The following is a 53482-nucleotide window of genomic DNA, read 5'->3' on the forward strand; positions in this document are numbered from 1 at the left end:
CCACGCTGGCATCCACGCGATAGCGGGATCGCTGCCGCAGGGTCGCCCGCACCCGCGCCAGCAGCTCCTCGCTGTCAAACGGCTTGGTGACATAGTCGTCGGCGCCGAGATCGAGGGCGGCCACCTTTTCGTCGGTCGCCTCGCGCGCCGAGACGATCAGGATCGCGGCGTCGGAGCGCGCGCGCAGCGACGGCAGCAACTCCAGGCCGTCGCGATCGGGAAGGCCGAGGTCGAGCAGGATCACCTCGGGATGGCGTGCCTCGGCGACGTTCAGGGCCATCCGGGCGTTCTCGGCTTCGATCACCGCATAGCCGCCGCGTTCCAGCGCACCGCGGAGCAGGCGGCGGATGCCGGCTTCGTCATCGACGATCAGGACGGTTGCCGTCGTGTTGCTCATGCGTCCTCATCGCGAACCGAGACCAGAAGCGCTGCCGGTACGTGAAGGGTGAAAATCGCGCCAGGCGGCTCGATGCGGTTGCGCGCCTCGATGGTCAGCCCCATCGCCTCGGCGAAGCCCTTGACGATCGCGAGGCCAAGGCCGGTGCCGCCTTTCGAGCGATCGGAGCCTTCGATGCGCGCGAAGGTCTCGAACACGTCCGCCTCGCGCCCCGGCGGCAGTCCCGGCCCCTGGTCGATCACCGACAAGGTCAGCTCATCGCGCAGTCGCGCGGCGGCGATGGTGATCACCGTCCCCGGATCGGCATATTTGCCGGCGTTGTCGAGCAGGTTGATCAGGCAGTGATGGAAGAGCTGCGCGTCGACCCGCACCAGCGGCAGATTGGGCGCGACGTCGAGATTGATCGGGTGGCCGGTGAGCGAGCGCCGCACCTCGTGCACCGCGCTGCCCACCGCATCGGTCAGGTCGGTGGCCTCCAGATTGAGGCGCAGCGCACCGGCCTCGACGCGCGCCATGTCGAGCAGATTGGCGATGAAGCGGTTGAGCCGTCGCGCCTCGGCTTCCAGCGCATCGATCGTCGCGCTGTCGCGTCCCAGCTCGCTTCGCAGTTCGGCGACAGAGCCGAGGATGGCGGTAAGCGGTGTGCGAAGATCGTGGCCGACGGACGACAGCAGCGCCGCGCGCAGCCGGTCGCGCTCGCGCAGTTGCGCCACGTCCCGCATTTCATCGCCGAGGCGGATGCGTTCCAGCGCCAGCGCCGATTGGTCGAGCAGGCTCATCAGCAGCGGCAGCTGATCGGATCGTACGGGATCCTTGCCGTCTTCACGGGCGAGGCCGAGGACGCCGAGCGTGCGCTCACCAACTTTCAATGGATGAAAAAGCCAGTCGGCAGCGGGCAGCGTTTCGGAACCACGGCCCGCCGCCTGCCCCCGGTCCATCACCCACAGCGCGGCGGCCATCTCGATGCCGCTCATATTGTCTTCGGGCGGATAGGCGCCGCGCAGCACCAGCTCGCCATCCTCCGGCAGAAGGACGAGGGCGCGCAGATCGAACAGGCGCGCCACCTCGGCGCTGACGACGTGCGCCAGATCCTCCTCACTCGAAAGGCCGGTCAACTGCCGTGCAAAGCCGGCGAGCGCCGCGTTGATCCGTGCGCTGCCCGCCGCCAGCACCGCCTGTGCTCGCACCCGCGCGGCAAGCTGGCTGGTCGCGACCGCCACCCCGAGCAGGACCAGGACCGTCACCACATTCGACGGGTCCTGGATGGTGAAGGTGTAGAACGGCGGGATGAAGAAGAAATTATAGGCGGCCGACGAGGCGAGCCCCGCGAACAGCCCGGTGCGCAGGCCATACAGAGTCGCGGCGGTCATCACCGGCAGCAGGTAGAGCAGCGCGAGGTTGGTGAGGTTGCCGAGCGCGAAGAGGCCGCTGCCGAGCAAGGTCACCGCCGCCACCATCGCCAGCGCCACCGCATAACCGATCGGCGCCCCCCATTCGGCGGAGTTGCGGCGCGTCGATATCGGCGGCGTCGGCCCGCCGTCGAACGGCAATACGTGCACCGCGACGCCCGGTGTCTCGCGCACCAGCTGGTCAACCACCGATCCGTGGCGCAGCTCGAACCAGCGCGACCGCGCCGACTTGCCGACCACGATCTGCGTCGCGCGCGCTTCGGTGACGAAGCTCTTCAGCCCGTCGATCACCGAGGCGGCGGGCACCGAGGCGACGACGGCGCCCAATTGCGTCGCCAACTGCATCACCGTGGCGAGCCGCTGCCGCTCGGCATCGCCGAACCCCTGCGCACGCGGCGTGTCGATATGCACCGCCGTCCACGGCGCGCGCAGCGCATCGGCAAGGCGCTTGGTGGCGCGGACCAGCCCGTCGGCACCCGGCAGCTCGGAGATCGCGACGACCACCCGCTCGCCCGCCGCCCAGTTGCCGGCCAGCGCATGGGCGCGAACATAGTCGAGCATCTGCGCGTCGACTGCCTGCGCGGCGCGGCGCAGCGCCAGCTCGCGCAGCGCCGACAGGTTGGACTTGGAGAAGAAGTGGGTGAGCGCGCGCGTTGCCTCGGCGGGCACATAGACCTTGCCGTCGCGCAGGCGCTCGATCAGCTCGTCGGGCGGGATATCGACCAGCTCGACGTCGGCGTTGTCGAGCACGCCGTCGGGCACCGTCTCGCGCACCCGCACCCGCGTGAACGACGCGACGACGTCGTTCAGACTTTCGAGATGCTGGACGTTGAGCGTCGTGTAAACGTCGATGCCTGCCGCCAGCAGCTCCTCGACATCCTGATGGCGTTTCGGGTGGCGGCTGCCCGGCGCGTTGGTATGCGCGAACTCGTCGACGAGCACGAGTTGCGGCCGGCGCGTCAGGATGGCGTCGATGTCCATCTCGGCGAGGGTACGGCCCTGATAGTCGACCAATCGGCGCGGAATGATCTCAAGCCCCTGCGTCAGCGCCTCGGTCTCGGCACGGCCATGCGTCTCGACGATGCCGACCACCACGTCGATACCGGCGCGGCGGCGCGCGGCGCCGTCGGACAGCATCTCATAGGTCTTCCCGACGCCGGGTGCGGCGCCGAGGATCACCTTCAAACGCCCGCGGCCCTCCTGCGCGGCGGCGCGCAGGAAGGCCTCCGGGGCGGGACGTTCGGGGTCGGAGGCTCGGCCGTTCACCGCGCCGATTGTGCCCCGCGCGCGTCGAGCTGTCGATTGAGCAGCAGCACGTTGACCACCGGATCGCCCAGAAAGCCGAGCGTCGGCTGCTCGACGGCCGCTTCGACCATCGCTTCCGCCTCCGCCGGCGCCAACCCGCGAGCCGCGGCGACGCGCGCCACCTGCGACCGTGCGTTGGCCGGCGAGATATGCGGGTCGAGGCCGGAGCCGCTGGCAGTGACGCGGTCGGCCGGCACGGCGCCGGCGACACCTTCGGCGCGCGCCGTTGCCACGTCGTCGCGGATACGATCGGCGAGCGCCTGCGCGGTCGGGCCGAGGTTCGATCCCGACGAAGCGCCGGCGTCATAGCCGTCGCCCGCCGCCGAGGGCCGGCCGTGGAAATAGCCGGGGGCGGCGAAGCCCTGCCCGATCAGCGCCGAGCCGACGATGCGGTCACCCTCGCGGATCAGGCTGCCGTTGGCCTGCTTCGGGAACAGCGCCTGGCCGATGCCGAGGACGGCGAAGGGATAGGCGAGGCCGAGCAGCAGCGTGAACAGCAGGAGCAGCAGCAGCGCTGGGCGCAGGGCGGTTCGGAGTTCGGTGAACATTTCTCGGGTTCCTTAGGCGAGGCTGAGGCCGTTGACGGCAAGGTCGATCAGCTTGATGCCAATGAATGGCGCGATGAGACCGCCGAGGCCGTACACGGCGAGGTTGCGCGCGAGCAGCTGGCCCGCGCCGACCGGCCGATAGGCGACGCCTTTCAGCGCCAACGGTACCAGCAGCGGGATGATCAGCGCGTTGAAGATGATCGCCGACAGGATGGCGCTCTCGGTCGATTCCAGCCCCATGACGTTGAGCGCGCCAAGGCCGGGATAGAGCGCCACGAACATCGCCGGAATGATCGCGAAATATTTGGCGACATCGTTCGCCACCGAGAAGGTGGTGAGGCTGCCGCGCGTCATCAGCAGCTGCTTGCCGAGGCCGACGATCTCGATGAGCTTGGTCGGGTCGCTGTCGAGGTCGACCATGTTGCCCGCCTCGCGCGCCGCCTGCGTGCCGGTGTTCATGGCGACGCCGACATCGGACTGGGCGAGCGCAGGCGCGTCATTGGTGCCATCGCCGCACATGGCGACGAGCTTGCCGCCTTCCTGCTCGCGGCGGATCAGCGCCAGCTTGTCCTCGGGCGTCGCCTCGGCGAGGAAATCGTCGACGCCGGCCTCGGCCGCGATCGACGCGGCGGTCAGCGGATTGTCGCCGGTGATCATCACCGTGCGGATGCCCATGCGGCGCAGCTCGGCGAAGCGCTCGCGCACCCCCGCTTTCACGATGTCCTTCAGGTGGAGGACGCCGAGCAGCCGCCCGTCGCGCGCCACCGCCAGCGGCGTGCCGCCGGCGCGCGCGATCTCCTCGGTGGCGCGGCGCAGCTCGGTCGCGGCGGGACTCGCGGCGGCTTCCGGGTTCGCGCGCAGCACCGCGTCGACCGCGCCCTTCTGGATCAGCGAGCCGCCGATGCGCACGCCCGACAGGCGGGTCTGCGCGGTGAAGGGGATCACTTCCGCGTCGGCGGGCAGCGCGCTGTCGGCCACGCCGTATGTCTCGCGCGCCAGCAGCACGACCGAGCGGCCTTCCGGCGTCTCGTCGGCCAGGCTCGATAGATAGGCCGCCTCGGCCAGCTCGCCCGCGCTGGTGCCGCCGACCGCCTTGAACTCGGTCGCGTGGCGGTCACCGACGGTGATCGTGCCGGTCTTGTCGATGAGCAGCGTCGACACGTCGCCCGCCGCTTCGACGGCGCGGCCCGACTTCGCCAGCACGTTGAAGCGCACCAGCCGGTCCATGCCCGCGATGCCGATCGCCGACAGCAGCGCCGCGATCGTCGTCGGAATGAGCGTGATGAGCAGCGCCGCCAGCACCGTCACGGGGACGAGCCCGCCCGCGTAGATCGAGAAGCTCGGGATCGTCGCCACCGCGATCAGGAAGATGATGGTGAGGCCGACGAGCAGGATGGTGAGCGCGATCTCGTTCGGCGTCTTCTGGCGGCTGGCGCCTTCGACGAGCGCGATCATGCGGTCGAGAAACCCGTGCCCCGGATCGACGGTGACGCGTACCTTCACCTGATCGGAGATGACGCGCGTGCCCGCCGTCACCGCCGAGCGGTCGCCGCCCGCCTCGCGGATGACCGGCGCGGATTCGCCGGTAATCGCCGCTTCGTTGACGCTGGCGACGCCCTCGATCACCTCGCCGTCGGCGGGGATCAGGTCGCCGGTCTCGACCAGCACGACATCGCCCGCCTTCAGCGCGCTCGCCGGCACGCTTTCATACGCACCGCCGCCATTCTTGAGCCGCTTGGCGGTCAGTTCGGCCTTGGTGGCGCGCAGGCTCGCCGCCTGCGCCTTGCCGCGGCCTTCGGCCAGCGCCTCGGCGAAATTGCCGAACAGCACGGTCAGCCACAGCCAGAACACCAGTTGCGCCTGGAAAGCGAGACTGCCGCTGCCCTCGCCGAGCGCGAGGAGCAAGGTCAGCAGCACCGCCACCACCGCGGTGACGAACATCACCGGGTTGCGGATCAGGGTCGCGGGGTGGAGCTTGACGAAGGACTGGCCGATCGCCGGGCCGACGAGGGCCCAGCTGAACAGCGACTGCGTCTTGGGATGGTGGGTCATGTGCGGGACCTTAGTAGAGGGTGCCGGCGATCATCGCCGCGTGGTCGGCGCCCGGCCCGAGCGCGAGGCTGGGCAGGAAGGTCAGGCCGCCGAGGATGAGGATAAGGCCGATGAGCAGGCCGACCCACAGCGGTCCCGTCGTCGGGAAGCTGCCCGCCGTTTCCGGCGTGTGCCGCTTCGCGGCCAGGCTGCCCGCGATCGCCAGCATCGGGATGATGATGAAGAAGCGGCCGACGAACATGCCGACGCCGAGCAGCGCGTTGTAGAAGGGCGAGTTGGCGGTGAGGCCCGCGAAGGCCGATCCGTTGTTCGCCGCCGCGCTGGTGAAGGCGTAGAGCATCTCGGTAAAGCCGTGCGGCCCCTTGTCCTGCAGGCCGGTGAGACCCGCCGGCGCGACCGCGGCGATGGCGGTGAAGCCGAGGATGGCGAGCGGCAGCACCGCGATGGCGAGGACCGCGAGCTTCACTTCCCGCGCCTCGATCTTCTTGCCGACATATTCCGGGGTGCGGCCGACCATCAGCCCGGCGACGAACACCGCGAGGATGGCGAATAGCAGCATGCCGTAAAGGCCGGCGCCGACGCCGCCGATGATGATCTCGCCAAGCTGCATGTTGAACAGCGGGATCAGCCCGCCGATCGCGGTGAAGCTGTCGTGCATCGCATTGACCGCGCCGCAGGAGGCGGCGGTGGTCACGGCGGCGAACAGCACGCTGGCGGCGATGCCGAAGCGCGTTTCCTTGCCCTCCATGTTGCCGGCCAGCGCCTCGACGCCCAGCGCATGATGGATCGGGTTGCCCGCGGTCTCGGCCCAGTAAGCGATCGACGTGCCGGCGAGGAACAGCAGCACCATCGCCGACAGGATCGCCCAGCCCTGGCGGGTGTTGCCGACCGCCTTGCCGAACGTCCAGGTCAGCCCCGCGCCGATCGCGAAGATCGACAGCATCTGGAGGAGGTTGGTGAGGTCGCTCGGATTCTCATAGGGGTGCGCCGAGTTGGCGTTGAAGAAGCCGCCGCCGTTGGTGCCGAGCATCTTGATCGCTTCCTGGCTGGCCACCGGCCCCAGCGCGATCGTCTGCCTGGCGCCTTCGAGCGTGGTCGCCTCCACCGAGCCGGCGAGCGTCTGCGGCACGCCGAGCCCGACGAGCACAACGGCATAGACCAGCGAGATCGGCAGCAGCAGGTAGAGCGTGACCCGCGTCAGGTCGGCCCAGAAATTGCCGATGCGCTTCGCCTCGCGTCGCGCGAAGCCGCGGATCAGCGCGAAGGCCAGCGCGATGCCGGTCGCCGCCGACAGGAAGTTCTGCACGGTGAGGCCGAGCATCTGGACGAGGTGCGACATCGTCGTCTCGCCGCCATAGCTCTGCCAGTTGGTGTTGGCGACGAAGCTGACCGCGGTGTTGAACGACAGATGGTCGGACACCGCCGGGAAGCCCTGCGGGTTCAAGGGCAGCAAATCCTGCAGGCGCATCAGGCCGTAGAGAAACAGCAGCCCCGCCACGTTGAACAGCAGCATGGCGACGGCATATTGCCGCCACGTCTGCTCGCGTTCGGCCTCGACGCCGGCGGCGGCATAGAACAGCCGCTCGACGGGGCCGAGCATGACATGAAGCGGCGTGCGGCGGCCTTCGTAAAGCGCGTGCAGCCAGGCGCCCATGGGCTTGGCGACCGCCACGACGAGCGCGGTGAAAAGAAAGATCAGAAGCCAGCCCTGGAATGTCATCGCAGGTCTCCGGTCAGAAGCGTTCGGGTCGTACGAGGACGACCACGAGATAGATGAGCAGCGCGAGCGCGGTGATCGCGCCGAGCCAGAGAGCGAGGGTCATGACAATCTCCTCACGCGCGCTCGCCGAGCGCGACATAGGCAAGCGCGAGGAGCGTCAGCCCCAGCGTGATGCCGATCCACAGCAGGTCGTTCATCGCCGGCCCTTCCCTCAGAAGCTCGCGGTGAGCGAGAAGACGACGGCGCCGTCGGTGATGTTGCGCGCCGGATCGACCAGCGCGGCGTTCTCGGCCGCGGTGATGTCGGTATCGACATAGGCAACGCCGAGCGTGAGGTTGCGCCACGCGAAATCGGCGCCGAGCGACCAGTCGAGATACGAGCCGGTCGGGGTCAGCGTGGTGTCGCCATCCGAATAGCCGAGGTGCGCCTTCAGCGTGACCGGCGAGCCGGCGATCGGCAGACCCGCATCGCCGAACACATAGAGGTTCGCGTTGTCGCCGATGCCCGCCTGGCTCCAGGCATAGGCGAAGCCGACCTTGTAGGTGGCGGGGCCTGCGGTGCCGGAGATGTTGGCGTAGGGCTCGAAGAACTCATAGTCGCCGCCCGTGGAGCCCGGATAGGCGTAGTAGAGCAGGCCGGTATCGAGCACCGGGCCGCCGAGGTCCCATTTGTAGCCGGCGTAAAGGTCGAGCTCGAGGTTGGAGCCGCCTAGCTCGCCGAAGCCGTCAAGGCTCGACGCCCAGAGGCCGGCATAGGCGCCCGACGCATGGTTGAGGTTGATCGTGCCCTGCAGCGCCGCCTGCTCGTCGGACAGCGAGATGCCGCGGAAGCGATATTGCGAGGCGAGCGTCACGCCGCCGGTAACGGTCAGTGCGGGGTCGCTCGACTCTTCCTGCGCGAGGGCCGGCGTGGCGAGGGCAAGCGTGGTGGCGGCAACGATCGAAGAGATACGGAACGGCATCGAAGGCTCCTGAAGCGCGTGGCGCAACGGCACCACGACATCAGGGTCGAGCTAGGGCGGAGGCCCGTAAGCGTTCCACGGGGATTTCGGCATCCCCGCATAAACATTCCATAAACCCGGCGCCGGCCGCCGCCCTTATTTACGGGTCGTTTACGCGGCGGGGCCGCACTTCCCATCGAACGTTAATGCCCCCCGCGCCTACCTCAGCGTGGCGACCGACCGATCCCAGGCCGGCGCTGCGATGGAGTTTGACGATGGGCTATTATAGTCCCCCGACTGCCTATCAGGACGACCCGAACATCCTGCTCATCGGGCAGGACTTTGACGGTCACTGGATCGTTCAGGAAAACCACGGCCTGGCCGAAGGCTGCTTCACCACGCGCGAGGCGGCGGTGCGCTATGCCGAGGCGGAGCGCGCCCATTTCCCCGGTGCACTCGTTGTGCTGACCCCCGCCCGCCTGTCGATGGCCTACGGCCATGACGCCTGACCGCGCGCCGCGCGCCGACTCCCGGCTCGAGGCCGCGATCCTGCGCTTCTGGCAGGTCATCACCTTCGGCCGCCTCAACCGCCTTCGGCCCATCGAGGTGGTAGCGTTTCTGACGGTCTATGTGACGCTGATGATGGTGGCGCTGTCGTTCGGCGCGGCGTTCATCGACCGGCTGCTGCCGTGAACCTGCCCGTCAGTCGCGACGCCTATTTGCGGCTGGCGGGCCTCGGTTTCGTGGTGCTCGGCACCCTCGCCGCACATACGCTTGTCGTTCACGCCCGCCAGGTCGCGCCCTTCTACCCGCTGCCGCTCGACTACCTTCTCGCGGCGATTGCTTGCCTCGGCGCCAGCTGGGGGTTGGCGCTCGCCACATGCGGCGACGCACTTTTCAAACCGCTGACACCCCCGCTGCCAGGATGCCGCTGCCGAGACTGCAATCGTCTGCGCCTGCTCGAGAGCTGAAGCTCACGCAGGAAATTCGCTGCGCGGTGAACAGCTCGGCGAGTCGAGGCCCGCTCGGCGCACTTTGGAGAAAGAAGATGTCCGATGACCTTCGAGGAAATAGCGCTGCTCGCGATGATCGTGACCGCGGTCGTCATATGTTGCCTAAGGCTCCTTCGAAGACCGCGCAGGTAGAGCTGGATACCTCTCATGTAGGCCGCGCTCGACAGCTGTCGCCCGAATTGTTCTGGGTGATCGTCGATGCGCAGAAATGACCGGCTGATGCCCGTGTTGCTCGAAGTTGCCTGAGCCGTTCACGTTGGCGGATCATACTGGACGCCTGTCTCCAGATGCCCAGCGATGCGGGGCCCTTGGCTTTTGGGGCGGCTTGCGAGGACTAGCGCCCGTTCGGGGGCTACGGCAAAAGCGGCGTATGCGCCTCCCCTGCCTGCTCCTGCTGTCGCTCGCCCTGCTGGCGGCGCCCGCCGCCGCGCGGCCGAAGCGGATCGTGTCGCTCAATCTCTGTGCCGATCAATATCTGTTGGCGCTGGCTGATCCCGGCCAGATCGCGGCGCTGACGCTGTTCGCGCGCGACCCGCAGATGTCGGCGGGCGCGGCGCAGGCGGCGAAGCTGCCCGTTTCGCGCGGCAGCGCCGAGGATGTGCTGGCGCTTGAGCCGGAGCTGATCATCGCCAGCCCCTGGCACCGGCTGGAAACCGTCCGCGCCGTGAAAGGCAGCGGCCTCGCCACGCTCGATCTGCCGTCAGCAGAAAGCTATGACGCGATCGTTGCGCAGATACGCCAGGTCGCGGCGGCGGTCGGTCACCCGGCGCGCGGCGAGGCGCTGATCAAGCGTATGAATGCCTCGCTGGCCGCCCTGCCAGAACCAGCTACGCGTGGCGCGATCGCGGCCTACTATCAGCGGCGAGGCTTCCTCACAGGCACCGGGACGCTGGTCGATGAGCTGATGACCCGCGCGGGCCTCGTCAACCTCGCCACCCGCCTCGACGGCTCGGCGCTGTCGCGGCTATCGGTCGAGCAGATGGTGGCGGCGAAGCCCGACTATCTGATCCTCGAAACCGCGACGCGGCAGATCACCGATCAGGGGACGGAGATGCTGCATCACCCGGCGCTCAGCGATATCAGGCGGCTGTACCTGCCGCAGGCGTGGACGGTATGCGGCGGCCCTGCCTATGTGCTGGCCGCCGAGAGCCTCGCGAAGCAGCTGCGCGCCGCTCGATAAACGACAACGCCACGCGGCTTCTCGAAGGAAGCCGCGTGGCGCGTGATGTCGGGCGTCAGAAGCCGGCGCGGATACCGATATAAGCGGCGCGGCCGGGCGTGCGATAGGTGAAGACCTCTTCATAGTCTTCGTTGAAGAGGTTCTCGACGCGACCGAACAGCTTCACCGCCTTCGACAGGCGATAGTCGGCGGCGAAGTTCACGAGCGCGAAGGAATCGAGCTGCACGCGCGGCCCGATCGGCAGGTTGGTGAAGTTGCTGTCGAAGGTCTTGCCGTTGTAGCGCGCGGTGAGAGTCGCGCCGTAGGCGTCCTCCGGCGCCCGCCACGCGAGGTTGGCGCTGGCGATGTTCGGCGCGCGTCGCACTTCCTCGGTGCCGTTCTCCTTGGCATCGAGATGCGTGTAGGCGAGGTCGACCTGCCAGCCGCCGCCGAGGTCGGCATCGACGAACAGTTCTACGCCCTTCTGCTTCGAATCCGTCGCGCGATTGGCCGGCGACGACACAAAGGTCGGCGAGAAGGCCGTGAAGATCTCATTCTCCAGCGTGGAGTCGAAATAGGTGGCGCCGAGGCGCACCTTGTCTTCGGCCAGCGCGAAATCGACACCGGCTTCCCAGCCTTCCGACTTTTCCGGCTTCAGGTTCGGGTTGCCGATGAAGGTCAGCGGGTTGAAGCCGAACAGCTCGAAGTTGGTCGGGTTCTTGATGCCCGAGCCGGCGGCGGCGCGCAGGCGCACACCCGGCGTCACCTCGGCACTGCCGCGCACCCGGTAGGTGGTGGCGTCGTCGAAGCGATCGTTCTTGTCGCGACGCAGCGAGGCGCCGAGGCTGAAGCGATCGTCGACGGTAAGGCCGTATTCCGCAACGAGGCCGGTGTTGTCGATCTGCCGGCGATCGTTGGCCGGGCCGGCGACGCCGATCGGCAGGTTGCGGAAGCGCTCGCGCTCGAAGTCGGCGGCGAAGGTCAGGCTATGCTCGGTCGCCTCGCTGCCGAAGCGCAGGGTGGTGTCGTAGCTGCCCTTCAGCCGCTGGCCGTCGTTCGCCGACGTGGCGGTGCCGCCGGTACGCGATTCCCGGTGGCTGTCGGTGAGCTGCGCGGTGGCGGCATGCGTCCAGCGGCCGTCGAGCAGTTCAGCCTCGGCGCGGACGAGGCCGAACCAACTGCGGCTGGTGTAGTCGCCGGTGCCGTCGACCACGAAGCCATAGGTCGGCGAAGTGAAGTTGAAATCCTGGCCGTTGCTGTCCGCCTCGGTGCGGCTGTAGCGGCCCACCACCTGCAGTTTCACCTGCGGGCTGACTGAGTAGATCAGCTTGCCCGACAGCGCGCGGTTGTCGGCATCAAGGTCGCGGGTGCCGACGCCCTTGCGGGCGGTCGGCGTACCGCCGGTGATGTTGGTGGTCACCGCGAAGCTGTAGTCGAGGTCGCCGCTAACGCCCGCCGCGCGCGCCGCGCCCGACACGCTGTTGAACGAGCCGGCTTCCAGCCGGCCGCTGACGCCCGGCTTCTCCGCGCCGGTGGCGGTGATGTAGTGGATCACGCCGCCGATCGCGTCCGAACCATAGATCGCCGACTGCTGGCCGCGCAGCACCTCGACACGCGCGGTGTCGTCGGCAACCAGCGTCGCGAAATCGAACTCGCCCTGGAACGGGTCCGACGCCTCGATGCCGTCGATCAGCACCAGCGTGTGATTGCCCTCGCCGCCGCGGATGCGGACCTGCGTCATGCCGCCGACGCCGCCCGAGCGGCTGACCGCAAGGCCGGGCACGTCGCGCAGCACGTCGGAGACGACGCGCGTCTGCCGCTGCTCGAGCGCCTGCGCGTCGATGATGGTGAGCGACGAGCCGGTGAGGTTGAGCGGAATGCCGTCGAGCGAACGGCTGCCGGTGACGACGATGGTCTCGTCATTAGTCTCGGCCTCGCCGGGCAGCGCCTGCGCGACGGCGGGCGAGGCAATGGCGAGCGCGATAAGCGACGTGAAAGTGCGGGTCATTCTTCAGTCCCCCGGCGTCAATCAGCGACAGACGGTCGGGACCGATCGCGCGAGCGAACGACGGCATGCGGTGTCGGACGGACGCCAATCTGCGCCCGGCACCACGATACCGATGCGGCCCCGGCCGCATGGTTCGTCGCTCAGACGGAGAGACCGTGCCTTGGCCATTCCCTGGACCACGGCAAGAGCGACCACGTCGCCGGCAGGTCTCCTGGCTCACGGGTCACAGCTTGATGCACACCTTCCCAGGTTCGATGCCGCAGCATCGGGCCCAGTGGCTGCCACCCGGACGGGTGACATGTGCATCGCGCTCACCGCTTACAGTTGCAGGGACAGCTGCGGATTTGGGTGAAACCACCCGCACCGCATTCCCATTTTAAGCCCCTCTCGGGGCACCGGCGCGATCATGGAAGCGGGCTTTCGTTCCGCTTCCGGCGCTCCCCTTATGCGATGTGTTGCGTATCGCCAAGGCCTCAATCGGCCGGCGGGCGCGGCGCGATCAGCCGGGGTTCGCCGCCAGCCAGGCCTCCAGCCGGTCGGCGGTCGACGCCCAGCCATGCGCATGGCCGGCTACGCTCTCGGCATTCTTCAGGCCGGCGTGGGTGAAATCCATCAGCGTGCCGTCGCCTGCCTCGGTCAGCTCAACGGTGACCAGCGTGTCGACCGGCGCGCCGTCCTCATGGTTGTCGCCTTCCCATTTGAAGGTGAACACCAATCGTCGCGGCGCGTCGATCTCGCGGTAGACGCCGCCCTGCCACAGCTCCTCGCCGGTGTCGGGGGACCGGAGGCAGATGCGCCAGGCGCCGCCGACCCGGAAGTCGGCGACGGCGCTGACCGCCGGCCATTCGACCGGCCCCATCCATTGCACCATGATCTCCGGGCGGCTCCATGCCCGCCACAGCAGTTCGCGTGGCGCGTCGAAGCGGCGCTGGAGGCGCAGCGACGGCCGGAGCTCGGGATCGGCGGCAAGGCTCATGGTCGGGGCCGGTCGGTGCATGGCCGGATCAGAGCGTCTTCACCAGCTCGCCCAGCTGATCGGCGACCTGGCCCCAGCCTTCGTGGAAGCCCATCGCCTCATGCTGCTTCATCGACTCTTCGTTCCAGTGGCTGGCGGTCGCCTTGTAGATCGTCTTGCCGTCGCCGGTCGGCTCCAGCTCGATCCGCGCCACCATGAACGGCGCGCCCGCCGGCCGCCAGTCGGGGGTCAGCGCATCGGTCGAGATCAGGCGGCGGTTCGGCACCACCTCGAGGAAGATGCCCGCATTCGGGAAGCATTCGCCGTCGGGGCCGTGCATCGTGAAGTTGAAACGGCCGCCGGCGCGCGGCTCGACCACCGCGTCGCTGATCGTCCACGGCTTCGGCGCGAACCACTGGCTGAGGATCGCCGGGTCGGTATAGGCCTTGAAGACCTTCTCGGGCGGCGCGTCGATCACGCGCTCCAGCACCAGGTCGAACGTGTGCGCGACGCCGTCGGTGTCGCAGGGATTCTCAATTTCGTTGGCCATCGTCATTTCCTTTCTGAACCTTGCGAAGATAAGTTTCGAGACGGTCGAAGCTCTTGTCCCAATAGCGGCGATAATGTTCGAGCCAGTCGGCGATGCCTTTCAGCGCCAGCGGCTCCAGCCGCGCCGGACGCCATTGCGCCTCCCGGCCGCGGCTGATCAGCCCGGCCTTCTCCAGCACTTTCAGATGTTTCGAGACCGCCGCGAGGCTCATGTCGAACGGCGCGGCCAGCTCGTTGACCCCGGCGTCGCCCTCGGTCAGCCGCGCGAGGATTGCGCGACGGGTCGGGTCGGCCAGGGCGGCGAATTGCGCGGAGAGAGGATCGATCTGCATGAACCAGCCGTCGTATAAAACCTGATGGTTAAATACGGGCCGGCCGATCGCTTGTCAACCAGATGGTTTAATAAGGCGCCTAAATCAGGCGGCAACCCGGCAGAGCTGGTGCTCGAGATACACCGCGCGCACCAGCACGGCGGCGCGCAGCTTCTCCGCGATCACTTCGGCGGCATGTTCGCTCAGGCCATCCTGCGTCACGTTGATTCGCAACTCGTCGTCGAACCGGCGCATCTGCACGCGCGACGGCGTCAGCCCGAGCTGCGCGAAGAAAGCGAGGACACGGCCCGGTGCGCTGGCATCGGCCTGCGCGCGCACGTCGAAGGCGGCGAGGCGCTGGCCCGCTTCGGGGAGGAACTCGTGGATCATGCCGCGGTGCTCCCGAGAAGACGGACGAGCGACTGGCGAGCGGCGATGATCACGGCGAAACCCCTTTTCTGATGGCGCCGGCAATTTCGCATGCCCGCCAAGGAAAATCTTGCCGAACATTGCGATCTCGAAAGGATTTATGCATAAATAATCCCCACCTGCCGCAATGATCGAATTTTTCATGCACAATCTCGACGTAATCGACCGAAAGATCCTCCGTTTGCTACAGGAGGATGCCTCGCTCTCCACCGCCGAGGTGGCCGAGCGCGTCGGCATCTCGCAGTCGCCCTGCTGGCGGCGGATGCAGCGGCTGAAGGACGACGGCGTCATCCGCGCGCAGGTCGCGCTGCTCGACCGCAAGAAGATCGGCCTCAACGCGCAGATCTTCGCGCAGATCAAATTGAACGCGCACGGCCGTCAGCATCTTGAGGAGTTCAGCGACGCCATCCAAGGCTTTCCCGAGGTGCTCGAATGTTTCGTGCTGATGGGGCAGGTCGACTTCCTGCTGCGCATCGTCGCCGCCGATATCGACGCCTATGAGCGCTTCTTCTTCGAAAAGCTCAGCCGCGTACCGGGCATCCAGGAGGTGAACTCGGTTGTGACCCTCTCGCAGATCAAGGCGACGACCGCCCTCCCCGTCGACTAACGAAAGAGCTTCGCCTCAATCCGCCCGGCGGCTTCGCGCAGCGCCGGCAACGATGCCGCCAGCTCGTCTTCCGCCATCGCCGGCGCCCGGTAGCTCACCGACAGCGCCGCCACGCCATGCCCGGCCGCATCGCGCACCGGCACCGCGACGCAGAACAGGTCGGGCATCACCTCGCCCATGTCGGTCGCCCAGCCGCGCGCCCGCGCCGTCGCGATCAGCGCGCGCAGCGCCGCCGGATCGGTGACGGTCGCGTCGGTCAGCGACACGAACGCCCCTTGCCCCAGATAGCGGTCGAGCTCGGCGGCCTCGAACTGGGCCAGCAAAACTTTGCCGATGCCCGAGCAATAGGCTTCGAGTTGCGTGCCTTCCGTCGTCGGCAGCTCGCTCCGCCCGTGCCGCGCCTTCGCCAGATAGGTGACCATGTCGCCTTCGAACACGCCGAGATGCGCATGCGTCCCGCACGCCCGCGCCAGCGACTTCAGCTCAGCCGCCCCCGCCTCGCGCAGCATCGCGTTGAGAGACAGCCCGGCGCCGAGCGTCAGGCAGGCGGGGCCGAGGCCGCAGAGCCCGCGGCGATAGGCCACCAGATAACCGCGCTCGATCAGCGCCTTCGCCATGCGGTGCACGGTCGGCAGCGGCAGGCCACAGGCGGCGGCCACCGCCGGCAGCGACGCGGTCCCGGCGTCGCGCACCGCCTCCAGCACATCGAGCGTGCGGTCGGCGACGCCGACGCGGCCCTCTCCCCCTTCTCTCATTCAGTGAGACTAGGCTCAGGCGCCGGATTCGGGAAGCCCGCGCCGCCGCGATAGAAAGGCAGCAACGAACAAGGGAGGGTGTCGATGAGTGTCGATCATGCCGCGCTCGCGGTGCGGCTGCGCGAAGCTTACAGCGGAGAGACGGTGCCCCCGCTCCGTGATGGCCTCGACCCGACCGACGCCGACGGCGCCTATGCGGTGCAGGCGCTCAACACCAGGCATTGGGTCGGCGCCGGCCGCCGCGTCGTCGGCCGCAAGATCGGCCTGACGGCGAAGGCGGTGCAGGCGCAGCTTGGCGTCGACCAGCCCGACTTCGGCGTGCTGTTCGACGACATGCGCGTCGCCGACGGCGGGACTGTCGATGCCGGCAAGCTCATCCAGCCCAAGGCCGAGGCGGAGGTGGCACTGGTGCTCGCCCGCGACCTCGACAAGGCCGACGCCACCGCCGCCGATCTCGCCGCGGCGACCGCGCATGCGGTGGCGGCGATCGAGATCGTCGACAGCCGCATCGCCGACTGGAAGATCAGCTTCGCCGACACAGTGGCCGACAACGGCTCCTCGGCGCTGTTCGTGCTGGGCAGCGAGACGAAGCCGCTCGACGGCCTCGACCTCTACACCTGCGGCATGGCGCTGGAAGTGAACGGCCAGCTCGCCTCGCTCGGCGCCGGCGCCGCCTGCCTCGGCCATCCGCTGGAAGCCGCCGCCTGGCTGGCGCGGACGCTGGCGGCGCGTGGCGAACCGCTGCGCGCCGGCGACATCATTCTCACCGGCGCGCTCGGCCCGATGGTGGTGCTCGCGCCCGGCGACACGGTGACGGCGAAGATCGGCGGCCTCGGCAGCGTCAGTTTCACGGCAGGTGGCAAATGAGCAAGATGAAGGCAGCCATCATCGGGTCGGGCAACATCGGGACCGACCTGATGATCAAGATCATGCGCACGTCGGACGTGCTGGAGATCGCCGCGCTGGTCGGCATTGACCCGGAATCGGACGGCCTGAAGCGCGCCGAACGCCTCGGCGTCGCCACCACCGCCGGCGGCATCGACGGCCTCGTCGGCTTGCCCTGCTGGCCGGAGATCGGCGTGGTGTTCGACGCCACCTCGGCCGGCGCGCACGCGCACCACAGCGCGGTGGTCACCGGCGCCGGCAAGGTGATGGTCGACCTGACCCCGGCCGCGATCGGCCCCTATGTCATCCCTGTCGTCAACGGCGACGCGCATCTGGACGCCGCCAACGTCAACATGGTGACCTGCGGCGGTCAGGCGACCATCCCTATCGTCGCCGCCGTCTCCTCGGTGGCGACCGTCCACTATGCCGAGATCGTCGCCTCGATCGCCTCGAAGAGCGCCGGCCCCGGCACGCGCGCCAACATCGACGAGTTCACCGAAACCACCTCGCGCGGCATCGAACAGGTCGGTGGCGCGGCGAAGGGCAAGGCGATCATCGTCCTCAACCCCGCCGAGCCGCCGATGATCATGCGCGACACGGTGTTCACCCTGTCGTCGGGCGCCGACGAGGCCGCCATCGAGGCGGCGGTCGAGGCGATGGTGGCAAAGGTCAACGCCTACGTTCCCGGTTACCGCCTCAAGCAGAAGGTGCAGTTCGAACGCTTCGGCTCGAACAATCCTGTGAAGATCCCCGGCCACGGCGTGTTCGAAGGGATCAAGACCACCGTATTCCTCGAGGTCGAGGGCGCGGCGCATTACCTGCCCGCCTATGCCGGCAATCTCGACATCATGACCTCGGCCGGCCTCGCCACCGCCGAGAAGATCGCCGCGCGGCGGCTCGCGAAGGAGGCGGCGTGATGGCCTACGACCCCGCAACCAAGCTCTACATCCAGGACGTCACCCTGCGCGACGGCATGCACGCCATCCGCCACCGCTATGGCCTCGACCATGTCCGCGACATTGCACGCGCGCTCGACAAGGCGGGCGTCGACGCCATCGAGGTGTCGCACGGCGACGGCCTCAACGGCTCGTCGTTCAACTATGGCTTCGGCGCGCATACCGACTGGGAATGGATCGAGGCGGTCGCCGACGCGGTCGAGCAATCGGTGGTCACCACCTTGCTGCTCCCCGGCATCGGCACCGTCCACGATCTGAAGCAGGCCCATGACCTCGGCGTCCGCTCGGTGCGCATCGCCACGCATTGCACCGAGGCCGATGTGGCGAAGCAGCATATCGGCGCGGCGCGCGACCTCGGCATGGACACCATCGGCTTCCTGATGATGAGCCACATGATCGAGCCTGAGGCGCTCGCGCAGCAAGCGAAGCTGATGGAGAGCTATGGCGCCACCTGCGTCTATGTCACCGACAGCGGCGGCGCGCTCGACATGGACGGCTACCGCGCCCGGCTGGAGGCCTATGACCGCGTGCTGAAGCCGGAGACGCAGCGCGGCGTCCACGCCCATCACAATCTGTCATTGGGCGTCGCCAATTCGATGGTCGCGGTCGAGACCGGCGCGATCCGCGTCGACGCCAGCCTCGCCGGCATGGGCGCGGGTGCGGGCAACGCGCCGCTCGAGGTGTTCATCGCCGCCGCCGACCGCAAGGGCTGGAACCATGGCTGCGATCTCTATGCGCTGATGGACGCCGCCGAGGATCTGGTGCGGCCGCTGCAGGACCGCCCGGTGCGCGTCGACCGCGAGACGCTCAGCCTCGGCTATGCCGGCGTCTATTCGTCGTTCCTGCGCCACGCGGAAAAGGCCAGCGCCGACTACGGCGTCGACACCCGCAAGATCCTCGTCGAGCTCGGCCGGCGGCGCATGGTCGGTGGCCAGGAGGATATGATCGTCGACGTGGCGCTCGATATCCTCAAGCGGGAAGGCGTTTAAACGCGGCGACGACGACGGCTGCCGATCGCCGCGATGCCAAGCCCCATCAGGGCCAGCGCGCCCGGTGCCGGCACCGCTGCTGCGCCGACGTCCAACTGATCGACCGAGAACCAGCTGCTGTTGCGGTCGGAGCGGAACTCGAGGAACTGAATCCCCGAGAAGCCCATCGTCACGCTCTGCATCGTGGTCGTCAACGCGATCTGGTTCGTCGCGCCGACGATCAGCCCGTTGGCGTCGTAGCCGAAAATCTGCAGCGTCAGCGAATTACCCGGCCACGCCGCCCCGACCAGCCCGGCGACGTCGACCGAATTGGCGTCGGTCGCCGCCCGGAAGTCGATCCACAGGCTCTGCGGCCCGAAGAAGCTCCACGCATATTTGGTGCCGGTGGTCCCGATCGGCGCCGTGACGGCTGCTGGATTGGCGACAGTGCTCGCGCCCCAGCCCATCATCTGGTCGCTGAAATTGCGGTTGGCGAAGCCGCCGCTGGTGCCAAAGCCCCACTCATAGCCCTGATAGCTGTTGTGAATGTTCTGGCCGAAGAAGCTCGCGTCAGCCCCGTTGGAGCCCGGCGTCGCGATATCCTCAAACCCGATCACCGCCGCGTGTGCCGGTGCCGCAAGCCCGATCAGCGCGCCTGCCACAACGGCTTTTACACCCCAATCTGCCATTCCCTGTCTCCCCCCATTTGCGGGAAGGGATAAGCAAGGAACGTTCCACCCGCGCAACATGTTGATTCTGCGTCGGCCTGCCCCGCAGGCCTTTCCCGGACTGTAAAGCGGGCCGACAGTTCGCTTCAATCGGCGTGCGGCGTGAAACCGCCACTTCGCTTACCCCAAGAAAGGCTTCGTCGCCGAAATATACCCTATCGGTTAAGTAGAGTTATGAGCCGACGACACATCCCTCCTCACCATCTCTGTCGATAGCGACGGCGCCGCTTAAGCGTGCCCCCGCCGCTGCCGTTATCGACCCTCAGGAGGGATCATCATGTCTTCACTCGATTTCCGCCCCTTGTCCGATTTCCCCGTTTCGCTGCAGCTCGCCGCCCGTGCGCTGTTCGGCGAGGCGGCCGCAGAGCCCGCGCGGGAAGCGCCGGCCGAGGATGAGGACGAGGCGCACTAGCCGATTTCCCGGGGCTCGCTCGCGCCCGGGCGGAACGTGTTCACCTCCCCGAACACCGTTTCGAAAACTTGATCCGGTCGCGTCTCCCGGCGCGGCCGGATCTTCTTTTCCAGCCGCGAAGACTGTCTTAAAACGGCATCGAAACGACCTGCTACTCGGGGGGTGACATGGCGTCGTTCGAATTCCTGTTCACGCTGTTCGCGCTGATGCTCGGCCTCGCGCTGACGGAAGTCGTCGGCGGCATCGCGAAGGGGGTGAAGCGACGCGGCCCGGCGCGCCTCGGTGTGCTGACGCCGCTGCTCAGCGCCTTCCTCGCCTATGAGATCACCGATTTCTGGCTGTTTGCCTGGGGCCTGCGCGAGCTCGTGCCGATTGGCACGCCGGCGTTGATCGGCTCGCTCGTCGTCACCGGCCTCTATTATTTCGCCGCGGTGCTCGCCTGGCCGGACGATGGTGACGCGGGCTGGGATGATCTCGACGGCTGGACGCTCGAGCACAAGCGCCCGATCCTGCTCAGCGTCTTTGCCACCGGGCTCCTCGCGAGCGGGGCTAACTTCCTGCTGAACCCCGCACCCATCCTTGCCGTCGGCGTCGTCGGGCTGGTGTCTATGGGCGTTTATTTCGCGCTCATCCTGGTCGGTGCCTTAGCGCCGGGTCGTCGCATGACCATCGCGACCGTCGCGCTGCTGCTCCTCATGCACCTCACGGCGCTTGTCATGCACCTCATCGGCTAGAGGTCACCCAGCCGGCCGACGTCCTCGCGGCGGCAGCCGACCTCATGCTCGGCGAAATATTGCAGCAGCCAGGTGGCAGCAGGCCCCGGCGGCGCGTCGCTTCTGTAGATGCCGTCGAAGCGGTAGCTGCCGCCGCGGTGGTCGGGCAGGTCGAGCCGCACCAGCGCGCCGCTGAACAGGTCGGCCTCGATCATCGGCACCGGCATGTTGCCCCAGCCGATGCCCTGCCGCAGCAGCGCATGTTTGGCGCCGAGGTCGGCGAGCCGCCAGCTGTGCGCGCTGACCACCGAGAAGTCGCGGCCTTCAGTGAGCGGCGAGCGGTCGGTCAGCACCAGTTGCAGATGCTCGCGCGCGACGCCGGGCGGCACCGGGCTCATCCGGGCCAGCGGATGGTCGGGCGCCGCCACCGGGATCAGCGGCACCTGCCCCATCGAAATACGCTCGATCCCGCCGATCTCGGCGGCGAGCGGCCCCGAGATTCCGATCGACGCGCGCCCTTCCAACACCAGCGCTGCGACCGCGCCCAGCGCCTCGACATGGAGGCGCAGCGGCACCGAGGGGAATTGCTGCTGGAACGCCTTCAACGAGTCGGCGAGCCGCACGTCGGGCACCATCACGTCGACGGCGAGCGTCACCTCCGCCTCCAGCCCGTCGAGCAGCCCCTTCACCTTGGCGCGCAGGCCATCGATGCCATGCGCAACACTGCGCGCCTCGGCGAGCACCGCTTGGCCCGCGACGGTGAGCTGCGGCTTCTTCGTCCCCTCGCGGTCGAACAGCATGAGGCCGAGCTGCGCCTCGAGATTGGCAACGCCGTAGCTGATCACCGAGGTGGCACGGTTGAGCTTGCGCCCAGCGCCGGCGAAGCTGCCGGTCTCGACCACCGCGAGGAAGATGCGCAACTGGTCGAAGGTCGGCAGGCCGGGGTTGGACATTTCAACTTCCTCGAACGTTTCAGCGCATATTATGCCGCTGAACGGATAAGGCCAGCCCGCCTATATCGGCTCCAGCAACCGCGTCCACTCTTCGGCACGCGGACGGGAGATAGACCATGATCGACGTTCGTCCCTTCGAAAGCCTCGGCGGCGCCAACCACGGCTGGCTCGACGCCAAGCATCATTTCTCCTTCGCCAGCTACCACGACCCGAAGCGGGTGCACTGGGGCAATCTGCGCGTCTGGAACGACGACGTGATCGCCCCGCACACCGGCTTCCCGCCGCATCCGCATCGCGACATGGAGATCATCACCTATGTCCGCGAAGGCGCGATCACCCACGAGGACAGCCTCGGCAACAAGGGGCGCACCGAAGCGGGCGACGTGCAGGTCATGTCGGCGGGCACCGGCATCACCCACAGCGAGCACAACCGCGAGGATACCGAGACCCGGATTTTCCAGATCTGGATCATCCCCGACAGGATGGGCGAGCAGCCGTCGTGGGGCGCACAGCCCTTCCCCAAGGGCGACCGCGCCGGCAGCTTCGTGACGCTCGCCAGCGGCCGGGCCGGTGACGAAGGCGCGCTGCCGATCCGCACCGACGCCCGCGTGGTCGGCGCCACGATCCGCGCCGGCGAGACGCTGAGCTACACGCTCGATGCCGGCCGCCACGCCTATCTGGTGTCGGCGACGGGCAGGATCGAGGTGAACGGCACCGCGGCCAACGCCCGCGACGGCGTCGCGGTCACCGACGTAACCGAGATCGTCATCACGGCGGTCGAGGACAGCGAAGTGGTGCTGGTCGACGCCGCCTGACGCGCTCGACTGATCTGCCCAGGGAGGCCGCCGACGGAAGCGTCGGCGGCCTCTTCGCAGGTGACGCGCCAGTGCCGCCCCTGCAACACACCCGTCATCCTGACGCAAGTCAGGATCTCCCTCCGCGTGGCGCAGCGCTCTCACCGACGCCGGCCGGCCTTCACCAGGAGATCCTGACTTTCATCAGGATGACGAGCTTGGGGTGAGGTCGCCCCGCCTGCCGCGACCGGGCGGGCAGGACTGTTCAACTCCATCGAACAATTTGCTCGAATTTATGCGGCTACATCGAAATCAGTCGAAGGCCCATCTCTGCATCTCTACCGGCGCCCGTTGCGACGCCGGCGCAACAGGAGCCAGACCATGACCAACTCGATTTCGATCACCGCCGACCGCCCGCTCGACACGACCACGGGCGCCGTCGTCCCCTTCGTCGGCCGCAGCCTGCTGGCTAGCATCTTCATCCTGTCGGGCGTCGCCAAGCTCGGCGATCCGGCGGGCACCATCGGCTATATCGCCGCGACCGGCCTCCCCCTCCCCGAGCTGGGCTTCGTGCTCGCCGTCGCGGTCGAGGTGATCGGTGGCCTATTGCTGGTGCTCGGCTACCGGACTCGCCTTGTCGCCGCCGGCCTCGCCGCCTTCTCGATCGCCACGGCTGTCTTCTTCCACAGCGCGCTCGGCGACCAGAACCAGTTCATCCACTTCTTCAAGAACCTCGCGATGGCCGGCGGCTTGCTGCAGGTCGTCGCCTTCGGCGCCGGCCGGTTCAGCCTCGACGCCCGCCGCTAACCCCTGATTTCCAAGGAGATACGCCATGACCCGCATTCTCGTCGTCAACAGCGCCGCCACCGGTGAGACCTCGGTGTCGAAGACGCTGATCAAGGGCTTCATCGAGACCGTCCGCGCCAACGACCCGGCCGCCTCGGTCGTTACCCGCGATGTCGGCCATGAGCCGCTGCCGCACCTGACCGCCGCTTCCCTCGCCGGCGTCCGCGGCCAGCCGTCGACCGATGCCGAGCGCGCCGCCCGCGCCACCTCCGACGCGCTGATCGCCGAGCTTCGCGCCGCCGACCTCATCGTCATCGGTGCGCCGATGTATAATTTCGGCATCGCCTCGACCCTGAAGGCGTGGTTCGACCATGTGCTCCGCGCCGGCGAGACCTTCCGCTACACCGCCGCCGGCCCCGAAGGGCTGCTGACCGGCAAGCGCGCCATCGTCGTCGAGACGCGCGGCGGCCTTTACAGCGAAGGCCCGGCCGCGGTGATGGACGCGCAGGAGCCGCATCTGCGCACCCTGCTCGGCTTCGTCGGCATCACCGACATCACCTTCGTCCGCGCCGAGCGGCTGGGCATGGGTCCGGAGGCCGGCGCCGCGGCGATCAATGCGGCGAACGATGCGCTGAAGGCGTTCATCGCCGCCTGATTTTGCGCGATTGCCCTCCGAAGGGAGGCGGTATCCAGCCCCGGATGCCGCCTCTTTTTTTGTGTTCCGCGCACGGGGCGTGTAAGGATCGCGCCGGGGGAATTTCAGGTAACGTCGCATGCCGGGTCGGAGTTTAGTTGAGCGGTTTCGCCGCGGTCGCGCGGCGCGCCCGGTCGATCGCGTGCCCGACGATCCGGTGCGGGCGCTGCACGAGGCGGAGGAGCGCTACCGGCTGGCCGCGCGGGCGACCGACGACGCCACCTGGGACTATGACCTCCTCGACCAGACGGTACGCTGGAACGAGGCGCTGACCCGCCGCTTCGGCCATGCCCCGAAGGATCTTTTTACCCGGGTAGAATGGTGGTCTGACCATATTTACCCGGGTGATATTCAGCGGGTGACCGACAGCATCGAGGCGGTGATCGCCGGCACCGGCGAATCCTGGACCGAGGAATATCGCTTCCGCCGCGCCGACGGCAGCTACGCCGACGTGCTCGATCGCGGCTTCGTCATCCGCGACGAGCAGGGGCGCGGCACCCGCATGGTCGGCGCCATGCTCGACCTTAGCGACCGCCGCCGCACCGAAGCGGCGCTGCGGGCGAGCGAAGAGCGGCTGCGGCTGGCGCAGGAGGCTGGGCGCCTCGGCACCTTCGAGTGGAATGCCGGCCATGAGGGCGCCGATGTCAGCGACACCCACTGCGATATCCTCGGCCTGCCGCGCGGCAAGCGGATCACCAACGCCGAGTTCCGGTCGGTCATCCACCCCGACGACCTGCCGCGCGTCGCCGCGCATGGCGCCGAGGTGCGCGCCGGCACGGCGAGCGAGGACATCGAGTTCCGGGTGATCCGCCCGTCCGACGGCGCCACCCGCTGGGTATGGCTGAGCGCCCGCACCTTCCGCAACGGCGAAGGCAAGGTCATCCGCCAGATCGGCGTCAGCGAGGACATCACCGAGCGCAAGCTCGCCGCCGACCGTCTGCGCGACAGTGAAGAGATGCTGCGGCTGGCGCAGGAAGCCGCCGGCATCGGCTCCTTCGAATGGAATCTGAAGACCGGCGAAAGCCGCGGCAGCCCGACCGCCTACCGCATCTTCGGCCTGCCGCCGACCGACAAGATCAACCTGCCGTCGCTGACCCACATCATCCATCCCGACGATCAGGACGAGGTCCGCGACCATATCCTCCGCGCCGGCCGCGGCGAGACGCACAGCAGCATCGAGCATCGCGTCATCCGCACCACCGACGGCGTGGAACGCTGGCTGCGCGTCACCGGCCGCACGCTGCCCGATGCCGCCGGCGACCTGATGCGCCGCGTGGGTATCGTCGAGGACATCACCGACGAGAAGCTCGCCGAGGCGCGGCTGCGCGAGAGCGAGGAAAATTACCGCTTCACCGTCGAACTGAGCCCGCAGCTCGCGTGGACGGCCAACGGCGACGGCTCCTGCGTGGAGCTGAAGCGGCCGATCACCGAATATCCCGGCGTGCCGATGAGCGCGACCTTCGACGACTGGGCCGACGACGTCATCCACCCCGACGACGCGACCTACCGCCGCCGCGCCTGGGTACATTCGATGAAGACCGGCAGCCACTACGATTGCGAGTTCCGCGCCCGTCACCGCGACGGCAGTTTCCGCTGGGTCCGCTCCCGCGGCTGGCCGCGCCGCGACGAGACCGGCGCGGTGGTCAAATGGTATGGCGTCATCGAGGACGTCCATCCGCAGCGCGCCGCCGAACAGCAGTTGCAGCGGCTGCAGGACGAGCTGACGCAGGTCGCGCGGGTCAGCGCGATGGGCACGCTCGCCTCGGCGCTGGCGCATGAGCTGAACCAGCCGCTGACCGCCGTCGCCAATTACATGGCGGGCAGCAAGCGGCTGCTGGTCAACCATGGCGCCGCCGCCACCGATGTCGTCCTCGAGGCGCTCGACAATGCGGCGAAGTCGGCGGTGCAGGCCGGCGAGATCGTGCGGCGGTTACGCGATCTCGTCTCGCGCGGCGAGGTCAACGCGCAGCGCGTCGAGATCGCCACGCTGGTGCACGAGGCCTGCGAGCTGACCTTCGGCGACGGTCGCGGCCGCTCGATCGACCAGAGCTTCGACTTCGCGCCCGAGGCCGCGGTGGTGCTCGCCGACCGCATCCAGTTGCAGCAGGTGCTGGTCAATCTGCTGCGCAACGCTGCCGAGGCGATGGAGGACAGCGAACTGCGCAGCATCCGCCTTTCCGCAAAACCGTCAGGCGACGACATGGCGCTGATCCGAGTCGAGGACAGCGGCACCGGCGTCGCGCCGCAGGTGAAGCGCCACCTGTTCTCGCCCTTCGTCACCACGAAGGAGAGCGGCATGGGCGTCGGCCTGTCGATCTGCCGCTCGATCGTCGAGGCGCATGGCGGGCAGCTGTGGGTGGAAGACGCCCCCGGTGGCGGCGCGGCCTTCTGCTTTACCTTGAAGCGCGCCGACTAGCGTCCATCGCCAACGCGAAGGCGCCGGCGATACCCGCGTCGTCACCCAAAGCCGGCGGCACCAGATAATCGTCGCCCTTCAACCGCGGGTGCGGGATGAAGCCGGCGAGATAGCGCCGCATCGCGTCCGTCACCGGCCCGTGCAGCCCACCCGCATTCATCACGCCGCCGCCGAGCACGATGCGCTGCGGGCTGAGCAGGAACACTGCCTGCGCGCAAAGCTGGCCGAGATAGTCGGCGAGGATGGCGCGGAACGGGTGATCCTCGGGCAACTCGTCGAGTGGCGCGCCGAGCCGGTCGCGGATCGCCGGGCCGCTCGCCAGCCCCTCGACGCAATCGCCGTGAAAGCGGCAGATGCCGGGATAGGCGTCATGCGGGTGACGGCGCACCAGTACATGGCCCATTTCCGGATGGGTGAGGCCGTGACGCGTCTTTTCGTCCTGCACGAAGCCGCCGCCGATGCCGGTGCCGACGGTGAAATAGACGATGCTTTCGAAGCCCTTGCCGGCGCCCCAGCGCGCCTCGCCGAGCGCCGCGCCGTTGACGTCGGTATCGATCGCCGCCGGGCAGCCGAGCTGCCGCACGAACGGGCCGAGGATGTCGGTATCGTCCCAGCCGGGCTTGGTGCCGGCGAACACGCAGCCATAGGTCGGCGACGCGGGGTCGAGATCGGCGGGGCCGAAGGTAGCGATGCCGAGCCCGGCAAGCGGCCCGAACTCGGCGACGGCGCCATCCAAGAAGGCGGCGATCTCGGGCATCGTCTCGTCGGGGTGGCGCGTCGCGATGCGCGCGCGGCGGCGGATATCGGCGGGGCCGCTGCCGACCGCGACGTTGATCTTGGTGCCGCCGGCTTCGATGGCGGCATAGAGGGGCGTGGCGTTCATCTCCTTCTAGCTAACATGGCTTCCCCCGATTGCTAGGTTGACCCCGGCGGCACGGCGGTGGCTCATCGCGCCATGCTAACGCTCTATCACTGCGCCGATGCCCGCTCCTTCCGTTGCCTCTGGGCGCTGGAGGAGTTGCAGCTTCCCTATGAGCTGAAGCTGCTCCCCTTCCCGCCGCGCTGGCGGCAGCCCGACTATCTCGCCGAGAACCCCCTGGGCACCATCCCGCTGCTGGTCGATGGCGACACCCGGCTGACGGAGTCGGCGGCGATCGCGCAATATCTGGCGACGCGCGACGGCCCGACGCCGCTATCGGTCGAGCCCCACGATGCCGACTATGGCGCCTGGCTCAACTGGCTGCACCACGGCGAGGCGACACTGACCTTTCCGCAGACGCTCGTCCTCCGCTACCGCCGGCTGGAGCCCGAGGAGCGGCGGCTGCCGCAGGCGGCGGACGACTATGCGCGCTGGTATCAGAAGCGGCTGGAGGAAGGCGTCGCCCGCACTTTGTCCGACGGACGGCACTGGCTGTGCGCCGGCCGCTTCACCGCCGCCGACATCTCGGTCGGCTATGCGCTGCTGCTGGCCAACAGCCTCGGCATGGGCGACGATTTCCCGCCGGTGATCGCCGCCTATTGGGAACGGCTGAAAGCGCGCGACGGCTTCCGCCGCGCCAAGGCGGCGCAGAAGGCCGCGCCGAAAATCGAGACGCTTTGATCCTGATCAAAGCGTCGCGGGCCTGACTCGCGCATCCTGGTTTCAGCGACGGGGATCGCCCCCGCCTTCGACCAGGAGGCCATCATGAGCCAGGAAGCCCTTCTTCACCGCGACGCCTTCATGCGCGAAGCGCGCCCGACCGTCTCGCCGGTCGCCGCCGCGCCGTTCCAGCCGGGCTTGCGCCGCTTCGACATTCATCCGCGCGTCTACGGCATCATGCTGGCGTCGCTCGCCACCTTCATGGGCAGCTATGTCGCCGCCTTCTCGGCGGGCAAGGGCATGCCGATCCTGCTGGTGATCTGCGGCATCTCCTTCGTCGCCTATTTCGGCCTTGCCAGCCTGATGGAGCGGGTGTCGGGCGACCGCCAGCCCGACCAGAGCTGGGTGAGCTTCATGCGCCGCGGCGTCGACACCGACAGCGGCCACATGAGCGGCAGCGCGGCGCTGTGGCAGGTGGTGACCCTGCCGCTGCTGATGGCCGGTTTCGGGCTGTTCGTGCTGACCTACAAGGCGTTCCTCTAACCGCCTGACACAAGCTCCCCTTCCTTCGCGGAGGTGAACCTGGCCCTCTTCCAACCCCATCCGGAGGAGGGCCATTTTCTTGTGCGTCAGCGATATTCGCGCTCGTCCCACCAGGGGAAGAAGTCGGGCATGCCGTCGGACACCTTGTCGGGGTACACCGCCGGCCGCTTCTCGAGGAAGCTGACCACGCCTTCGCGCGCATCGCCGGCGCGACCGCGGGCGTAGATGGCGCGGCTGTCGATCTTGTGCGCCTCCATCGGATTGTCGGCGCCGAGCATCCGCCACATCATCTGGCGAGTGAGCGCCACCGAAACCGGCGCGGTGTTGTCGGCGATCTCGCGGGCCAGCGCATAGGCCGCCGGCAGCAGTTCGTCCGCCTTGTGGACCGATCGCACCAGCCCGCCGTCCTTCGCCTCCTGCGCGCCGAACACCCGGCCCGAATAGCACCATTCGAGCGCCTGCGAGATGCCGACCAGCTTCGGCAGGAAATAGCTCGACGCCGCCTCCGGCACGATGCCGCGCCGCGCGAACACGAAGCCGAACTTCGCGTCCTCGCTGGCGAGGCGGATGTCCATCGCGAGCTGCATGGTGACGCCGATGCCGACCGCCGGGCCGTTCACCGCCGCGATCACCGGCTTCAGGGATTTGAAGATGCGCAAGGTCACGCGACCGCCGCCGTCGCGCACGGCAGGGTGGCTGTAGTCGACGCTGCCATCTTCGCGCACCGGCGAGCCATGCTCGGATCGTGGTGCGTCCTTGCGGTTGTCATAGTCGAAGGTCTTGGCGCCCTGCGACAAGTCCGCGCCCGCACAGAAGGCGCGGCCGTCGCCGGTGACGATAATGGCGCGGACGGCATCGTCGGCATCCGCCTTGTCGAAGGCGTCGATCAGCTCGGCCATCATCTCGCCGGTGAAGGCGTTGAGCTTCTCCGGGCGGCTGAGCGTGATCGTCAGGATGCCGTCGGCGACGTCGTATTTGATCGTGGTGTAGGCCATCGGACTACAACCGCTCGATGATGGTGACGTTGGCGAGGCCGCCGCCTTCGCACATCGTCTGCAGGCCGTAGCGCTTGCCGTGGGTGTGCAGCGCGTGGACCAGCGTGGTCATCAGCTTGGTGCCCGAGGCGCCCAGCGGGTGGCCGAGCGCGATGGCGCCGCCGTGGATGTTGAGCTTCGCCGGGTCGGCGTTCAGCTCCTTCAGCCAGGCGGTGGGGATGCTCGCGAACGCTTCGTTCACCTCATAGAGGTCGATGTCCTCGATCTTCATGCCGGCGCGTTCGAGCGCCCGCCGTGTCGCGTTGATCGGTGCTTCGAGCATGATGACCGGGTCCTCGCCGAACACGCTGACGTGATGGACGCGGGCGATCGGCTCGACGCCGAGCGCCTTCAGCCCGCGCTCGCTCACCACCATGACGCCGCTGGCGCCATCGCAGATCTGGCTGGAGGTGGCCGCGGTCAGCCGCCCGCCGTCGACGAGCAATTTCACGCCCTTGATGCCGTCGAGGCTGGCGTCGAAGCGGATGCCCTCGTCGACATGATGCTGCTCGGTGGCGCCGTCCTCGGTGGTCACCGCGACGGGCACGATTTCCCTGGTGAACGAACCGGCCTGCGTCGCCGCGGCGCCGCGGCGGTGGCTTTCATAGGCGTAAGCGTCGAGTTCGTCCTTCGACAGATCGTACTTCTTAGCCACCATCTCGGCGCCGGCGAACTGGCTGAACGACACGCCCGGATAACGCGCCTTCATGTTCGGCGACATCGAGGTGCCGAGGCCGGCGTCGTAGGGAAGCTTGCTGGTCATGCCCATCGGCACGCGCGTCATGCTTTCGACGCCCGCGGCGATGATGATGTCCTGCGTGCCCGACAGCACCGCCTGCGCTGCGAACTGCAGCGCCTGCTGTGAGGAGCCGCACTGGCGGTCGACCGAGGTGGCGGGGACGCTTTCGGGCAGCGACGAGGCGAGCACCGCGTTGCGCGCGATGTTGTTCGCCTGCTGGCCGCCCTGCGTGACGCAGCCCATGATGACGTCGTCGATCAGCTTCGGGTCGGCGCCGGTGCGCGCGACCAGCGAGTCGAGCACCTGCGCGGCGAGATCGGCCGGGTGCCAGTCCTTCAGCCGCCCGCCCCTGCGCCCGCCCGCCGTGCGCGCCGCCGCCACGATATATGCCTCGGCCATCTCGCTCTCCCTGTGATCCCGATCGGTACCGGGTTACTTGGCGGCCGGACGGACGGGCACTCGGATATTGCACAGGTCCACCCCGCGCATGCCGATCATGAAGCCGTCGCGTTCGCGGTTGGCGCGGGCGTCGACGAAGGTGGCGAAAGCCTTGCCGTCGGTGCGCATCACTTCGAGGTCGATGCGCTCGGCCGCCGGCACGTCGGTGCCGAGGCGCACGCGCTTGATCGGTACGCGCTGCGATTCCTGTTCATAGAAGCCGAGCTGCCCGGTGCCGCGCGGCAAGGCGGTCATCAGCTCCATTCCCTGCAGGATGCGGCCGACACCGGCATAGTTGCGGTCGAGGTGGCGCGGCGCCTGCCCGATCATCGTGTAGAGTTCGGCACCCGAGCCGCTTTCGGTTGACTCGCCGCGCCCGACGCCGACGACGCCGTAGCATTGCGCCATCCACGCCCGGCCCTTGCCGTCGCTCGCTGCCTGAAAGCCGTCGACGAAACCGACCTGTCGCGCATAGGCGTCGCGGTGGTTGAGGCGGGTGAAGGCGAGGCCCTTCGCCGACCGTTCGGCCTCCAGCGGCAGCGTGGCTTTCGCGGTGCCGAGCGACTTCTTCTCGGTGCCGTCGCCCCATTGCGTGACATAGTTCTCCTGCACCCGGTTGATCGAGGTGCCGTCGAAGAAGCGCTCCTTCACCAAGGTCTTGATGTTGTCGACGTGGAGCGGCGCGAATTGCGGCGCCAGTTCGATGATCACTGTGCCGCCGTTCACCTCCATGTAGAGCGTGTTCGCCGGATCGACGCGGCGCCAGTCGGCGGGTTGCGCGGCGGCAACCGCCTCGGCGGTGCCGGGCTTCTTGGCGGGCGCGAAGGCGGTGAGCGAGACGGCGGCGATGGCGAGCGCGAGGCGCTTCATGATTCCTCCCCAAGGTGATGTGGAGAGGAGCATGGCAGCGGCTTGGGCAGGGTCAAGACCGGCGCAAAAGCTTGTGCTATGCGAGACGCCCGAACCGCGAAGGGGAGCGCATGACCGGTACCGTCGTCCAGATCGACCGCAACGACCTTCGCCGGGCGACGCCCGAGCCGCTGTATCCGCCGCCGCTGGCGCCGGGGCAGGCGCGCTTCCGCGTCGACAGCTTCGCGCTCACCGCCAACAACGTCACCTACGCGGCGCACGGCGACGACCTGCATTACTGGCGCTTCTACCCGGGCGCGGAAGGCTTCGGCATCGTGCCGGTATGGGGCTTCGGCACCGTCGAGGAATCGCGGGCCGAGGGCGTAGCGCCGGGCGACCGCTTCTATGGCTATTGGCCGATGGCGACGCACGCGGTGCTGTCGCCGGTGAAGGTGTCCTTGCGCGGCTTCAGCGACGGGGCGGCGCATCGCGACGGGCTGGCCCCGATCTACAATAATTACCAGCGCTGGACCGGATCGCCCGCCGACGAGGCGCCGCAGGCGCTGTTCCGGCCGCTCTACACCACATCGTTCCTGCTCGCCGACCGGCTGTCGCGCGGGGTGCGTCCCGAAGCGGTGCTGATGTCGAGCGCGTCGTCGAAGACGGCACTGGGCCTCGCGAAGGCGATCGAGGGCGACGGGATGCGGCGCATCGGCCTGACCTCGCCGCGCAACCGCGCCTTCGTCGAGGCGACCGGCGCCTTCGACCAGGTGCTGACCTATGACGAGATCGACGAGGCCGAGGCGGTCAGCGCCGCCTATGTCGATTTCTGCGGCGACCCGCAGATCAATGGCGCGGTGCACGCGCATTTCGGCGACCGGCTGGCGATGAGCATCATCGTCGGCGACACGCGGTGGGACAGCGACAAGACCCGCGCACCGCTCGCCGGGCCGGCGCCGGAGTTCTTCTTTGCACCGACCTACCTCGTCGAGCGGCTCGCCGAGCTGGGGCCGGCGGAGTTCGACCGGCGGCTGCAGCTGAGCTGGGACGCGTTCGTCAAGTTCAGCCGCGGCTGGCTGCACGTCGTGGACGGGCACGGGCCGGACGCGACCATCGGGCAATGGGCACGGCTGGTCGACGGCAGCGTTGATCCGGCGGAAGGGTTGATGCTGTCGCTGTGGGCCGAATCGGCGGACGGCGATGCACCCGCCTGAAACAACCGGCTTCGCCAAACGTCTGCGAAACGAAAGATTCGTGCCGTCGCTGACCAGATAGGTCAACAATGTTGCCATATCTCGATCGCCTCTTGGCGGAGCCGATCGGGCGGCGTTAAGGCGGCAGCTTACTCTGGAGGGAGACGCCGCCGTGGCGCGACGCAACAGCCGTCCCTTGAGCCTCTATATCCCCGAGCCGAACGCGCGGCCGGGCGACGAGGCCGATTTCAGCCGTTTCGAGATTCCGCCCGCCGGATCGGTGGCGCGGCCCGACACCGCGGTCGCCGCCGCGGATATCCGCCCGATGGCCTATACGCTGGTGCGCGTGCTCGACGAGCAGGGCCAGGCGGTGGGACCGTGGGACCCCAAGCTCGACGCCGACACGCTGCGCCGCGCGCTGCGCGCGATGATGCTGACCCGCGCGTTCGACGAGCGCATGTACCGCGTGCAGCGGCAGGGCAAGACCAGCTTCTACATGAAGTGCACCGGCGAGGAGGCCGTCGCCTGCGCCGCCGCGATGGCGATCGACAATGACGACATGTGCTTCCCGACGTACCGCCAGCAGGGCCTGCTGGTGACGCGCGGCTACAGCCTCGTCGACATGATGTGCCAGATCTATTCGAACGAGCGCGACCCGCTCAAAGGTCGCCAGCTGCCGATCATGTATTCGTCGAAGGCGGCGGGCTTCTTCTCGATCTCGGGCAACCTCGGCACGCAGGTGCCGCAGGCGGTGGGCTGGGCGATGGCCTCGGCCTATTCGGAAGACACGCGCATCGCCGCCGCCTGGACGGGCGAAGGCGCGACCGCCGAGGGCGACTTCCATTATGCGATGACCTTCGCCGCCGTTTATCGCGCGCCGGTCATCATCAACGTCGTCAACAACCAGTGGGCGATCTCGAGCTATTCGGGCATCGCCGGCGGCGACGAGGCGACCTTTGCGGCGCGGGCGCTCGGCTACGGCATGGCGGGGCTGCGCGTCGACGGCAACGATTTCCTCGCCGTTTACGCCGCGACGCAATGGGCGGCGGAGCGGGCGCGCACCAACCAGGGCGCGACCCTGATCGAGCATTTCACCTACCGCGCCGAAGGCCATTCGACGAGCGACGACCCGGCGCGCTACCGCCCCTCGGAGGAAGCCAAGCGCTGGCCGCTCGGCGATCCGATCGAGCGGTTGAAGCAGCACCTCATCGCCATCGGCGAATGGGACGAGGCGCGGCACGCCGCGCTCGGCAAGGAGCTGGTCGAGGAAGTGAAGGCCGCCGGCAAGGAGGCCGAGAGCTACGGCACGCTGTCGGGCGAGAATATCGTCAAGGCGGACTCGATGTTCGACGATGTGTTCAAGGACGTGCCCTGGCACCTCGCCGAGCAGCGCGACCAGGCGGAAGCGGAGCGTCAAGCATGGCACAAATGAACATGATCCAGGCGCTCAATTCGGCGCTGGACGTCATGATGGAGCGCGACCGCCAAGTGCTGACCTTCGGCGAGGACGTCGGCTTCTTCGGCGGCGTGTTCCGGGTGACCGACGGGCTGCAGAAGAAATACGGGCTGAAGCGCTGCTTCGACACGCCGATCGCCGAGGGCGGCATCGTCGGCATGGCGGTGGGCATGGGCGCCTACGGCCTGCGCCCGGTCGCCGAGATCCAGTTCGCGGATTACATCTATCCGGGGCTCGACCAGATCATCTCGGAAGCGGCGCGGCTGCGGTATCGCACCGCGGGCGAGTTCACCTCGCCGATCACCATCCGCTCCCCCTATGGCGGCGGCATCTACGGCGGCCAGACGCACAGCCAGTCGCCCGAGGCGATCTTCACGCACGTCGCGGGGCTGAAGACGGTCATCCCGTCGACTCCTTACGACGCCAAGGGCTTGCTGATCTCGGCGATCGAGGATGACGACCCCGTCGTGTTCTTCGAGCCGAAGCGCATATACAACGGCCCCTTCGACGGCAACCACAGCCGCCCGGTGACGCCGTGGGCGAAGCATGCGGCGAGCGAGGTGCCGGAGGGCTATTACACCGTGCCGCTCGGCAAGGCGGCGATCGCGCGCGAGGGCAACGACGTCACCGTGCTCGCCTATGGCACGATGGTTCATGTCGCGATCGGCGCGGCGGAGGAGACCGGCATCGACGCCGAGGTGGTCGACCTGCGCACCCTGTGGCCGGTCGATATCGAGGCGATCGAGGAGTCGGTAAAGAAGACCGGCCGCTGCGTCATCATCCACGAGGCGACGCGGACCTCGGGTTTCGGCGCCGAGCTGTCGGCGCTGGTGCAGGAGCGCTGCTTCTACCACCTCGAGGCGCCGATCGAGCGGGTGACCGGGTTCGACACCCCCTACCCGCACTCGTTCGAATGGAATTATTTCCCCGGCCCGATCCGGGTCGGCTCCGCGCTGCGGCGCGTGATGGAGGCATAGATGGCGCGCTTCATTTTCAAGCTCCCCGACATCGGCGAAGGCATCGCGGAGGCCGAAGTCGCCGAATGGCGCGTGAAGGTCGGCGACGTCATCGAAGAAGACCAGCCGCTGGTCGACATGATGACCGACAAGGCGACCGTCGAGCTGACCTCGCCGGTCGGCGGCACGATTGTCGCGGTCGCCGGCGAGGCGGGCGTGATGGTCGCGACCGGCGCCGAGCTGGTGGTGATCGAAACCGCCGCCGATGCGCCGGCGGTGGTCGAAGAAGAAAAGCCCGCGCCGAAGGCGGCGCCTGCGCCGGTCGAGGCGCCAAAGGCGGCAGCGAAGAAGGAGGCCGCGCCAGCTCCCGCCCCTGCCCCCGCTCCTGCACCGGTCGCCGAGCCCGCGCATGAGACCCGCACGCTGGCGGCGCCGGCCGTGCGGCAGCGCGCCAAGGAGCTCGGTATCGATATGGCCCAGGTGAAGGCGTCGGCGCCGAACGGGCGTATCCGTCATGCCGATCTGGATGCGTTCGTCGCCTATTCTGGCGGTGGTGGTTCGGCGGCTCCGCGCGTGGCGGCGCCGACCGGCAAGCCGCGCGAGGGCGTCGAGGCGGTGAAGGTCATCGGCCTCAGGCGCAAGATCGCCGAGAAGATGCAGGAAGCGAAGCGCCGCATCCCGCACATCACCTATGTCGACGAGATCGACGTCACCGAGATCGAGGCGCTGCGCGCGCAGTTGAACGCGCAGTACGGCAAGGAGCGCGGCAAGCTGACCCTGCTGCCGTTCCTGGTGAAGGCGATCGTCAAGGTGCTGCCGCGCTTCCCGCAGGTGAACGCGCGCTATGACGACGACGCCGGCGTCCTCAACCAATATGAGGGCGTGCATGTCGGCATCGCCGCGCAGACGCCGGGCGGCCTCGTCGTCCCCGTGCTGCGCCATGCCGAGACGCATGATCTGTGGAGCGCCGCCGCCGAAATCGGCCGCCTCGCCACCGCCGCCAAGGACGGCAAGGCGAACGCGAAGGAACTGGCCGGATCGACGATCACCATCACCAGCCTCGGCGCGATGGGCGGCCTCGTCACCACCCCGGTCATCAATCATCCCGAGGTCGCCATCGTCGGCGTCAACAAGATGATCGAGCGGCCGGTGGTGAAGAACGGCCAGATCGTCATCCGCAAGATGATGAACCTGTCGAGCGGGTTCGATCACCGGATCGTCGATGGCTGGGATGCGGCGGAGTTTGTGCAGGCGGTGAAGATGCTGCTCGAGCATCCGGCGACGTTGTTCATCGACTAGGCCGGTACACCCTCACCCTCCCATCCTGCGGATGGGCCCCTCCCTCTCCCGCAAGCGGGCGAGGGGTTTGAACGGGTGCGCTCCTCCTTTCCAAGCATCGTCATCCCCGCGCAGGCGGGGATCCATTACCGCCGACGCTTCGGAGAATGGATCCCCGCCTGCGCGGGGATGACGATGTGTGTGGTTAAGTGCGGGGAAGCCCAGCCGGGCTAGCGCGCCTTTCGCAGCCCTTCCGGCTTGTGCGCCGCCCGCGCGCCGGTCTTGGCGCTCTCGACGATATACTCCGGATTATCCGGCGAGGCGGCGACCTTGTGATCCTTGATCTTGGTCGGCGCGGTGACCTTGCGGATCACCTTGCCCGTCACCTCGCCCTGGCTGCTGTTCCAGGCGACAGAATCGCCTTTGCGGAAGGTCTTTTCGGTGCTCATCCGGGGTCAACGAGCGGCGCTTTCCCGCGTTCCGAAGCCCCGGCATCCCTGCGTGGAAATACGGTATTCGGGGTTGCAACGACGGCAGGTAATAGGTTGATCGCACGCCGTTATTCGTGACGCGGGCAGCACGCCTTCTGCAGGCACCACTGACACGGAAGTTTAACTTAAGCGCTGCTTAACCTTTGCCGCCCAGAACTCGGTTCGGGCAAACGAACGAGGGTATCGATGTACGGTTCGCAGGCGCAGGAAGTTCAGGGTTTCGACCGCGACGGCGGAGCGCCGGCGTGGCCGCGTGAAGCTTCCCTCGCGCTCGTTGCCGAACATCGCCCGACGATCCGCGAAGCCCGCGCCACGCTCGAATCGACGCTGATCGGCGACAGCCTCGCGATGCAGGAAGTCCGCCACCTGATCCGCCAGGTCGCCAAGAGCGACGCCTCGGTGATCGTCACCGGCCCGACCGGTAGCGGCAAGGAAGTCATCGCCAACGCCATCCACCGCGAAAGCCCGCGCGCCGCGCAGCCGTTCGTCGCCGTCAACACCGGCGCGATCCCGCGCGACCTGCTCGAATCGGAGCTGTTCGGCCACGAGAAGGGCTCGTTCACCGGCGCGATCAATCAGCGCCGCGGTCGCTTCGAGGAAGCCGATGGCGGCACGCTGTTTCTCGACGAAATCGGCGACATGCCGATCGACATGCAGGTGAAGCTGCTGCGCGTGCTCGAAGCGCGCTCGGTGCAGCGCGTCGGCGGACGCGGCCAGATCGCCGTCGACACCCGCATCGTCTCGGCGACGCACCGCGACATCGACGCGGCGATCGAGGAGCAGCGCTTCCGGGCCGACCTGTTCTTCCGCCTCGCCGTCTTCCCGATCGACCTGCCGTCGCTCGCCGAACGCCGCGAGGACGTGCCGCAGCTCGTTCGCCATTTCGTGGCGCTATCGAACGCGAAACTGAGCTTCAACCAGGCCGCGATCGAGCGGATGGCCAATCACGAATGGCCGGGCAACGTGCGCGAGTTGCGCAACGTCATCGACCGCGCCGCGATCATGTTCGGCGGCCAGGTGATCGGCGCCGAGCAGGCCGAGATGCTGCTGGCCCCGCGCGGCCGCCGCCTCGCCGCCGGTATCGCCACCGCCGCCGAGCCGGTCGCCGCGCCGATCGACGGCCAGCGCGACGCGCGCTCGCTGCTGACCGACCTCGCCAGCCGTTTGGGCGCCGAGCCGGCCGACATGGATGCCCCGCTGATCGGCGAAGAGCCGGTCGACCTGCGCACCACCGTCGCCGACATCGAGCAGCGCTACATCACCGAGGCGCTGCGCGCCGCGGACGGCGTGGTTGCGGAGGCGGCGCGGTTGCTGTCGCTGCAGCGCACGACGCTGATCGAGAAGATGCGCAAGCATGGGTTGAAGGCGGCGTAGGCAGCGCTCCGAGGCGCAACTGCCCATGTGATGGGCGGATATCATCAAGCTGTTGTACAAGCAGCAGGTGAGTCGCCTCTACCGCCCTTCGCTGCGCCACTTCGGCGTCTATCCGGTCGCAGCGATAGGCGCGGCTTTGAGCCTGTCGAGCGCGGCGCTCCTCCTATTCCGAAGCTATTGCGAACCTGTCGTGCGCATCGTCGCGCCGCTGTTGATGGGTCATCGCAGCGGCTATCGCTACGACCCTTCAGATTACTATTATTGGGTTGGCCTTTTGGCCGCCATGACAACGCTTTGGCTCGGGCTGAGCCTCTGGGCATTTCTCAAGCAGCCGGCGGAAGCAAGCCGCATCGATCGCGCCCTGAAATCGAAACTAACGCCCAGCGCGCGGGGCGCTCCGCTTGAGCCGAACTAAGCGTTTCTACCCGATCGCACTCCACGCCGACGCAATCTCCGCCAGCATCGACCGCGCCTGTTGCGCGAACATTGGCTCGTTGCTCTTGCCGCTGGCCATGATCAGCCGGCTGGCCTCGCGGTAGACGTCGGCGAGGTTCTGGGCGAGGTCGCCGCCGCGTTCCATGTCGAGGCTGGCCTGGAGGCCGCCGATGATCGACAGCGCGCGCGCCTGGCTTTGCGCGGCGCGGGCGAAGTCCTTGCGGGCGGCCGCCGCCGACAGCGTGTCGATGGCGTTCAGCGCCTCTTCGAACAGCATGGCGATCAGCTGGTGCGGGGTGGCCCCGGCCGCCCGCGTCTGCAGGTCGACATTCTGGTAGCTCGCCTGCGCCTTCGCAAAGGGGGATCGCGCCATGTACATCGTTCAAACTCCTCGTGGGGCCGCCGGCGTCAATTGTCGCTGTTGGCCCAGATCTTCATCTGCTGGTCGAGATAGGATTGCGTCGCCTTGAAGGCATTCACATTGCGGTCCATCGCCGAGAAGCTGGTGACCAGCCGCTCGTAATAGGCCGAGGAGCGCCGCTCGAAGGTCTCGCGATCCTCGGTGATGCGCTTGGTTTCCTTGGTCAGCCGGTCCTGCGTCGAGGCGAACGGCCCGTCGTTGGCGCGCAGCTTGTCGCGGATCGACTGCAGCGCGCCGCCGAGGCCGGCGTCAACGGTGATGGTGACGCTGGCGACGCTTTGGTCGGCGCGGATGATCAGGCCCTTGCCGTCCGACGTGGTCGGCACACGAAGCACGTTGCCGGTGCCGATCAGCGCGGTGGTGCCGATCATGCCGCTGGCGTCGCCGCCCGGCGGCGCCGCGACGATGTTGGTGAGCGTGTAGGTGCCGGGCTTTACCGTGCCCGACTTGTTGACCACCGCGATGCCGGCATGGCTGCTGTGCGTGCGCGGGTTGAACAGCGCCTCGACGGCGGCCGGATCGGCGTCCATCGCGGCGTTGAGCTTCAGGGTATCAACACGCAGCGAGCCGTCGCGATTGGTGGCGACGCCGATCTCCGACAGCGTCTTGTAGGCGCCGGTGCTGGAGAGCTGCGTCGTGGTCAGCTTGGCGAGTTCGCGCTGCATCTGGCGGATGCCGGCGTCGCCGCGAAGCGGGCCTGACGCGCTGTCGCTGGTCGCGGCGGCGGTCGTCTCGGCGAGCATCGTCTGAAGCTCGTTATAGGCCTCGACGAAATCGCTGACCGCCTGCTTGATGCCTTCCGTCGGGCGTATCGCACCCAGCGAGATCGTCTGGCCGACCGCCGCCTTCTTGAGGTCGATCTGAACGCCGGCGATCAGGTCGGAGAAGCTGTTGGTGCCGCGCCGCACCTCGACGCCGTCGAGCCGGACGATGGCGTCCTGCGCGGTCTGCGCCGCGGTCATGCCGCCGGTGACGCCGGGGCCGAAGGCGAAGCGCTCGAGGCCGCTGGTCGTGCCGCCCGGCACCGACAGGCTGAAGGCATTCGCCTCGCCGGTCGCGCCTTTGAGCATCAGCCGCGAGCCGTTGCTGTCGGTGACGATCGAGGCGGTGACGCCGGCGTTCCTGGCGTTGATCGCGCTCGCCAGCCCTTCGAGGCTGTCGTTGCCCGAGCCGATGGTGATGGCATGGCTGCCGCTGGCGGTGGTGAGCGTCAGCGTCCCCTGCCCGACCGCTGTCTGCGGGCCCGCGAGGTTCGCCGAGACGAGCGACTGCGCCTGCGCGAGCTGGCGCACTTCGATGCTGGCGGTGAGGTTGCCGAGGCTGGAGCCGGCGAGCGCCTTGGCGCTCAGCACGGTCGGGTCGGAGACGCTCGGCTGGGTGAACAGCGTGCCGCCCTCGACGAGCTTCGCGAGCGCCGAGGCGAAGCTGTCGATCGCGCCCGAGGCTTGCGCCAGCGCCGACACCTTCGCGGCATTGGCGGACTCGCGCTTGGTGAGCAGCGCCTCGCGCGGCGCCTTCTCGGCCTTCGCCAGGTCTTCGATCAGCGTCTTGGTGTCGATACCGGCACCAGCGCCCAGGCTATATCCGATCGACGAGACCATGGTTTTCCCTTCCGAGGATCAATAACGGCGGCGCGAACCGGGCCTTAAGGCTCGGCACGGCCATTTTCGTCGAAGCGTGCCTCGGTCGGCACGTCGATGGCGGGTTGCCGGCCGCCCTGGGCGACGACGGCATCGAGGTTGAAGACGAAGGCGAGCACCGTCGCGACCGCGAGATAGAGATCCTCGCGGACGATGTGGCCGACGCGTGTGGTGAAATAGATGGCGCGCGCGAGCTGCGGGTAGGACAGCATCGGCACGCCGCTTTCGGTCGCCAGCTCGCGGATGGCCGCGGCGGTGGCGCCGCGGCCGCGCGCGACGACGATCGGCGCCGAATCCTCGCCGGGGCGATAGCGCAGCGCGACGGCGAAATGCGTCGGGTTGGTGAGGATGACGGTCGCCTCCTGCACCGCGCTCCGCGCCGAGCCGCGCAGCGTTTCATACTGGCGGCGGCGGATCGCGGCCTTCAGCTCGGGCGAGCCTTCGGTCTGCTTATGCTCTTCCTTCACCTGCTGCTTCGACATGCGCAGGCGCGCGGTACGCTGGAACCATTGCGAGGGCACGTCGACCAGCGCGATCGCGGCGAGCGCCAGCGCCATCATCAGCACCGCGGTGGTGAAGGTTTCGCCGAACGCGCCGAGCGCCGGGCCGGGCTCGGTCGCCGACAGCGACAGCAGCTTCCCGAGCTGATCCTTCATCAGATAGTAGCCGACCGCGCCGAGCACGATCACCTTGGCGAGCGACTTCACCAGCTCGATCAGCCCCTGCATGCCGAAGATGCGCTTGAGGCCGGTCATCGGGTTGATCTTGTTCGCCTTGGGCGCGAAGGCGCCGGAGCGGAAACCCAGCGAGCCGATCAGCGCCGACGAGCCGACGGCGGCGACGAGCGTCATCGCGAAGAGGGCGGCGAGCGGGACGATGGTGAAGGCGATCAGCCGCAGCGCGGTGTCGGCGGGTGCGAAGCTCTTCACCTCGGAGCCGTCGAAGGTGAGGCCGTCGACGAGCATCGCCTTTAAGGAGCCGACCATCATCGGGCCGGCGATGGCGAAGAAGGCGGCGCCCGCCAGCATGACCAGCGCGGTGCCGAGCTCGCGGGACTGAAGGACGTCGCCCTTCTCGACCGCCTCGCGCTTGCGCTTCTCGGTCGGGGCTTCTGTCTGTTGGTCCTTGTCGGGCGCTTCCGACATCAGTCGGCCCTCGCGATGGTGCGCGCCATGTCGAGGCTGGCGGTGATCGTGGAGACGATGGCCTCGCCCATCACCGGCGCCGCCATGGCGAGAAGGACGATGCCGGCGAGCAGCGCCGCCGGCAGGCCGACCGCAAACAGGTTCAAGGCCGGGGCCGAGCGGGCGAGCACGCCCATGACGATCTGCACGAGGATCAGCGCCGAGCCGACGGGCAGCGCGATCGAGAGCCCCGCGGCGAACAATATGCCGCCGAAGTTGACGATGCTGCGCAGCGCGTCGGCGCTGAGCCAGGCTTCGCCCGGCGGCAGCGCGCGATAACTTTCGACGACGATGGCGGCGAGCGCGAGGTGGCCGCCGATGGCGAGAAACAGGAAGGTGGCGAGGATCGACAACAGCTGGCCGAGCGCCGGCGCCGACTGGCCCGACGCGGGATCGACCATGCCGGCAAAGCCGAGGCCCATCGCGTTGCCGATCGTCTCACCCGCGATCAGCGCGGCGGAGAAGCCCATCTGGATGGCGAAGCCCAAGGCGAGGCCGACGAGCACTTCGCCGGCAACCAGCATGAAGCCTTCGATCGAGGCAATGCCGTCCAGGGGCAGCTGAAATTCGGTGGCGGCCATCGCCGGGATGCCGATGGCGAGCGCGACGATCAGGCGGAGCTGCACCGGCACATAGGGCGCGCCGAAAACGGGCGCCGCGATGAACGCCGCGCCGGGGCGGATCATCGCGATCATCCACATCCAGAGCTGGGCTTCGACGCCGGCGAAGCCTGTCGGCATCATTGGGTCAGCTCGGGGATGCGGTCGAAGATCTCGCGCGTGAAATCGGCGATCAGCACGAGGATGGCGCCGCCGAACAGCGCGAGGCAGATGGCGACGACGATCAGCTTCGGGACGAAGCTCAAGGTCTGCTCGTTGATCGAGGTCGCCGCCTGGATCATACCGAGGACGAGACCGGCGATCAGTGCCGGGATCAGGATCGGCGCCGTCGCGAGCGCGAGCACCCACAGCGCCTGCTGTGCCACCCCGATAAAATAGTCGGCGCTCTCCATGACGCTATGTGGCGAAGGAGGCCGCCAGCGACCCCATGGTCAGCGCCCAGCCGTCGACGAGGACGAAGAGCAGCAGCTTGAACGGCATCGACACGATCGACGGCGACAGCATCATCATGCCGAGCGCCATCAGGGTGGAGGCGACGACGAGGTCGATGATGAGGAACGGCAGGAAGATCAGGAAGCCGATCTGGAACGCCGTCTTCAGCTCGCTGGTGACGAACGCCGGCAGCAGGATCGAGAAGGGAATTTCCTCGGGCGATTCAAAGCCGGGCGATTCAGCCAGCTCGGTGAACAGCTTCAGGTCGGTCTCGCGGGTCTGCTTGACCATGAAGCCGTGGAAGACCTCGGCCGAGCGCGAGACGGCTTCCTCGATGCTGATCTGGCCGTCGCCATAGGGCGTGTAGGCCACCTGGTTGATCTGGTCGATCGCGGGCCGCATCACGAACAGCGACAGGAAGAGGGCGAGGCCGACGAGCACCTGATTCGGCGGCGTCTGCTGAAGGCCCAAGGCCTGGCGCAGGATCGACAGCACGATGATGATGCGGGTGAAGCTCGTCATCATCAGCACCAGCGACGGCAGCACCGTCAGCAGGCTCATCAGGACGAGGATCTGCAGCGACAGCGACAGCGGCTTGCCGTCGCCGGCGATGGTGCTGACGGCGCGGTCGAGCGCACCGGTCTGCTGCGCCATCGCGGGGTCCGCGAAGACCAGCGCAACGAGCAGCGCGACCAGGCCGGCGAGGCCGATCAGCATCCTCCCCGGCACGGGGAGGGGAACCGCCGCAGGCGGTGGAGGGGAAACCGCCGCGCAGCCCCCTCCACCCTGCTGCGCAGGGTCCCCCTCCCCGTCCCGGGGAGAATTAGCCAGCCGATCAGTCATGAGAAGGGGCAAGCGGCGCCTCGGAGATCAGTTCGATCTTGCCGCGCGAGATGGCGAGCAGCAGCTGCTTGTCGGCGAATTCGACGACGGCCAGCCGGCCGGTCGCGCCCATCGGCACGGCGTCGAGCATCTTGATGCGGCGGTCGCGCTGACCGAAGGCCATGCCCGGCTGCGCCTTGCGCCACAGCCAGAGCGCGCCATAGGCCATCCCGCAGACGAGCGGGATGAGGATCAGCAGCTTGAGGATATAGCTGGTCATCAGGCGCGGCGCTCGAGGCTCCCGGTGGCGGCGTCGGTGTTGACCACGTCGATGACGCGGACCCCGAAGCGGCCGTTGACCATCACCACCTCGCCGCGCGCGATCAGCGTGCCGTTGGCGGTGATGTCGAGCAGCTCATGCGTCTGGCGGTCGAGCTCGACGACGCTGCCTTCGACGAGCTCGACGAGATCGGAGAGCTTCATCGAGGTGCTGCCAACCTGCACCGACAGGCGGATCGGCACGTCGGCGAGCAGCCGGAAGCTGGCCGCGGCGTCCACTTCCGCGTGCGGCGCGGGGGTGAAGGGCGCATCCTCCACGTCGACGGCGTTCATGCGATACTCCTGAGGTTCACACGTTGAATTCTGAGCGCGGCCTGTTCACCGACCTCGCCGATCGAGCCTTCGGCGACGATCCGCCCCTCGACGAGCAGCGGCACCATGCCGGGCACGTCGATCGGGATGATGTCGCCCGGCGCGAGCTTCATCAGCTCGGGGAATTTCATCGTCGGGCGGGCGAGCACCGAGCGGGCCTGCACCCGGACGTTGCCGAGCGCGCCCACGAGGCGCTCGCGCCATTCGTTGCCGACGAAACCGCCGTCATCGAGCACCTTCGACGTCAGCTCCCCCTCTACCGCGCGCAGCGAGGAGACGGGATAGAGCACATCTACAGTGGTCGGGCGGAAGCCGCCGGTGACGATGGTGTAGCTGGCGACGGCGACCGGATCCTCGCGGCGTACCAGTGTCGCGTAAGCCGTGTTGGTCTCGCGCGAGGTGATCTGCATCGAGACCGGCATCACCTCGGTCCACACATCGGCGAGCGCCGTGGTGAACGCATCGGCGAGGCGGACGACGAGCCGTTCCTCGGTCGGCGTGAATTCGGGGGTCTTCTTCGGCGCGACCGCGCCGGTGCCGCCGTAGAAAGCATCGACCAGCCACGACACGAATTCGGGCTCGACCGCCAGCAGCATGCCGCCCTTCAAGGGACGGAAGCGATAGAGGTGGAGGCTGGTGAACTCGGGCTTTTCGGTGCGCCACGTCTCGAACCGGCGGATCGCGACGGGGGCGGCCGACACGCGCGGCTTGACCCGCGCGAACGGCTCGATGACGTCGCGGACGCGGCGCGCCATGCGCTCCGACATGCGATCGAGCGCGGGAAGCGCCGCCGTCGGGCGGAACGCCTCGGTGCCGAAGGTGAACGGCTGAACGCCGCCCGCCGGTGCCGGGGTCGCTTCCTCGAAAGCGACCGGGTCGGCGGCTTTCGCGGTCTTGCTCATTGCATCACGAAGCTGGTGAAGTAGACGTCGTCGATCCCGCCGAAGCCTTCCTTCTCTTCCAGCACTTCGTTGACCGCCTTGGCGAGCCGCGCCTTCAGCACGACCTTGCCCTTCGGCGTCGACATCAGCGTCGGATCCTGGTCGGCGAGCTGCATCAGGATCGCCGAGCGAAGCGCCATTTCGTGGCGCTCGACGCTCTGCAGGACGCGCTCGTCATAATAGGTCGAGATGCCGACGCCGATCTGGATGAAGCCGGCGCCGTCGCGCAGGTTCGAGGTGAACTTCTCCTCGATCGGATAATAGCTCACCTGGAATTTGTCGGCCTCGACCGGGCGGGCGCCCACCACCTTGAAATTCTCGGGGTCCTCGCCTTCGCGCGGCACGAGATGGGGGTGATCGGGGTTCTCTTCCTCGGTGCCGGGCTTGCCGCCGAGAAGGCCGATGCTCTGCGCATAAAGCGCGCCGCCGGCGGCGCCGCCGCCCAGCACGACCGCGATCATCGCGAATTTGACGAGCTTCGACTTCTTCTTTTTCGGCTTCGGCGTGGTCGCCGCGTCAGCAGTATCCATGGTTACACCCCCTACGCATAGCGTTCAGCAGCGGAGCGCTGCTTCGGCGTTGCGTCCTCTTCCGCTGATTCTGGTTTCCAACTCGTTAAGTATTCTTGCGCCGGGACATCGCGGCCGCGATTTCCGCCCTGCCCGGCCTGCGAATGGGCTTGGTTGTTCTGGCCCTGACCGGAGAGATCGACATGCGTCTCGGCGATGCGCAGCCCTTGCGCCTTCGCCTCGGCGATGAGCTGCGGGCGGGCATCGGCGATGATCGTGCGCGCCGCCTCGGTATCGGCGGTGAGGCGAACCGACGCGCCATTCTGGCCCTGCGTCACCTCGACGTGCAGCGAGCCGAGATTTTCGGGGTTGAGCCTGAAACGCAGATTGCCCTCGGCCGAGGCGGTGCGGACGATGTCCTTCGTAAGCTGATCGAGCCAGGCGCCATCGCGGGCGATTTCGAGCTGACGCTCGACGGCGAGGTCGGCCTGAGCAACCTGCGGCTGGGCGGTGCTGCCGAGCGCCGACAGATCGTTGGCAAGCGTCGGCGCGGTGACGACGGCGGCAAGATCGGCGACGGGCGGCACCACCACCGGCGCCAGCGGCATCGGCGTCGGCGTCGGCAGCGGCGTCGGCAGCGGACGGTCGGCGAGGCTGACCGGTTCGCTGCTGGCGGCTTCGACGTTCGGCGGCGCGGCGGGCGCGCGGCCGGCGGTCGATGGCAACGAGCGCGGCGCGGCGAGGGTCTGCGGGATCGCGGCTTCGGCGACCTGCTTCTCGGCGACGACGGGCGTCGGGACGACCTCCACATTCGCAGCCAGCGGTGCCTTCACCGGCGTCTCCACGACAGGCGCTAGGGCGGCGTCGACTTTCGGTGTTGCGATCGCGACCGGCGCATCGAGCGCGGGCTGTTCAGCGGGTGCGGGATCGCCAGCGAGCAGCGCCGGTATCACTGCAGGCTGAGCGGCCAGCGCGGCGGTCGGCGGAGCGGCGGTTGGCGGAGGGGTGACCAGCGGCGTCTCGACCGGCTTTGCCGCGGCCTGCGACAAGGTCGGCGCAACCAGCGCGGCGAGCAGCGGCGGCAGGCCGAGCGAGTCGGGCGTCGGGGTGTCGGCGGCCTCGGCGGTTTCGGCGGCTTCGCCTTTGGGGGCGGCCTTCGGCTGCGGGGCGTCCTCCGCCGGCGTCGCCTTCGCGGCCTTCGCGGCGGTGCGCAGCAGCGCGACGCCGGGCACGACCAGCGCGGGATCGACCGGCGGGGTCGCTTCGATGGTTTCGGCGAGGCCTTCGGCGGGGATCAGCTCGCCGGCGACGGCGGGCGCGGCGGTGAGGCCGAGGCCCGAGAGAAGCTTGGCGAAGGCGTCGCCGGCGGGGGCACCGCCGGGCAGCGCAACGGCGCCGTCATCGGGCGCCAGTCCAAGCGTTGCGAGATTGAGGGCACTGACGTCCATCGTCACTCCTGCGTGCGTTTGCGCGGCAGACCGCGCGCGGCGAGCTTGCGCTCGAACAATTCATCGGCGGCGCGCACCGCGCGGTCGGCCAGCCGGTCGGCGGTTTCCTGCTTCATCCGGGCGCGCATCTGCGCCTGGCGGATGGTGGCGGCGCGGGCGCGGGCGCTGGCCGCCGAGACGGCGACGGTGGCGCGCGCCTGATCGAGCCGCATCGCGATCTCGCCGCTTGCCGCCAGGCTCGCCCCGGTGGCAACGCCGGGTGCCGGGCTCATGCCGTCGCGCAACGACACCAGCTTGGTCATGCTCGCCTCGAGCGCGGCAACCTGCTGGTTGGCCTTGCTGGTCGCGACCGCGGCGAGGTTGTGCTGCAGCGCCCTCACCCGCGCGAAGCGCAGCGTCTTGGCGACGGCGCGCTTCATGCGGCGAACATTTCGGTAAGCGCGCCCGCCGATCCGGCGAAGTCGAGTTTCTCGCCCGGCTTCTGCTTCAGAAAGCCGAGCAGATCGGGCCGCCGCGCGATCGCCTGATCGACCAGCGGATCGCCGCCGGCGGTGTAGGCGCCCATCAGGATGAGGTCGCGATTCTCCTCATAGGCCGACCACAGCCGGCGATAGACGCCCGCCGCCGCCATCTGCTCGGGCGAGGCGATATCGGCCATGACGCGGCTCAGCGAGCGGCCGATGTCGATCGCCGGATAGACGCCCTGCTCGCCGAGGGTGCGCGACAGGATGATGTGGCCGTCGACGATGGCGCGGGCGCTGTCGACGATCGGGTCGTCGAGGTCGTCGCCGTCGGCGAGCACGGTATAGATGGCGGTGATCGAGCCGCCGGTGCGCGCGTCGGCGCCGGCACGCTCGGCGAGGCGCGGGATCAGGCCGAATACCGAGGGCGGATAGCCCTTCACCGTGGGCGGCTCGCCGAGCGACAGCCCGATTTCGCGTTGCGCATGCGCGACGCGCGTCAGGCTGTCGATCATCAGCATGACCTTCTTGCCCTGCGCGCGGAAATATTCGGCGATGGCCGTGGCGCGCATCGCGCCGCGCAGGCGCAGCAACGGCGTATGGTCGGCGGGCACCGCAACGACGACGGTGCGCGCGCGCACCTTCGGCGGCAGCTTGGTCGCGAGGAAGTCGCTGACTTCGCGGCTACGCTCGCCGATCAGGCCGATGACGTTGATCTCGGCCTCCGAGCCGCCGAGCATCTGGCCCATCAGCACCGACTTGCCGACGCCCGAGCCGGCGACGAGCGCGATACGCTGGCCGACACCGGCGGTGAGCAGCGCGTTGACCGCGCGAACGCCGACGTCGAACGGCTGGGTGACGCGGTCACGATCGAGCGGATTGCCGGGCTTGCCTTCGAGCGGCCAGCGATCGCTGGTCGGGATCGGGCCGAAGCCATCGAGCGGATCGCCGAGCGCATCGACGACCCGGCCGAGCAGCGCATTGCCGACGCCGACCATCGCGCCGCTGGCGTCGGGCATCACGCCGCTGCCCGCGATATGCGCGCCGGCGGAATCGAGCGGCATCAGCAGCGTTTTCTCGCCGCGAAAGCCGACGACCTCGGCACGGCCGCCGGTGGCGGTCAGCTTGACGCCGCTGCCGATCGGCAGGTCGAGGCCGACCGCTTCCATGGTGAGGCCGTCATAGGACATGAGACGCCCGACGCGGCGCGGGGCCACCTCGGTCACGTCGAGACGCGACAGGATCGCGCCGGCGCGGTCGACGAGCGAGCTCATCGCGCCGCCAGATTGTCGAGCTGCGCCCGCAGCCGCTCGAGGCGAACGGCGGGGCCGTCCTCGATCCAGCCCTTGCCCCATTCGAGGCGCAGCGCGCCCCGCTCGATGGTGGCATCACCGACGACTTCGACGGGAACGCGGGTCCGCGCGAACAGCGGTAGATCCTCGGGGTTCACCAGCAGGCGCGACGCATCGACTTCCTCGCCGATCAGGCGGGCGGCGGCTTCGGCGCGCTGCACCAAGGTGATCGGGTTGATCGGCACTTCGCCGACGATCTGGTGGACCAGCCGCTCGACGGTGGCGGCGAGCAGCTCGGCGAGCGCATCGGTCGACTGCGGCTTCAACGCGCCGAGCGTTTCAAGGAGCGCGGCGAGCGCCTCGCGCTCCCCCGCCACTTCGGCGTCGACGGTGCGGCAGCCCTGCTCGAAACCATCGGCGAACGCCTGCGCCTGGATCGCCTCGACATCGATCGCCGGGGCGGCAGCCTCATCCGCCGGCGCGTCGGCCTTCGGGCGCGCCGAGCAGCCGAGCGGCGTGTCCCACGCCACGAAGACGTTAGTCGCCGGCTCGGCATAGCTGCGCTCGAGGAACGCGCCTTCGGGGTCGAATGCGCCGCGATCAGACATAGTCGCCGCCGCGGCCGGCGAGCATCAGCGTGCCCTCGTCCGCCATGCGGCGGGCGACGGCGAGCACTTCCTTCTGCGCCTCCAGCACCTCGGCGAGGCGCATCGGGCCGCGTTCGGCCATCTCGTCCTGGATGGTCGAGGCGGCGCGGTTCGACATGCAGCCGAAGATGCGCGCCTTCAGCTTCTCCTCGGCGCCCTTCAGCGCCACCACCAGCACCGCGCCGTCGATCGAGCGCATGAGCAGGCCGAGGTTCTTGTCGTCGCAACCCGACAGGTCGTCGAACACGAACATTTCGTCCTGGATGGTCTGGGCGACATTCTTGTCGTTCTTGGCGATGGCGCGGATGATCCGCTGGTCAGCGCCGGGAACGAGATTATTCATGATCTTCGCCGCCTCGCCGGCCCCGCCGCGCTTGGTCGACGGCGCCGAGGAGCGCGTGACCTCGCAAACGAGCAGCCGCTCGAGATCGTCGAGCGCTTCGGCCGTCACCGGTTGGAGCGTCGCGACGCGGTGAATGACCTCCACCTGCATGACTTGCGGCAGCAGCTGAAGCACGTCGGCGGCATTGGGCGCATCGAGGTGCGACAGCACCAGCGCCGCGACCTGCGGATGCTCATGCTCGATCAGGTCGGCGATGGTCTTGGGCGCCATCCAGCGCAGCGCGTCGAGGGCCGGGCTGCGCGCGGACGGGGTGATGCGCGACAGCATTGTTTCGGCCCGTTCGGCGCCGAGCGCGTTCTCCATCACCGCGCGGATGCGGCCGGCGGCGCCGAAGCCGATCGTCGTCGCCTTGCGGGCGCGGCCGATGAAGGTGTCGAAGACGTCCTCGACCTGATGCTCGGAGATGTCGGTCAGCCCGAACACGGCGGAGCCGAGCTGCTGCACCTCGGCCGGGTCGAGATGGCTCAGCAGCTCGGCTGCCTCGCCATCGTCGAGGACCATGAGGAGGACGGCCGCAGCCTCAGGCCCCTGCGGGAGCCCCGAAAGCGCACTCTCAACCAACTTTGGATACTCCCTCGGACTTGCCGGCCTTCAGCAGGTCGCGGACGACCAGCGCCGCGCGGGCCGGATTTTCGCGGACGAAATTGCGGATGAGGACCGCGCGGGCCTCGTAGCTGGGCGCGGCCTCGATCATGCTGAGCGTGACGTCGGCCGGATCGGGACGCGGGCGCTGCGCGAGAGCGGCGGCCAGTTCCTTCTCCATCGACGCGGCGATCTTCGCCGCTTCGCTGTCGTTGCGGGCGGCGCCCTTGATGCTGGGCATCGACGGCATGCCGGGCATCATCCCCTTGCGGCGGAGCAGCGGCAGGCCGATGCCGAACACCGCGAGCGCCGCGACGATGACGCCGCCGACCGTGCGGATGGCGGGCGAGATCCAGGTCGCCTCATACCATTGCTCGAGCGCGCTCTCCTCGATCGGCGCGAAGGACAGCGCATTGAGCGCCACCACGTCGCCGCGATCCGCCTTGTAGCCGACGGCGCCCTTCACCAGCGCCTCGATGCTCTGCAGATCCTTCTTCGACAGCGGGTCGCCGCCCTCGGGATTGCGGATCGCGACGGCAACGGTCAGGCGCTGGATGTCGCCGGTGGGCTTCTTGGTCACCGACACTTCGCGGCCGAGCGCATAGTTGCGCTTGTAGTTGCCCGAACCAGCGAGGCCGGCGCCGCTCAGTTCCTCGGTGCCCGCCGCCTTGGTGTCGACCTTGCCGCCCGGCGCGGCCGCGATGCTCGCCGCGGTCGGCGGCTGGTTCGACATGGCGCCGGGGATGCCGCCGGCTTCCTGCTGGCCGCCCTCGGCGCCGTTCCACGTCCGCTCCTCTCGGGCGAGCGCGGTCGCCGCCTGCGGGAAATCCTCGCGGGTGGCCTGGACTTCCGAAAAATCGATGTCGGCGTGGACCTCGGCAGTGAAATTACCGTGGCCGACGATCGGCGTCAGCAAGGTGGTCAGCGACTGGACGTAGCGCGTTTCGACCGCCTGCTGGATCGCGACCTGGCGATCCGATGCGCTGCTGGCGCTCTGGCCGCTGCCGCTCGACAGCAGCCGGCCGGCCTGATCGACCACCGACACGCTGTCGGGCGCGAGGCCCGGCACCGACGAGGCGACGAGATGGACGATCGCCTGAACCTGGTTGTCGCCAAGCGCGCGACCCGGCGCGAGGCGGATCATCACCGACGCGGCGCGGCGGCTGCGATCCCGCAGGAACACGCTCGGCGTGTCGAGCGCGAGGTGGACGCGGGCGCTCTGCACGGAGTCGATCGCCTCGATGCTGCGGGCGAGGTCGAGTTCCTTGGCGGTGCGGAGCTTTTCACCCTCGACGGCGCGGCTGGCGCCGAGCGGCAGGCTGGAAACGACATCGTCGCCGCCGGGCGACGACTTCGGGAGCCCCTGCGACGCGAGCAGCATGCGCGCCTGATGATAATTGTCCTCGGAGACGGTGATGCCGCCGCCCGAGCTGATCTCATATTCGATGCCCGAGGCGCTCAGCGCCTCGACGACGGCGGCCTTCTCGTTGTCGGCGAGACCGGCGAACATCTCGCGCTGCGGCGGCGCGCTGATCGCCGCCCAGATGAGCGCGCCGAGGCCGACGACGGCCATCAGCATCAGCATCGGCATGGCCTTGACCACCGCCGGCTGCGCGGCGAGGCCCTTGACGGTGCCGAGGAACTCGAGCGGGCTCTTCGCCGAAGAAGCGGTCGCGCCGGGCACGGTGGTAGCGGTGGCAGTGAGCTCGCTCATATCAGACCGGCATGCTCATGATATCCTTGTAGGCGGTCAGGAGCTTGTTCCTGACCTGCAGCGTCGCTTCGAAGCCGATTGAGGCGGTCTGGCGGGCGAGCATCACCGCGGCGATGTCGGTGGTGTCGCCGCGCTCATAGGCTTCGGAGATGGCGGAGGACTTCGACTGGAGGTCGTTGACCTGCTCCAGCGCGCCTTTCATCACGTCGCCGAAGCCGGCGACGCCCTTCGCGTCCTTGGTGTCGGGCGAGGCAAGCTCTGGGCCCGCGGCCGAGGCGCGCTGGAGGGCGCTGTTGCGCTCCAGGATCGCCGACCGCATCGCCAGCAGGCTGTTGGCGTCGATCGCGGTCATTCCGCGCCTCCGAGCCGATAACCAACCATCGTCTTACCCCGTGCTTCGAGAACGTTCGCAAAAGGGGTCGCAAGGGCTGTGCCAAGATTGGTTAAGATGAAGCCGCGCGCGCATCGCCCCTGTGCGCGCCCTCCCATGTGAGCGCCTGCGTCGACGCGCGCGTCAAAAGGCCGACGGTTTCCACAGGCCCCGCCACGTCGGAAAGCCGACGAAGCGGAGGCGCCGAAATTTTCCCGACTAAAGTCTGCAAAGGCCCGGCCGTTACTGGTCTCGTGGCGGAGCTGACGAATGTCTTCGCCTGGGAAGTGGGAGAATTTCGATGACCGTTATCAACACCAATACCGCTGCGCTGCGGGCCCAGAACGGGAGCCGCGTCGCGAACAAGGAACTCGGCACGGCGATGGAGCGCCTGTCGACCGGCAAGCGCATCAACTCGGCGAAGGACGACGCCGCCGGCCTCGCCATCGCCTCCTCGATGACCTCGCAGATCCGTGGCATGAGCCAGGCGATCCGCAACTCGAACGACGGCATCTCGC

General features: G+C 68.3%; 60 protein-coding genes and 1 riboswitch (2 of these 61 running past the window's edge). Of the genes, 23 read left to right on the forward strand and 37 right to left on the reverse strand.

What is annotated here, in order from left to right; translation table 11 throughout:
* The 7 genes from ACFOMD_RS15980 to ACFOMD_RS16010 form a co-directional block, all read right to left on the reverse strand.
* Positions 1-397, reverse strand: partial view of a response regulator gene (locus ACFOMD_RS15980; RefSeq protein WP_380863163.1) — the 5' portion only. The gene continues 308 nt to the left of window position 1, outside the view; the window shows 397 of its 705 coding nt (coding positions 1-397); the start codon lies at positions 395-397; its stop codon lies off the left edge, out of view.
* Positions 394-3072 carry a DUF4118 domain-containing protein gene (locus ACFOMD_RS15985; RefSeq protein WP_380863165.1) on the reverse strand — a complete coding sequence of 893 codons (2679 nt, stop codon included), beginning with the start codon at positions 3070-3072 and terminating at the stop codon, positions 394-396. The genes ACFOMD_RS15980 and ACFOMD_RS15985 overlap by 4 nt, the downstream gene beginning before the upstream one ends.
* Complete coding sequence (kdpC, locus tag ACFOMD_RS15990; RefSeq protein WP_380863167.1) at positions 3069-3659, reverse strand: potassium-transporting ATPase subunit KdpC; 591 nt, start codon at positions 3657-3659, stop codon at positions 3069-3071. The genes ACFOMD_RS15985 and kdpC overlap by 4 nt, the downstream gene beginning before the upstream one ends.
* A gap of 12 nt (positions 3660-3671) precedes the next feature.
* A complete protein-coding gene (gene kdpB / locus ACFOMD_RS15995) occupies positions 3672-5711 on the reverse strand; it encodes a potassium-transporting ATPase subunit KdpB (RefSeq protein ID WP_380863169.1) in 2040 nt (679 codons plus the stop codon).
* A 10-nt stretch (positions 5712-5721) separates the two neighbouring features.
* Positions 5722-7431: a potassium-transporting ATPase subunit KdpA gene (gene kdpA, locus ACFOMD_RS16000; RefSeq protein ID WP_380863171.1), complete on the reverse strand. Its 1710-nt coding sequence runs from the start codon at positions 7429-7431 to the stop codon at positions 5722-5724.
* A 13-nt stretch (positions 7432-7444) separates the two neighbouring features.
* The gene (gene kdpF / locus ACFOMD_RS16005; RefSeq protein WP_380863173.1) at positions 7445-7534 is read right to left on the reverse strand and encodes a K(+)-transporting ATPase subunit F; all 90 of its coding nucleotides are present in this window, start codon (positions 7532-7534) and stop codon (positions 7445-7447) included.
* Positions 7535-7642: 108 nt separating this feature from the next.
* Entirely contained in the window at positions 7643-8392 is a 750-nt protein-coding gene (locus tag ACFOMD_RS16010; RefSeq protein WP_380863175.1) for a TorF family putative porin, read from the reverse strand.
* Positions 8393-8646: 254 nt separating this feature from the next.
* Between ACFOMD_RS16010 and ACFOMD_RS16015 the strand changes: the two genes are divergently transcribed.
* From ACFOMD_RS16015 to ACFOMD_RS16030, 4 genes are all read left to right on the forward strand, one after another.
* Positions 8647-8880, forward strand: coding sequence for a hypothetical protein (locus tag ACFOMD_RS16015; RefSeq protein WP_380863177.1), 234 nt, complete (start codon positions 8647-8649; stop codon positions 8878-8880).
* Positions 8870-9064: a hypothetical protein gene (locus ACFOMD_RS16020; RefSeq protein WP_380863179.1), complete on the forward strand. Its 195-nt coding sequence runs from the start codon at positions 8870-8872 to the stop codon at positions 9062-9064. Before ACFOMD_RS16015 ends, ACFOMD_RS16020 begins: the two co-directional genes overlap by 11 nt.
* A complete protein-coding gene (locus ACFOMD_RS16025; protein WP_380863181.1) occupies positions 9061-9342 on the forward strand; it encodes a hypothetical protein in 282 nt (93 codons plus the stop codon). The genes ACFOMD_RS16020 and ACFOMD_RS16025 overlap by 4 nt, the downstream gene beginning before the upstream one ends.
* Before the next feature lie 412 nt (positions 9343-9754).
* A complete protein-coding gene (locus ACFOMD_RS16030) occupies positions 9755-10564 on the forward strand; it encodes an ABC transporter substrate-binding protein (protein ID WP_380863183.1) in 810 nt (269 codons plus the stop codon).
* 55 nt (positions 10565-10619) lie between these two features.
* Here the strand turns inward: ACFOMD_RS16030 and ACFOMD_RS16035 are convergent, their stop codons facing one another.
* The 5 genes from ACFOMD_RS16035 to ACFOMD_RS16055 form a co-directional block, all read right to left on the reverse strand.
* Positions 10620-12551 carry a TonB-dependent receptor plug domain-containing protein gene (locus ACFOMD_RS16035; protein WP_380863185.1) on the reverse strand — a complete coding sequence of 644 codons (1932 nt, stop codon included), beginning with the start codon at positions 12549-12551 and terminating at the stop codon, positions 10620-10622.
* 184 nt (positions 12552-12735) lie between these two features.
* Positions 12736-12966, reverse strand: a riboswitch (cobalamin riboswitch).
* 84 nt (positions 12967-13050) lie between these two features.
* The gene (locus ACFOMD_RS16040; RefSeq protein WP_380863187.1) at positions 13051-13527 is read right to left on the reverse strand and encodes an SRPBCC family protein; all 477 of its coding nucleotides are present in this window, start codon (positions 13525-13527) and stop codon (positions 13051-13053) included.
* A 28-nt stretch (positions 13528-13555) separates the two neighbouring features.
* Complete coding sequence (locus ACFOMD_RS16045) at positions 13556-14056, reverse strand: SRPBCC family protein (RefSeq protein WP_380863189.1); 501 nt, start codon at positions 14054-14056, stop codon at positions 13556-13558.
* Positions 14040-14387, reverse strand: a complete 348-nt coding sequence (locus ACFOMD_RS16050; protein WP_380863190.1) for an ArsR/SmtB family transcription factor — start codon at positions 14385-14387, stop codon at positions 14040-14042. The genes ACFOMD_RS16045 and ACFOMD_RS16050 overlap by 17 nt, the downstream gene beginning before the upstream one ends.
* A gap of 84 nt (positions 14388-14471) precedes the next feature.
* A complete protein-coding gene (locus ACFOMD_RS16055) occupies positions 14472-14756 on the reverse strand; it encodes a hypothetical protein (protein ID WP_380863192.1) in 285 nt (94 codons plus the stop codon).
* Between the two features lie 181 nt (positions 14757-14937).
* On the opposite strand from ACFOMD_RS16055, the gene ACFOMD_RS16060 reads away from it, so the two are divergent.
* A complete protein-coding gene (locus ACFOMD_RS16060) occupies positions 14938-15402 on the forward strand; it encodes an Lrp/AsnC family transcriptional regulator (RefSeq protein WP_380863472.1) in 465 nt (154 codons plus the stop codon).
* Here ACFOMD_RS16060 and ACFOMD_RS16065 read toward each other — a convergent pair.
* Entirely contained in the window at positions 15399-16157 is a 759-nt protein-coding gene (locus tag ACFOMD_RS16065; RefSeq protein ID WP_380863193.1) for an IclR family transcriptional regulator, read from the reverse strand. The genes ACFOMD_RS16060 and ACFOMD_RS16065 overlap by 4 nt on opposite strands.
* Before the next feature lie 84 nt (positions 16158-16241).
* Between ACFOMD_RS16065 and ACFOMD_RS16070 the strand changes: the two genes are divergently transcribed.
* From ACFOMD_RS16070 to dmpG, 3 genes are read left to right on the forward strand one after another with little or no spacing between them, the layout of a single operon-like run.
* Positions 16242-17024, forward strand: a complete 783-nt coding sequence (locus ACFOMD_RS16070) for a 2-keto-4-pentenoate hydratase (RefSeq protein WP_380863195.1) — start codon at positions 16242-16244, stop codon at positions 17022-17024.
* Entirely contained in the window at positions 17021-17959 is a 939-nt protein-coding gene (locus ACFOMD_RS16075) for an acetaldehyde dehydrogenase (acetylating) (protein ID WP_380863197.1), read from the forward strand. Before ACFOMD_RS16070 ends, ACFOMD_RS16075 begins: the two co-directional genes overlap by 4 nt.
* A complete protein-coding gene (gene dmpG / locus ACFOMD_RS16080) occupies positions 17959-18987 on the forward strand; it encodes a 4-hydroxy-2-oxovalerate aldolase (RefSeq protein ID WP_380863199.1) in 1029 nt (342 codons plus the stop codon). Before ACFOMD_RS16075 ends, dmpG begins: the two co-directional genes overlap by 1 nt.
* Here the strand turns inward: dmpG and ACFOMD_RS16085 are convergent.
* Positions 18984-19655 carry a PEP-CTERM sorting domain-containing protein gene (locus tag ACFOMD_RS16085; RefSeq protein ID WP_380863201.1) on the reverse strand — a complete coding sequence of 224 codons (672 nt, stop codon included), beginning with the start codon at positions 19653-19655 and terminating at the stop codon, positions 18984-18986. The two genes, dmpG and ACFOMD_RS16085, sit on opposite strands and share 4 nt — an antisense overlap.
* 316 nt (positions 19656-19971) lie before the next feature.
* Between ACFOMD_RS16085 and ACFOMD_RS16090 the strand changes: the two genes are divergently transcribed.
* Both ACFOMD_RS16090 and ACFOMD_RS16095 read left to right on the forward strand, forming a co-directional pair.
* The gene (locus tag ACFOMD_RS16090; protein ID WP_380863203.1) at positions 19972-20106 is read left to right on the forward strand and encodes a hypothetical protein; all 135 of its coding nucleotides are present in this window, start codon (positions 19972-19974) and stop codon (positions 20104-20106) included.
* A 167-nt stretch (positions 20107-20273) separates the two neighbouring features.
* Entirely contained in the window at positions 20274-20840 is a 567-nt protein-coding gene (locus ACFOMD_RS16095) for a hypothetical protein (RefSeq protein WP_380863205.1), read from the forward strand.
* Here the strand turns inward: ACFOMD_RS16095 and ACFOMD_RS16100 are convergent.
* On the reverse strand, positions 20837-21772 hold the full coding sequence (locus tag ACFOMD_RS16100; protein WP_380863207.1) for a LysR family transcriptional regulator: 936 nt from the start codon (positions 21770-21772) through the stop codon (positions 20837-20839). The two genes, ACFOMD_RS16095 and ACFOMD_RS16100, sit on opposite strands and share 4 nt — an antisense overlap.
* Before the next feature lie 116 nt (positions 21773-21888).
* Here ACFOMD_RS16100 and ACFOMD_RS16105 point away from each other — a divergent pair, with 116 nt between their 5' ends.
* From ACFOMD_RS16105 to ACFOMD_RS16120, 4 genes are all read left to right on the forward strand, one after another.
* Positions 21889-22587 (forward strand): pirin family protein, encoded by a 699-nt coding sequence (locus tag ACFOMD_RS16105; protein WP_380863209.1) that lies wholly within the window; start codon positions 21889-21891, stop codon positions 22585-22587.
* A gap of 360 nt (positions 22588-22947) precedes the next feature.
* A complete protein-coding gene (locus ACFOMD_RS16110; protein WP_380863210.1) occupies positions 22948-23373 on the forward strand; it encodes a DoxX family protein in 426 nt (141 codons plus the stop codon).
* Positions 23374-23398: 25 nt separating this feature from the next.
* Positions 23399-24007 (forward strand): FMN-dependent NADH-azoreductase, encoded by a 609-nt coding sequence (locus tag ACFOMD_RS16115; RefSeq protein WP_380863212.1) that lies wholly within the window; start codon positions 23399-23401, stop codon positions 24005-24007.
* Between the two features lie 181 nt (positions 24008-24188).
* Positions 24189-26462 carry a PAS domain-containing protein gene (locus tag ACFOMD_RS16120; RefSeq protein ID WP_380863214.1) on the forward strand — a complete coding sequence of 758 codons (2274 nt, stop codon included), beginning with the start codon at positions 24189-24191 and terminating at the stop codon, positions 26460-26462.
* Here ACFOMD_RS16120 and ACFOMD_RS16125 read toward each other — a convergent pair.
* Positions 26440-27345 carry an ROK family protein gene (locus ACFOMD_RS16125; protein ID WP_380863216.1) on the reverse strand — a complete coding sequence of 302 codons (906 nt, stop codon included), beginning with the start codon at positions 27343-27345 and terminating at the stop codon, positions 26440-26442. The genes ACFOMD_RS16120 and ACFOMD_RS16125 overlap by 23 nt on opposite strands.
* A gap of 72 nt (positions 27346-27417) precedes the next feature.
* Here ACFOMD_RS16125 and ACFOMD_RS16130 point away from each other — a divergent pair, with 72 nt between their 5' ends.
* A complete protein-coding gene (locus tag ACFOMD_RS16130; RefSeq protein ID WP_380863218.1) occupies positions 27418-28062 on the forward strand; it encodes a glutathione S-transferase family protein in 645 nt (214 codons plus the stop codon).
* An 84-nt stretch (positions 28063-28146) separates the two neighbouring features.
* Positions 28147-28584 (forward strand): hypothetical protein, encoded by a 438-nt coding sequence (locus ACFOMD_RS16135; protein ID WP_380863220.1) that lies wholly within the window; start codon positions 28147-28149, stop codon positions 28582-28584.
* Positions 28585-28670: 86 nt separating this feature from the next.
* Here the strand turns inward: ACFOMD_RS16135 and ACFOMD_RS16140 are convergent, their stop codons facing one another.
* From ACFOMD_RS16140 to ACFOMD_RS16150, 3 genes are read right to left on the reverse strand one after another with little or no spacing between them, the layout of a single operon-like run.
* Positions 28671-29579, reverse strand: coding sequence for a crotonase/enoyl-CoA hydratase family protein (locus ACFOMD_RS16140; RefSeq protein ID WP_380863221.1), 909 nt, complete (start codon positions 29577-29579; stop codon positions 28671-28673).
* 4 nt (positions 29580-29583) lie between these two features.
* The gene (locus tag ACFOMD_RS16145; protein ID WP_380863223.1) at positions 29584-30756 is read right to left on the reverse strand and encodes an acetyl-CoA C-acetyltransferase; all 1173 of its coding nucleotides are present in this window, start codon (positions 30754-30756) and stop codon (positions 29584-29586) included.
* 33 nt (positions 30757-30789) lie between these two features.
* Complete coding sequence (locus ACFOMD_RS16150) at positions 30790-31665, reverse strand: peptidylprolyl isomerase (RefSeq protein ID WP_380863225.1); 876 nt, start codon at positions 31663-31665, stop codon at positions 30790-30792.
* Positions 31666-31775: 110 nt separating this feature from the next.
* Here ACFOMD_RS16150 and ACFOMD_RS16155 point away from each other — a divergent pair, with 110 nt between their 5' ends.
* The 4 genes from ACFOMD_RS16155 to ACFOMD_RS16170 all read left to right on the forward strand — a co-directional run bounded on the left by ACFOMD_RS16155 (position 31776) and on the right by ACFOMD_RS16170 (position 36548).
* A complete protein-coding gene (locus ACFOMD_RS16155) occupies positions 31776-32858 on the forward strand; it encodes a DUF2855 family protein (protein WP_380863227.1) in 1083 nt (360 codons plus the stop codon).
* 151 nt (positions 32859-33009) lie between these two features.
* Positions 33010-34269: a 3-methyl-2-oxobutanoate dehydrogenase (2-methylpropanoyl-transferring) subunit alpha gene (locus ACFOMD_RS16160; RefSeq protein WP_380863229.1), complete on the forward strand. Its 1260-nt coding sequence runs from the start codon at positions 33010-33012 to the stop codon at positions 34267-34269.
* Entirely contained in the window at positions 34266-35270 is a 1005-nt protein-coding gene (locus ACFOMD_RS16165; RefSeq protein WP_380863474.1) for an alpha-ketoacid dehydrogenase subunit beta, read from the forward strand. Before ACFOMD_RS16160 ends, ACFOMD_RS16165 begins: the two co-directional genes overlap by 4 nt.
* Positions 35271-36548, forward strand: coding sequence for a dihydrolipoamide acetyltransferase family protein (locus ACFOMD_RS16170; protein WP_380863231.1), 1278 nt, complete (start codon positions 35271-35273; stop codon positions 36546-36548).
* A gap of 209 nt (positions 36549-36757) precedes the next feature.
* Here the strand turns inward: ACFOMD_RS16170 and ACFOMD_RS16175 are convergent, their stop codons facing one another.
* Positions 36758-36976 (reverse strand): hypervirulence associated TUDOR domain-containing protein, encoded by a 219-nt coding sequence (locus tag ACFOMD_RS16175; RefSeq protein WP_380863233.1) that lies wholly within the window; start codon positions 36974-36976, stop codon positions 36758-36760.
* A 228-nt stretch (positions 36977-37204) separates the two neighbouring features.
* Between ACFOMD_RS16175 and ACFOMD_RS16180 the strand changes: the two genes are divergently transcribed.
* Complete coding sequence (locus ACFOMD_RS16180; protein WP_380863235.1) at positions 37205-38392, forward strand: sigma-54 interaction domain-containing protein; 1188 nt, start codon at positions 37205-37207, stop codon at positions 38390-38392.
* Between the two features lie 52 nt (positions 38393-38444).
* Positions 38445-38807 (forward strand): hypothetical protein, encoded by a 363-nt coding sequence (locus ACFOMD_RS16185; RefSeq protein ID WP_380863237.1) that lies wholly within the window; start codon positions 38445-38447, stop codon positions 38805-38807.
* A gap of 6 nt (positions 38808-38813) precedes the next feature.
* Here ACFOMD_RS16185 and ACFOMD_RS16190 read toward each other — a convergent pair whose 3' ends face one another.
* The 17 genes from ACFOMD_RS16190 to fliE form a co-directional block, all read right to left on the reverse strand.
* Positions 38814-39200, reverse strand: a complete 387-nt coding sequence (locus ACFOMD_RS16190; RefSeq protein ID WP_380863239.1) for a flagellar export chaperone FliS — start codon at positions 39198-39200, stop codon at positions 38814-38816.
* 35 nt (positions 39201-39235) lie between these two features.
* On the reverse strand, positions 39236-40849 hold the full coding sequence (gene fliD, locus ACFOMD_RS16195) for a flagellar filament capping protein FliD (protein WP_380863241.1): 1614 nt from the start codon (positions 40847-40849) through the stop codon (positions 39236-39238).
* 44 nt (positions 40850-40893) lie between these two features.
* Positions 40894-42033, reverse strand: coding sequence for a flagellar type III secretion system protein FlhB (gene flhB, locus ACFOMD_RS16200; protein WP_380863243.1), 1140 nt, complete (start codon positions 42031-42033; stop codon positions 40894-40896).
* On the reverse strand, positions 42033-42815 hold the full coding sequence (gene fliR / locus ACFOMD_RS16205) for a flagellar biosynthetic protein FliR (RefSeq protein ID WP_380863245.1): 783 nt from the start codon (positions 42813-42815) through the stop codon (positions 42033-42035). The genes flhB and fliR overlap by 1 nt, the downstream gene beginning before the upstream one ends.
* Positions 42812-43084: a flagellar biosynthesis protein FliQ gene (gene fliQ / locus ACFOMD_RS16210; protein ID WP_380863247.1), complete on the reverse strand. Its 273-nt coding sequence runs from the start codon at positions 43082-43084 to the stop codon at positions 42812-42814. The genes fliR and fliQ overlap by 4 nt, the downstream gene beginning before the upstream one ends.
* Positions 43085-43088: 4 nt before the next feature.
* The gene (gene fliP / locus ACFOMD_RS16215) at positions 43089-43841 is read right to left on the reverse strand and encodes a flagellar type III secretion system pore protein FliP (RefSeq protein WP_380863249.1); all 753 of its coding nucleotides are present in this window, start codon (positions 43839-43841) and stop codon (positions 43089-43091) included.
* 118 nt (positions 43842-43959) lie between these two features.
* Entirely contained in the window at positions 43960-44226 is a 267-nt protein-coding gene (locus ACFOMD_RS16220) for a flagellar biosynthetic protein FliO (RefSeq protein WP_380863251.1), read from the reverse strand.
* Positions 44226-44558 (reverse strand): flagellar motor switch protein FliN, encoded by a 333-nt coding sequence (fliN, locus tag ACFOMD_RS16225; protein WP_380863253.1) that lies wholly within the window; start codon positions 44556-44558, stop codon positions 44226-44228. The genes ACFOMD_RS16220 and fliN overlap by 1 nt, the downstream gene beginning before the upstream one ends.
* Positions 44555-45499: a flagellar motor switch protein FliM gene (locus ACFOMD_RS16230; RefSeq protein WP_380863255.1), complete on the reverse strand. Its 945-nt coding sequence runs from the start codon at positions 45497-45499 to the stop codon at positions 44555-44557. The genes fliN and ACFOMD_RS16230 overlap by 4 nt, the downstream gene beginning before the upstream one ends.
* Positions 45496-46068: a flagellar basal body-associated FliL family protein gene (locus ACFOMD_RS16235; protein WP_380863257.1), complete on the reverse strand. Its 573-nt coding sequence runs from the start codon at positions 46066-46068 to the stop codon at positions 45496-45498. Before ACFOMD_RS16235 ends, ACFOMD_RS16230 begins: the two co-directional genes overlap by 4 nt.
* A gap of 11 nt (positions 46069-46079) precedes the next feature.
* Positions 46080-47495, reverse strand: a complete 1416-nt coding sequence (locus ACFOMD_RS16240) for a flagellar hook-length control protein FliK (RefSeq protein ID WP_380863259.1) — start codon at positions 47493-47495, stop codon at positions 46080-46082.
* Between the two features lie 2 nt (positions 47496-47497).
* Complete coding sequence (locus tag ACFOMD_RS16245) at positions 47498-47914, reverse strand: hypothetical protein (RefSeq protein ID WP_380863261.1); 417 nt, start codon at positions 47912-47914, stop codon at positions 47498-47500.
* A complete protein-coding gene (locus tag ACFOMD_RS16250; protein WP_380863263.1) occupies positions 47911-49230 on the reverse strand; it encodes a FliI/YscN family ATPase in 1320 nt (439 codons plus the stop codon). Before ACFOMD_RS16250 ends, ACFOMD_RS16245 begins: the two co-directional genes overlap by 4 nt.
* A complete protein-coding gene (locus ACFOMD_RS16255) occupies positions 49227-49856 on the reverse strand; it encodes a FliH/SctL family protein (protein WP_380863265.1) in 630 nt (209 codons plus the stop codon). The genes ACFOMD_RS16250 and ACFOMD_RS16255 overlap by 4 nt, the downstream gene beginning before the upstream one ends.
* On the reverse strand, positions 49849-50859 hold the full coding sequence (gene fliG, locus ACFOMD_RS16260) for a flagellar motor switch protein FliG (RefSeq protein WP_380863267.1): 1011 nt from the start codon (positions 50857-50859) through the stop codon (positions 49849-49851). Before fliG ends, ACFOMD_RS16255 begins: the two co-directional genes overlap by 8 nt.
* Positions 50852-52594, reverse strand: a complete 1743-nt coding sequence (fliF, locus tag ACFOMD_RS16265; protein WP_380863269.1) for a flagellar basal-body MS-ring/collar protein FliF — start codon at positions 52592-52594, stop codon at positions 50852-50854. The genes fliG and fliF overlap by 8 nt, the downstream gene beginning before the upstream one ends.
* A gap of 1 nt (position 52595) precedes the next feature.
* Positions 52596-52946 carry a flagellar hook-basal body complex protein FliE gene (fliE, locus tag ACFOMD_RS16270; RefSeq protein ID WP_380863271.1) on the reverse strand — a complete coding sequence of 117 codons (351 nt, stop codon included), beginning with the start codon at positions 52944-52946 and terminating at the stop codon, positions 52596-52598.
* A gap of 319 nt (positions 52947-53265) precedes the next feature.
* On the opposite strand from fliE, the gene ACFOMD_RS16275 reads away from it, so the two are divergent.
* A protein-coding gene (locus ACFOMD_RS16275) for a flagellin N-terminal helical domain-containing protein (RefSeq protein ID WP_380863273.1) crosses the window boundary here: on the forward strand, positions 53266-53482 show its 5' end (the start). It continues 608 nt past the right edge of the window; only the first 217 of its 825 coding nucleotides appear in the window; the start codon lies at positions 53266-53268; its stop codon lies beyond the right edge, outside the window.

Source organism: Sphingoaurantiacus capsulatus (assembly GCF_042648405.1).
Taxonomy (GTDB): Bacteria; Pseudomonadota; Alphaproteobacteria; order Sphingomonadales; family Sphingomonadaceae; genus Sphingoaurantiacus; species Sphingoaurantiacus capsulatus.

What these genes read in the sequence shown, in the direction of transcription:
- kdpC (WP_380863167.1), bottom strand. Translation starts at nt 3,659, where the DNA reads ATGTTCACCGAACTCCGAACCGCCCTGCGCCCAGCGCTGCTGCTGCTC.
- kdpB (WP_380863169.1), bottom strand. Translation starts at nt 5,711, where the DNA reads ATGACCCACCATCCCAAGACGCAGTCGCTGTTCAGCTGGGCCCTCGTC.
- kdpA (WP_380863171.1), bottom strand. Translation starts at nt 7,431, where the DNA reads ATGACATTCCAGGGCTGGCTTCTGATCTTTCTTTTCACCGCGCTCGTC.
- kdpF (WP_380863173.1), bottom strand. Translation starts at nt 7,534, where the DNA reads ATGACCCTCGCTCTCTGGCTCGGCGCGATCACCGCGCTCGCGCTGCTC.
- ACFOMD_RS16010 (WP_380863175.1), bottom strand. Translation starts at nt 8,392, where the DNA reads ATGCCGTTCCGTATCTCTTCGATCGTTGCCGCCACCACGCTTGCCCTC.
- ACFOMD_RS16015 (WP_380863177.1), top strand. Translation starts at nt 8,647, where the DNA reads ATGGGCTATTATAGTCCCCCGACTGCCTATCAGGACGACCCGAACATC.
- ACFOMD_RS16020 (WP_380863179.1), top strand. Translation starts at nt 8,870, where the DNA reads ATGACGCCTGACCGCGCGCCGCGCGCCGACTCCCGGCTCGAGGCCGCG.
- ACFOMD_RS16030 (WP_380863183.1), top strand. Translation starts at nt 9,755, where the DNA reads ATGCGCCTCCCCTGCCTGCTCCTGCTGTCGCTCGCCCTGCTGGCGGCG.
- ACFOMD_RS16035 (WP_380863185.1), bottom strand. Translation starts at nt 12,551, where the DNA reads ATGACCCGCACTTTCACGTCGCTTATCGCGCTCGCCATTGCCTCGCCC.
- ACFOMD_RS16040 (WP_380863187.1), bottom strand. Translation starts at nt 13,527, where the DNA reads ATGAGCCTTGCCGCCGATCCCGAGCTCCGGCCGTCGCTGCGCCTCCAG.
- ACFOMD_RS16045 (WP_380863189.1), bottom strand. Translation starts at nt 14,056, where the DNA reads ATGGCCAACGAAATTGAGAATCCCTGCGACACCGACGGCGTCGCGCAC.
- ACFOMD_RS16050 (WP_380863190.1), bottom strand. Translation starts at nt 14,387, where the DNA reads ATGCAGATCGATCCTCTCTCCGCGCAATTCGCCGCCCTGGCCGACCCG.
- ACFOMD_RS16055 (WP_380863192.1), bottom strand. Translation starts at nt 14,756, where the DNA reads ATGATCCACGAGTTCCTCCCCGAAGCGGGCCAGCGCCTCGCCGCCTTC.
- ACFOMD_RS16060 (WP_380863472.1), top strand. Translation starts at nt 14,938, where the DNA reads ATGCACAATCTCGACGTAATCGACCGAAAGATCCTCCGTTTGCTACAG.
- ACFOMD_RS16065 (WP_380863193.1), bottom strand. Translation starts at nt 16,157, where the DNA reads ATGAGAGAAGGGGGAGAGGGCCGCGTCGGCGTCGCCGACCGCACGCTC.
- ACFOMD_RS16070 (WP_380863195.1), top strand. Translation starts at nt 16,242, where the DNA reads ATGAGTGTCGATCATGCCGCGCTCGCGGTGCGGCTGCGCGAAGCTTAC.
- ACFOMD_RS16075 (WP_380863197.1), top strand. Translation starts at nt 17,021, where the DNA reads ATGAGCAAGATGAAGGCAGCCATCATCGGGTCGGGCAACATCGGGACC.
- dmpG (WP_380863199.1), top strand. Translation starts at nt 17,959, where the DNA reads ATGGCCTACGACCCCGCAACCAAGCTCTACATCCAGGACGTCACCCTG.
- ACFOMD_RS16085 (WP_380863201.1), bottom strand. Translation starts at nt 19,655, where the DNA reads ATGGCAGATTGGGGTGTAAAAGCCGTTGTGGCAGGCGCGCTGATCGGG.
- ACFOMD_RS16090 (WP_380863203.1), top strand. Translation starts at nt 19,972, where the DNA reads ATGTCTTCACTCGATTTCCGCCCCTTGTCCGATTTCCCCGTTTCGCTG.
- ACFOMD_RS16095 (WP_380863205.1), top strand. Translation starts at nt 20,274, where the DNA reads ATGGCGTCGTTCGAATTCCTGTTCACGCTGTTCGCGCTGATGCTCGGC.
- ACFOMD_RS16100 (WP_380863207.1), bottom strand. Translation starts at nt 21,772, where the DNA reads ATGTCCAACCCCGGCCTGCCGACCTTCGACCAGTTGCGCATCTTCCTC.
- ACFOMD_RS16105 (WP_380863209.1), top strand. Translation starts at nt 21,889, where the DNA reads ATGATCGACGTTCGTCCCTTCGAAAGCCTCGGCGGCGCCAACCACGGC.
- ACFOMD_RS16110 (WP_380863210.1), top strand. Translation starts at nt 22,948, where the DNA reads ATGACCAACTCGATTTCGATCACCGCCGACCGCCCGCTCGACACGACC.
- ACFOMD_RS16115 (WP_380863212.1), top strand. Translation starts at nt 23,399, where the DNA reads ATGACCCGCATTCTCGTCGTCAACAGCGCCGCCACCGGTGAGACCTCG.
- ACFOMD_RS16125 (WP_380863216.1), bottom strand. Translation starts at nt 27,345, where the DNA reads ATGAACGCCACGCCCCTCTATGCCGCCATCGAAGCCGGCGGCACCAAG.
- ACFOMD_RS16130 (WP_380863218.1), top strand. Translation starts at nt 27,418, where the DNA reads ATGCTAACGCTCTATCACTGCGCCGATGCCCGCTCCTTCCGTTGCCTC.
- ACFOMD_RS16135 (WP_380863220.1), top strand. Translation starts at nt 28,147, where the DNA reads ATGAGCCAGGAAGCCCTTCTTCACCGCGACGCCTTCATGCGCGAAGCG.
- ACFOMD_RS16140 (WP_380863221.1), bottom strand. Translation starts at nt 29,579, where the DNA reads ATGGCCTACACCACGATCAAATACGACGTCGCCGACGGCATCCTGACG.
- ACFOMD_RS16145 (WP_380863223.1), bottom strand. Translation starts at nt 30,756, where the DNA reads ATGGCCGAGGCATATATCGTGGCGGCGGCGCGCACGGCGGGCGGGCGC.
- ACFOMD_RS16150 (WP_380863225.1), bottom strand. Translation starts at nt 31,665, where the DNA reads ATGAAGCGCCTCGCGCTCGCCATCGCCGCCGTCTCGCTCACCGCCTTC.
- ACFOMD_RS16155 (WP_380863227.1), top strand. Translation starts at nt 31,776, where the DNA reads ATGACCGGTACCGTCGTCCAGATCGACCGCAACGACCTTCGCCGGGCG.
- ACFOMD_RS16165 (WP_380863474.1), top strand. Translation starts at nt 34,266, where the DNA reads ATGAACATGATCCAGGCGCTCAATTCGGCGCTGGACGTCATGATGGAG.
- ACFOMD_RS16170 (WP_380863231.1), top strand. Translation starts at nt 35,271, where the DNA reads ATGGCGCGCTTCATTTTCAAGCTCCCCGACATCGGCGAAGGCATCGCG.
- ACFOMD_RS16175 (WP_380863233.1), bottom strand. Translation starts at nt 36,976, where the DNA reads ATGAGCACCGAAAAGACCTTCCGCAAAGGCGATTCTGTCGCCTGGAAC.
- ACFOMD_RS16180 (WP_380863235.1), top strand. Translation starts at nt 37,205, where the DNA reads ATGTACGGTTCGCAGGCGCAGGAAGTTCAGGGTTTCGACCGCGACGGC.
- ACFOMD_RS16190 (WP_380863239.1), bottom strand. Translation starts at nt 39,200, where the DNA reads ATGGCGCGATCCCCCTTTGCGAAGGCGCAGGCGAGCTACCAGAATGTC.
- fliD (WP_380863241.1), bottom strand. Translation starts at nt 40,849, where the DNA reads ATGGTCTCGTCGATCGGATATAGCCTGGGCGCTGGTGCCGGTATCGAC.
- flhB (WP_380863243.1), bottom strand. Translation starts at nt 42,033, where the DNA reads ATGTCGGAAGCGCCCGACAAGGACCAACAGACAGAAGCCCCGACCGAG.
- fliR (WP_380863245.1), bottom strand. Translation starts at nt 42,815, where the DNA reads ATGATGCCGACAGGCTTCGCCGGCGTCGAAGCCCAGCTCTGGATGTGG.
- fliQ (WP_380863247.1), bottom strand. Translation starts at nt 43,084, where the DNA reads ATGGAGAGCGCCGACTATTTTATCGGGGTGGCACAGCAGGCGCTGTGG.
- fliP (WP_380863249.1), bottom strand. Translation starts at nt 43,841, where the DNA reads ATGCTGATCGGCCTCGCCGGCCTGGTCGCGCTGCTCGTTGCGCTGGTC.
- ACFOMD_RS16220 (WP_380863251.1), bottom strand. Translation starts at nt 44,226, where the DNA reads ATGACCAGCTATATCCTCAAGCTGCTGATCCTCATCCCGCTCGTCTGC.
- fliN (WP_380863253.1), bottom strand. Translation starts at nt 44,558, where the DNA reads ATGAACGCCGTCGACGTGGAGGATGCGCCCTTCACCCCCGCGCCGCAC.
- ACFOMD_RS16230 (WP_380863255.1), bottom strand. Translation starts at nt 45,499, where the DNA reads ATGAGCAAGACCGCGAAAGCCGCCGACCCGGTCGCTTTCGAGGAAGCG.
- ACFOMD_RS16235 (WP_380863257.1), bottom strand. Translation starts at nt 46,068, where the DNA reads ATGGATACTGCTGACGCGGCGACCACGCCGAAGCCGAAAAAGAAGAAG.
- ACFOMD_RS16240 (WP_380863259.1), bottom strand. Translation starts at nt 47,495, where the DNA reads ATGGACGTCAGTGCCCTCAATCTCGCAACGCTTGGACTGGCGCCCGAT.
- ACFOMD_RS16245 (WP_380863261.1), bottom strand. Translation starts at nt 47,914, where the DNA reads ATGAAGCGCGCCGTCGCCAAGACGCTGCGCTTCGCGCGGGTGAGGGCG.
- ACFOMD_RS16250 (WP_380863263.1), bottom strand. Translation starts at nt 49,230, where the DNA reads ATGAGCTCGCTCGTCGACCGCGCCGGCGCGATCCTGTCGCGTCTCGAC.
- ACFOMD_RS16255 (WP_380863265.1), bottom strand. Translation starts at nt 49,856, where the DNA reads ATGTCTGATCGCGGCGCATTCGACCCCGAAGGCGCGTTCCTCGAGCGC.
- fliF (WP_380863269.1), bottom strand. Translation starts at nt 52,594, where the DNA reads ATGAGCGAGCTCACTGCCACCGCTACCACCGTGCCCGGCGCGACCGCT.
- fliE (WP_380863271.1), bottom strand. Translation starts at nt 52,946, where the DNA reads ATGACCGCGATCGACGCCAACAGCCTGCTGGCGATGCGGTCGGCGATC.